This is a genomic window from Staphylococcus sp. URHA0057 (assembly GCF_000620265.1).
Taxonomy (GTDB): Bacteria; Bacillota; Bacilli; order Staphylococcales; family Staphylococcaceae; genus Staphylococcus; species Staphylococcus pasteuri.
Window position 1 is genome coordinate 115,343 of the sequence record NZ_JHVS01000008.1, and the last position, 48,067, is coordinate 163,409.

The following is a 48,067-nucleotide window of genomic DNA, read 5'->3' on the forward strand; positions in this document are numbered from 1 at the left end:
GAGAAAAAGTAGGTTCTGGATACTAAAAGTTCCAGAAAATAATTAATAATAAATGACCACCCAAAAGGAGAAATCCTTTTGAGTGGTCATTTTAATATATTTATTTTGTTACGGGAATGATTAGTTGAGAATCGTATTGTCCGCCAGTGTGAATATGATGATGTCCTTTATTTACTGTTTCGTTATGTTCATAACGTGTACTCATACCAGGTGTACTATTACCTTTTACTACTTCGCTTCCTTTTACAACAACTTCTAGAGTTTCACCTTGTTTAAATAATGTGCCTGAAGGTAGTAATTCAATTTCTACAGGAACGACTTCACCATTATTAAGTTTTAATTCTTGTTCATGTGTATGCCAAGGTTGAGCAATGGTTGATTTTTCTTGATCTAATTCGCGATGTGAAGCACGTAACCAACCAGTTGCAACTTGACCATCTTCAATATGGTTAAAGTCAGGGAAGTGCACTTCATTACCACGACGATCTAATTTTTTAATACCTGCAAATAAATCCATATCGTCTGTATCATCTGTACTTACCCATAATTTTAAGTTCATATTACCTACTAATTCTGTATCTTTATCAAATGTATAACTGAAGCGTACTTCGTCTTGTTCATTTTCAGAATCATAACTAGTTGTATTTTCTTCAGAGACAGCATTTTGATTTAATGTTAATTCTTTACCATTTAAATATAGAGGAGTATATTCAGTATTTGGTAATGGGAATGATGTTGCTATTTTGAATTCACCTCTATAAAATTGGTCTCTTACTTCATAAGTGACAGTTGGTGTGTCTTTCCAATCATTATCTTCTTCTTTTAGGTAATAATCGAAGAACGCTTTTTGACGTTCAAGATTTTCTCTAGCATAATAACTTTCCCACTCTTTACGACCATGGATATATAGCCATTTGTCTTCTGAGCTTGCTTGTTTAAATCCTTCAAATGAACCACGATTGTGTAAACCTTGAGTTGACCAACTTGCACAAGCTAAGATAGGTGTTTTGATTTGATGAAGTGGTGCTTGGCGTTGTTTCCAGAAATCATCAAATAATGGATGGTCTTTTTGAGCTTGAATTAAATCTTCAATATTTGGATTATCTGTCCATCTCGCAAAGATTCCTTGAATCCAGAAACGATAGAATCCTGTATCTGGAATACCACCGTGGAAAGCAACTTCACGATACATATCGTTTAAACCTTCCCATGGAATCATAGCTTTTAAATGAGGAGGATTTAATGACGCAACCCACCATTGTGTAACTGCAAGATATGAAACACCATTAGTTCCGATATTACCATTACTCCATTCTTGTTGTGCAGCCCATTCAATCACTTCATAGTAATCTTCTGCTTCACGTTTTGACCATGGAGATAAGACACCATTTGATTTTGAACTACCTCGCAATGCAACTTTGATAACAACATAATCTTGAGGGACCCAGAAACCTGGATCTGGTGATTCTTCAGGCGTGAAGCTTGAAGTAGGTATAGCGCCTAATGTTGGCCAATTAGCACCCATATTAGTTATTTTTGGTTTGTTATCTTTACCATACGTATCTGCAGACATCACTACTGGGAATTGACCTTCTTTGTTAGGACGGAAAATATTCACATATAAATTTTCGCCATCTTTCATTTCAACAGTAACATCTTTTTCCATAATCATTTCTTGATTACCAAATTGTACACTATCTACAACAATATGATTTAAACCTTCTTTAACATCGCTAACATCTGTAACAGTTAATTTTGGATTTCCTAATAAATTGCTTGTCATATGAATCATCCTTTACATGATTTCTTTTTCTTTACACCTTCATGATAAGAGGTAATAATCAGAATTCCAATCATCAATGTCCTTAATTTGTGTAATAACCAACAAACAACGTATACTTGTTGTATAGAGATAAAGGATGTGACATTATGCCGCAAGATCGACGCATTAGAAAATCACAGCAAGCAATCAGACAAGCATTTATCGATTTATTGCATAAACAGGAATTAGAACAAATTACAGTTCAACAAATTTCAGATTTAGCAGACGTCAATCGTAGTACATTTTATACGCATTACATAGATAAATATGATTTATTAGAACAAATGGAAGATGAGCAGGTTAAAGAAATTAAAGTATTTATTGAAGAAAATGATGTATATAGTAATAAAGCAATATCAGCTGATAATATACGTACGATTATGGAGTTTTTAATTGGTAATATAGAAGAGAATATGTCGTTTTATCAACTTATGTTTAATATTGGTAAGGATTCCAATTTGCATGAGAAGCTATATGAACTTATCACAGGACATTTAAATCATTTTAAAAACGACAATAATAAAATTGGTAACATACCATTTTCTTATTTTATGAGTTATGTATCTGGAGCGGGGCTTTCATTTATACGTCATTGGGTAGAGGATCCTAACCGTATATCGAAAGAAGAATTGATTCAATATTTTTATGATATTGTCAATAACGGCCCAGCTACAATAATACAACGAGAGAAATAATAAATGAGGCAGAGACATAAAGTTCTTGAACAAGAGAAAAAAGGTAACTTCTATTGAAATAATATAGAAATTACCTTTTTATCTATGAGATTTTGTTTTAAACACTGATTATGAAATTGTACAAATAAAGATTTTGATAAAGCATCTACTTTGGAGTTTACTCTAAATCGATTAATCTTTATACATAAGGATTCCATTAATTTAGTTTAGTGATGCTTATTAAATTATACGAAAGTGCCTTATTTTTTAAATATTTTAAAGTAAAATTACATATAAATACGTAGTATTTATGGCGAGACTCCCGAGGGAACAGTGCTAGTTGAAGACCTTAGAAATACTCACAGATTTATCTGTGCTGTATTTCTGGCTGAAACTGTACCCTGGGAAAGAGAGCCATACAATACGAAGTATTGGGTATAAAGAAAGCACTAAGATGATTAAAATAAATCACCTTAGTGCTATTATTTTGGGATTTATGTTCCAGCCTGTTTATTATTACCTATTTACTGATTCGTTGCATTATAATCTTGACCATGTAACATCCATCTTACGCCATATTTATCGTTGAAGACGCCCATTTTACCGCCCCAAAATTGTTCTGATAATGGTAGTTCAATATTGATAGACTCATGGTCTTTAATTTTATCGTAGAAAGCTTCTACTTTTTCAGTTTCTTCTTTATCATTAACATCAAAATCAATTAATAATGAAATGCCGTTATTGATTGGTTGAATACGTTCGAATGAATCTGCACCTAAAATTTTCACACCAACAATTTCAAATTCTGCATGCATAGTTGCTTCTTTAGCTTGTTCTTTTGTCATTCCAAAATGTTCCGCTTGATCTTCTCCGACTTCTAAACGTTTAATATTCATCGCACCAAATACTTCTTCGTAATATTTTAAAGCTTCTTTAGTGTTTGGAAATGCTAAATAAGGTGATAATTGAGTCATAAAACTGCTCCTTAGTCTTTTATATTATATTGCTAACAACATCATACAATGTTCTATGTTAAATGAATACAATTAAGTATTAATGTCATTTATATTTGACATTAATACATGTGTCATATATATTAGACATATACTAAAATTACTAGTTGAAAGGGGTATTCATATGAGTCAGTTGAATGAAAAGTTATTAAATTGGATTACTAATACATCAACTGAAAAAGATGAAAGGGAGAGAACGCTTTTAAATCAAAAATTGGCTACTACATTTATAATTACTTATATTGGTATGCCTATTTTGTTACTGTCTAACCTAATCATTGATGCGTATCACCAAACAATTTCATTAAATACAATATCACTATTCATTTTCTTTTTTATAATTAATGGCGTATTGTTATATAAAACAAAATCTGATGAACTAAATAAAGATAAAGTTTATTCACCAGAAGAATATAAAAAATTAGTGAATAAATATCGAATTAAAAGTGTGATTTTGATGCTTTACTTCGGAAGTGCTATGTTTCTCTTAGGTTTAATCATAAAATATTTACAGCATACAAGTATTCAATGGGGTATGGAAATTATTACTGCTATTATTGCGGGTATTGTATTTGGTGGATTTATGTATGTTTATCAAGTAAATAAAATCATGAAAGAATATTAAACTTAATATTGAATTAAATAAAATAAAAGTAATTTCTCTGAGAACACTCTTTCATTATCGATTTATTGTATAATATTCATAAATTATATAATAAATAATGAAAGGAGTGTTTTCTTTTGATTGAAGCGGGCGACATTTTGAGAAAAATGAAAAATCAAAAGGTAAACTATGACAAAGTGTTAAGGAAAATGATTCAACAATGGGAAAGGGAAAACGAGCGCCCTAAAATTTTATTACATAGCTGTTGTGCGCCATGTAGCACATATACTTTAGAATTTTTAACACAATATGCTGATATCGCTATTTATTTTGCTAATCCCAATATTCACCCTAAAAATGAATACTTAAGACGTGCCAAAGTACAAGAAATGTTTGTTCAAGATTTCAATAAAAAGACAGGTTCAAATGTGAAGTATATTGAAGCTGAATATAAACCACATGAATTTATGAAAATGGCTAAGGCTAAAGGGTTAACTGAGGAGCCTGAAGGTGGTCTAAGATGTACTGCTTGTTTTGAAATGAGACTTGAATTAGTAGCAGAAGCAGCTATTAAATATGGTTATGATTATTTTGGTAGTGCGATTACATTATCTCCTAAAAAGAATGCACAATTAATTAATCAATTAGGGATGGATGTGCAAAATGTATATAACGTTAAATACCTACCTAGTGATTTCAAGAAAAACAAAGGTTATGAACGTTCTATAGAAATGTGTAATGACTATAATATATTTAGACAATGTTATTGTGGATGTGTCTTTGCAGCAATGAAACAAGGTATTGACTTTAAACAAATCAATAAAGATGCAAGTGCATTTTTACAACAATTTTAAAAATACCCAGAGTTAAAAGGCGAGAGCCTTAACTCTGGGTATTCTAATAAAGTTAAATCATTTTATGAATGAAACGTATAATTGCCATAATGGCGATAACTAACATAGCAAGGAAAGAGAATAGTTTAAAGCGTTTATTTTCTTTCTTTACTTCTTTGTCATCATTTTCCATCATTTCTTGTAATTCGCGTTCAATTTCTAAATCAAGATCTGTTTTGCGATAACCATGTAGCCCTTTACGTTCATCTTCTTCGTTACTTTCAGCCTTGCTATTGTTATCGATATTATCTTGTTGCGTTGAATGATTCATATCTTTTTCTTTTGTTTCTTCTCGCACTTTAAGAATGCCTCCCATATTCATGACACATAACATTGAGTAAGTTTTAATTTATAACTATCTATGATTACTTTAATTTATATCCTATATAAAAGACCTATACAAAGTAAAGATATTATACTATTAACTGAATTATTAGTACGCTACTTTGCATCTAATCCAATAATATCACTAATATTTTGATAATCATTTTGTTTTAAATACTGAGCGATTTCTTTATTTATTTTCTTAGTTAGACCTGGACCTTCTATTACAAGAGATGAATAAATTTGTAGTAATGAAGCTCCATTACGTATCATTTTAATTGCGTCTTCAGAACTAAAGATGCCACCAGTACCAATAATTAGTAATTCTCCATTAGTTTCTTGGTATGCTAATTTAACTAATTTTAAATTACGTTCAAATAATGGACGACCACTTAACCCACCATCTTCAACACGATTGGCTGATGTTAAACCATCACGTTGACGTGTCGTATTCGCAAGAATAACACCGTCAAAATGTTCTTTAATAGTTGGTAAGAGTGATTTTAATCCATTTTCATCCATGTCAGAAGTAAGTTTTAAGAATATAGGTACATTAATTTCATTTTGTGCTTTGAATGTTTCTAAAGCACTACATAACATTGAAAATTCATCTTTGTCATGAAAATTTTGTAAGTTCTCAGTATTTGGAGAACTAATATTCACAGTGAAGAAATCCACGTCATTTTTAAATGTATCTATAACTTTAATGTAATCTTGGTAACGGTTATCATAAGAAGTCATTTTATTTACACCAACGTTAAGACCGATTGGCGTATGATAAGCATGACGTCGTAAGTTACTAAGTGCTTTATTCATTCCAATATTATTAAAGCCCATACGGTTAATTAAAGCATCGTCTTCTAATAATCTATACATACGAGGTTGAGGATTACCAGGTTGTGGTTTTGGCGTGATACCACCTAATTCTAATGCACCAAATCCAAGGTTTTCTAAAGCTTTAGGTACTTCACAAGATTTATCATAACCAGCGGCAAGTCCAATAGGATTTTCAAATGTGATACCATGGATATTTTGTGAAAGAATTGGGTTTTGATAATCGAATAATTTTTTCATAATAGGTAATACATATGACTGTTTTTGTGTGATTTTTAGTGCATCAATTGTTAATCCATGTGCTTTTTCAGGTTCGATTTTGAATAATAATGGTTTGATTAGTTTATACATATTAACGCTCCTAGTTCATTATATTTGAGGCTTACTATCCTCAATTTAATATATTTGAAACTTTTCCTTTTAATAGACTAGCACTTTCATATTAAATTTCCTAGTTAAATTATAAAAATTTAAAAAATAGTCGAACTTCTAAATAATGATTCATTCACATAGGTGACATACTTAAAGATTAAAAGTGATATATTTAGGAAATATAATAAGTATTACAGATAAATGGAAGGTGAGATAATGACAATAGATTGGAAAGAACAATTACCTCTAGATTATATTAAAGATATAACACCTGTAAGTGGTGGGGATGTTAACGAAGCATTTAAAGTTACTACACAGCAAGACGACACTTTTTTCTTATTAGTCCAACGAAATAGAAATGAATCTTTTTATGCTGCGGAGATTGCAGGTCTTAATGAATTTGAAAATGCTGGCATTACTGCACCAAAAGTTATCGCAAGTGGGGAAATTAATGACGATGCTTATTTATTATTAAGCTATTTAGAAGAAGGTACTAGTGGAAGCCAAAGAGAATTAGGTCAATTAGTTGCTAAAATGCATAGCCAACAACAAGAAGACGGTCAATTTGGTTTTCGATTACCTCATGAAGGTAGCGATATTTCATTTGAAAATACATGGACAAATTCATGGAAAGAATTATTTATAGAACAACGTATGGATCACATTAGAGATGAATTATTGCGCAAAGGATTATGGAATAAAGAAGATAATAAAGTATATGAACAGGTCAGAGAAGTAATGGTCAACGCCTTAGACAATCACCAAAGCAAGCCATCATTATTGCACGGTGATTTATGGGGTGGCAATTATATGTTCTTAACGGATGGTCAACCAGCTTTATTTGACCCAGCACCATTTTATGGCGATCGTGAATTTGATTTAGGTATTACGACAGTATTTGGTGGGTTTACACAAGAATTTTATGATGAATATGAAAAGCATTATCCATTAGCTAAAGGCGCATATGAGCGTTTAGAGTTTTATAGATTATATTTACTTATGATTCATTTATTAAAATTTGGCGGTATGTATGAAGGTAGTGTTAATCGCTCCATGGAAACAATATTAGGATAAAGAAAAAACACGCGTTGAGAAGGTAAATCTCAACGCGTGTTTCTCTATATATTCGACGCTACGTATAAATACATAACATTTTATAACTAGATATTGTCTTTAGTTTAAGAATAATTTTAGTTATTCCACATTTTTAATAATACTTCTGCAAAGCCTTCAGGTTTTTGAACGTAACCTAAGTGACCGCCTGGAATATCAACAATTGGTAAACCAATTTGTTCATTGATATAGAAGTTCACATCTTGTGGGAATGAACCTTTAGAGTCAGTACCATTTAATAAAGTAATTTTATCTTCATGTTTTTTGAAATCGTCTAAAGTAATATCAGAATGTGTATATTGACGGATTTCATATTCTACCCAGAACATTGAACGTTGATATTGCTCTTTTTTAGCTTCTTCTGATTCAGGTTGAGCAGTCATCATTTTAGCATCAATAGGTGCAATTTTTAATGATTCAGCAAAGTCTTTCATACCAACTTCTAAACCTTCAGTTAATACTTTGTTTACGATATCATCATTTTTGTCTTTCCAATATTTACTATCAGGTAAGAATGTGTTGATAGGTGGTTCATGGAAAGCAATTTGTTTAACGATTTCTGGATAATCTTTTAATACGTGCATAGCAACGATTGAACCAGAGCTTGAACCTAATACATATACTGGCTCATCACTTAATGATTGTGCAAGTTCTGCAATATCTTTAGCATCACGTTTTACACGATAATCATCATCTGGGTTAGCAGCTGATTCAGGTAGTGGCTCTGTTAATTCACTTTCACCATAGTCACGACGATCGACTGCTACAACTGTAAAATGATCTTTAAGTTGTTGAGCAAGTGGCATAAAGATATCACCAGTACCATTAGCTCCTGGAATGAAAATTAATACAGGTCCTTGTCCGATTTGATGATAGCGTAATTTAGCACCTTTTAGTTCTATAGTATTCATATAAAATACCTCCATTTATTATTAACAATGATTATTGGAATATTATTCTAATCCTAATAATTTAGCACCATTTGTATAACTTACTTTCTCTTTTTCTTCGTCAGTTAAACCTAATTCATCTAAAAATACGCCTAAACGTTCAGGTTCGATATATGGGTAGTCAGCAGCATAAAGGATACGGTCGATGCCCATTTCTTTTTTAACTAAATCAAATTGAGGTTTAGTTAACATACCACTTGGTGTTACATAGAAATTATTTTTGAAATAATGACTAACTGGTTGTTGTAAATGATCTGCAAATAATGTGTCATCCATACGTTCTAAGAAGAATGGAACGAATTCTCCCCAGTGTCCAATAATCATATTTAAGTTAGGATAACGATCGAAAACACCAGATAGTACAAGATGAATAGCATGGATACCTACATCAACATGCCAACCATAACCGAAACAAGCAAATGTTGCAGCAGTTACTTCTGGATAATTACCTTTATAATATGCTTGATATACATCGCTATTAACAGGAGCTGGATGTAAGTAAATTGGTACATTTAAAGCTTCAGCTGTTGCAAAAATGCCATCATATTTGTCTTGATCTAAGAAGCCGTCTTTAGGGCGTCCCATAATAAGCGCACCTTTGAAACCTAATTCATTGATACAACGTTTAAATTCTTCAACAGCTGCTTCAGGTTCGTTAATAGGTAATGTAGCAAAACCGACAAAACGGTCTGGATATTCTTTAACATATTCAGCTAAAGTGTCATTAGCTTTTTTACAAAGGTCAATTGCTTGTTGTCCTTCTAAGTTAGAAGGTGCGCCGTTACCATATGATAAAACTTGCATTTGAACATTTTGTTCATCCATAAATTTGATACGTTTATCATGGTATTTAATTTCATCAGCATCAGTGAAACCAGACTTTTGTTCTAAACCTTCAAGCATTGTTTTCATTGGTACGCCATTAGGATCAGCAGATGCTGCTTTCATTGTTTCTTTTTGAATCTCATCGATGACATAGTGTTCTTCAAAAGTAATACTTTTCATTATAAAATCCTCCAATAGAATGTATGTTATTTACATCATTTGTTATAAAGTTTTTAGTTCTAACTTTCAAAAGTTTACCAAGGCATTTTGCCATCAGCATTAATAAATGTGCCAGTTGGTCCATCCGCATCAATTGTTGCTAACTCTACAATTGGTTTAATACCTTCTGTTGCTGGTTTAGCATTGTTACTAAAATCGCCAACTAAGTCAGTATTAGTAGAACCAGGATCTGCAGCATTGATTTGCATATTTGGTAAACCTTTAGCATATTGAACAGTTAACATAGTTACTGCAGATTTAGATGAACAATATGCTAATGAATTAACATGATATTCTTGAGTATTTGGGTCAGTGACCATACCAAATGAACCCAGACCACTTGTGACATTAACGACAACTGGTTGTTCAGATTGTTCTAATAATGGAACAAATGTGTTCATCATTCTTACAATGCCAAAAACATTCGTTTGATAAACTTTGTTCATATCTTCAACTGTAATATCAGCAGGTTTAGCAAATTGACCAGAGATACCTGCATTATTTACTAATACATCTAAACGGCCTTCCTGTTCTTTGATATAATCAAATGCTTTTTTAACTGATGTATCATCAGTGACATCTAATTGAACAAGTTGAGCACCAATTTGTTGTGCTGCTTCTTGTCCACGGGATTCATCACGCGAACCGATATATACTTTATGACCTTGGTCGATAAGTGATTTAGCTGTTTCAAAGCCTAGTCCTTTATTTCCACCTGTAATTAATGTAATTTTAGTCATTTGTTGACACCTCGTCTGTAATATATAGTTTGATTAAATAGTCTCTAATTGATTCGTTTGAAAGACCGCGCTTTTCTTTTTGTAATTCAAAAGAATTGGTAGATAAAGATTTAAGTAACATATCTACTTTAAATGTTGTCCATGGTGTACTTGTATTATTGCCAAGAACTTCATAATAAAACTTAAATAATTGTAAATAAATGTCGCTATTGTAAAAGTCATTTTTATCTGTTGTGTCTTCAATACAATGTAATAACTCACTATTATTAGATTTAAATGTTAAAAAGATGTCTAGTGAATCACTAAAAATCAGTTGTTTATCACTGTTCTTGTTTTTAACTTCATACATTTCGTTGATAATGTCAGTAAAGTCATGTGCAATGATAGTTGCACATAATGCACTTTTATCTTTGAAATGACGATACAATGTTCCCATTCCAATATTTAAGTCTTTTGCGATACGATTCATACTTACTTCTTGAACGCCATGTTGGTTAAAGAGTTCAATTGCTTTTTTCTCAATACGCTGTCGATTTTCTAGGGCGTCTTTACGCAAATACATCACCTTCTTAAAATAAGTTTGTTGACAAACGGACAACTATCCGTTTATTATAAAGCCTATCATATAAAAAGACAAATAAAAGAGATGTAGATGTTTTAATAAAAGGGAAGAGTGATGTAGATGTCATTAAATAAAGAACAAAGACAAATTACAGCTAAAGAATTACAAGAGCATTTTGATGAAACGACTTTGAGTTTGAAAAATATAGCAGATGAAATGAATATTTCAATTAATGAGGTATCTCATGTATTACAGATGAAAGCACCAAACAAATTGTTTGGAAATCATTTACATCAATTTATTCATTTAGTATGGGATATAAGAGATTTAATGAATGAAAATATATGGCATATGGGTAAATCACCTAAAGAATACACTTATTTAAAAGGTGAGAAGGAAGATTATTGGTTTTTACAACAGTAATAAAGGAGAGAAAATAAATGAAAAGTATTCTAGTTATTGGAGCTACAGGTAAACAAGGTAATGCAGTTGTAAGACAATTATTAACTGATGGTTGGCATGTACGTGCTTTAACTCGTAATAAACATAATGATAAATTAACTTCTATTGAAAGTGATCAACTTGAAATTTTTGAAGGTGATTTGAGTAATCAACAAAGCTTAGAAGAAGCAATGGAAGGACAATATGGATTATATAGTGTTCAACCAATCATAAAAGATGATATTGAGGAAGAATTAAGACAAGGAAAAATGATTATTAAATTAGCTGAAAAACAACATATTGAGTATGTTGTGTATAGTACAGCAGGCGGTGTAAATAGAGATAGAACAGGACCCCATTTTGAAGCGTTAGCTGAAATGGAAAATGAACTGAAAGCATCATCATTAAACTTCTCAATTATTAAACCATCATTCTTTATGGATAACTTCCTTAGAATTGCTAAGAAAGAAGACCAACAAATAACAATACCTGAGTTTATCAATCCTGAAGTTAAATTCGCAATGATTTCTTCAATTGATATTGCGAAAGTTGCTGCTAATTTATTTAAAAAAACAGAACAATATAATCATCAAGCCATCGAAATTGCGTCAGATGAATTAACTTTAAATGAAGTGGTTAAAACATTTGCAACTGTCACTGGTCTACCTACAGAAATTAAAGGTGAATTTGTGAGTGGTACAGCTGAAAGAAGTTGGTTAGAAGATAAAGGATATGTGGTTGATTTTGAATTAATGAATCAAATTAACCCTGATAAACTATCTCTAGCACAGTGGATTGAACATGTACAATTTTAAGTAGAAATATTGTTGCGATTTAAATTAACCAATTAAAGGAGCCGAATTTATGATTAAATCAATGTGGTTTAATTTGCATGTGAAAGATTTGAATAGAAGTGAAGCATTTTACCGAGCTTTAGGTTTTGAAATTAATCATAACCCAGAGATGTTAGATAAAATGGTAGGGATTAAAATAGGCAATACGATTGTTATTTTAATTGAAAATAATCACTTTGAAGCGGTTACTAAAGATACGGTAACTTCTAATGCGAATGAAACAATTATTTCGTTAGGTGTTAATACGAATGAAGAAGTAGACCAACTTATCGAAAGCGTCGAATCAGCAGGAGGTACTATTTTAGAAAAAACTTGTGTTAAGCAAGGTTATTATGGTGCAATGTTTGCTGATCCAGATGGCCATAAATTCAATTTTTTAGTTTGTTAAATAACAAAGGCACTTAGTTTCCATTTGGAGACTGAGTGCCTTTTTAAATTTAGTTATTCATTTTCTTGAATGTTGCCATATTCTTTTCGCAAATCATAAACTTTGTCTGGTGTTACATCTTGACCAAGTGGATCAACGACTTTCATAGTTGAAAATGTATTTAACACTTGTCCTCTGATCATTTTTAAATAATCTTGTCTAAGCGCTTGTTGTTCTTGTTTTTCTTCTACACTCAATGTTTGTACTTTTTCTTTATTTGCTAATTCATTTATTCTGTTTAAAATTTCCATTATTAATTCCTCCTAAATTTGGTGAGTTGGAAAGTAGGGTACTATATACGTTCCAACTTCATTGATGATATCTTTTAGTTGTCTGTCTTTATTGATAAATCGTAATATTATATGGTTTGTACCTATTGTTTCGTATGCTTTTAAAATTTCAATTAACATTTTTCTACCTGTTCGATAGCCGCCTTTAATAGGTTTGACTGTCTCATTAGGATTACTAGATAAATCGACGAACAATATATTTATGAAAGGTTTAAAAATTTCATTATCTTTATGCCATTGTTCTACCAGTTGCTTTTGATCTTGAAAATGTTGAGCATAAAATATCCAACCGTCCATATTTTGTTTGAGCCATTCTATAGATTGTTTAGAGTATCCAGTACCTAACATCGGAATGGCTTTATTTTTAGGTAAAACCTGTAGTCCTGATTCTTCACTTAATTCAAATATAGCATTTGAAATGTCAGGCGCATTTGACTGCCATAATTGTCGTAGCGACTTAATAGTTGTACGATATCGTTCTGATAATTCATCTTCATTCACTTTAAAAGCTGGAAATTCAAACGATCGATCACCTGTAGCCATACCTAATAATAGTCTTTCGTGGGATAAAATATCGAGAGATGTAGCTGCCTTAGCTAAATGGAGGGGATGACGTAATGTAGCAACAATACTTGCTGTGCCAAGAGATATTTTGGAAGTATGGGCAGCTAAGTAAGTTAAAAATACAAATGGGTCGTAATTCTCGGTTACGTTACCTAAATATTTGCTATATAACGGATTGTCCCTTACAAATAGGCTTGAGTAATCCAACTCTTCAGCTAATTGAGCTAATTCAACTTGTTCATCGATATTAATTTTTTTCTGGTTTGGCTGATCGAACGGAATAGATAAACCTAAAGTTAAATGCTTATCTTTGAATGTCCGCTTAAATCCCTCGTGATCCTCTATTGTTGTCATATCATTCCCTCCAATCTTTTTTTATTTAACAACACATATTATCTATGCAACATCTGTTGTTTAAATATAATATATACCTTAATTTGAAAAAGTGCAAACAACATGTTTATAAGTTTGTTGTTTAACTAACACATTTTAAAATATGTTGCCTTATAGTAAAAAATCTATTCATAAATTAACGTTTTAGAACGATTTTTATGAATAGATATATAGGTGAACTTTGAATAAGAAAATTATAAATGCGCAACATGGTGAATAAGGAATGGAAGATTTTTCTCTATAAATACTTTAGCAGTTTGTTGACTTGTATTAAGCCAGTGTTTACATAAGCCACATAGACCAGCCGATAAGAAACTAGCACTGTTGACGAGGATGTCTCGTTCATGATTAGGGTAACTATTTTCTAACATAATCGTGAATATATCTTCTAATTCTTCATTAATACGTTGATGTGCTTGGTTACAAAATACGTCTTGATTTAACTTGCAAAAATTTTGAACATCTACCATATAATCACAGATAGTCATAAATAATTGTGAAAGCACTTGTTCATTTATAAAATCTGAAACCTTCAATGTATCGTTTAAATCTTTAAGAATGGTTACTGATAGTGAATAATCCAAAATATCATATTTATCAGTGAAATGGGCATAGAAAGTAGCTCTATTCACTGTTGCTTCGTCAGTAATATTTTTCACGGTTAATTGTGAGAATTGTTTTTCTCGGGATACGGTTTGAAATGCTTCAACTAATAGTTTTTTAGTACGTAAAACTCGTGGATCTATTTTAGTCGTATTCATCTTTTTACCTACCTAACATGTGTTGTATATCTTTATTAAATTATCTTGCTAAACTATCGTGATGTCAAAGTATTAAGCTAAATCATTTTTAATATTTGATTGTAATTTGAAAATGAGGGTATGTGTAACTTTATAGTAGAAATGAAAGATTATATTAAACAAAAAATTATAGTTAAGCAATGACCGGAATGGGGAGACAATAATGGCGGATAAATTGCAACGTGAGTTAAGTAATAGACATATTCAATTGATTGCTATTGGTGGTGCAATTGGAACAGGTTTATTTTTAGGAGCAGGTGAATCTATTCATTTGGCTGGTCCTTCAATTTTACTTACATATATTATAGTAGGTTTTGTATTATTTATGTTTATGCGTGCAATGGGAGAAATGTTATTATCTAATCTTGGTTTTAAATCATTTGCGGATATCGCCCATAAACATATAGGTCCATTGGCAGGATTTATTGTAGGTTGGACATATTGGTTAACATGGATTATTTCTGGTATGGCCGAAATTACAGCTGTAGCTAAATACGTAGATTACTGGTACCCGGCTATGCCGAACTGGTTAACGGCGTTATTTACATTACTAGTTCTCATGTCTTTAAATTTATTCAGCGCTAAATTATTTGGAGAATTGGAATTTTGGTTTGCTATTATTAAAGTTTTAACAATTTTAGCATTAATAATAGTAGGAATTGTTATGGTCATTTTTGCAATGAAGACGCCATACGGAACAGCTAGTGTATCTAATATTTGGAGTCATGGTGGTATATTCCCTCATGGTGCATCTGGCTTTTTCATGTCATTTCAAATGGCAATCTTTTCATTTATAGGTATTGAATTAATAGGAATCACAGCAGGTGAAACTAAGAATCCTCATAAAACAATTCCTCAAGCAATCAATAATGTACCTTATCGAATTTTGATTTTTTATATTGGTTCTTTAGCAGTTATTATGGCTGCGGTACCTTGGAATCAACTTAGTCCGTCAGATAGTCCGTATGTTAAATTATTTGGGTTAGTTGGTATTCCTTTTGCGGCAGGACTTATCAACTTTGTAGTATTAACTGCAGCAGCTTCAGCTTGTAATAGTGGCGTGTTTGCCAATAGTAGAACAATGTTTGGATTATCTCAACGTAAACAAGCACCTCCTATATTAGGAAAAACAAATAGAAATGGTGTGCCTTATTATGCGATTTTAGTAACATGCGGATTGTTAAGTATTTCTGTTGTACTTAATGCCATCTTTAAAGATGCAACGAAAGTATTTGTATATATTACAACAGTTTCTACAGTATTAAATATCGTAATTTGGTCTATTATTATGATTGCTTATATCGGTTATTTAAAACAAAATCCAGAGTTACATAAACAAAGTCAATACAAATTACCAGGCGGTAAGTGGATGGCTTATGGTATTGTTACATTCTTTGCATTTATATTTATTATTTTATTAATTAACAATAGTACAAGAATAGCAGTTATTATTGCGCCATTTTGGATGGGAATATTAGGTTTAATGTATTTGAGATATAAGAAAGAATCTAGAAAAGCAGAAATTGTAGATGAATAATTAAAACAAAAGCATTTAATGAGTTAATGAAAGGTAAACTCATTAAATGCTTTTTATTGATTTAGTTATTTTTTAGAAGTTTCATTAATACATTAGCGTGATTATATTGAGTATCCTTTGCGGCATATAATAAAATAACATCTTCCTTACTTGATGACACAAAGTCTTTAAGATATTCAAAAGCTTCTTGTTGTTCGCTATTTTCACGTAATTCTTTAGCATACTTTTCTGAAAACGCAGCGTATAATTTAGGTTCATGATTAAACCATTTTCTTAATTCAGTAGTAGGGGCCACTTTTTTTAACCATTCGTCTAATTGTGCATCTTCTTTAGAAATACCTCTTGGCCAAACACGATCAACTAACACACGCTTACCTTTAGCAATTTGCTTATCATAGATGCGTTGACATTTAACAGTCATCGTATACATCTCCTCTTTTATTTGTAACTTTAGCATAACAATCATAATGGCATAAAGATGTTAAAAAATGATGAAAATTTAAAATAATTATCTGAAAATTCTAAATAATATGGTATAATACTAGCTATAGTCTTAATTGGCCCAACTTTACACAACAAATGATTGCATCAACGAATACCAACACACCTTAGATTTCATCATGTGTATAGTTAGTTCAATTAAGGCTATTTGTCTTTTTTTATTGTAATAGATTATTGGAGGCGCTAGAAATGACAACATTGAGTAAAATAAGACCAAAAGATTTTATATTCAGAGTGTTATCTGGGGTAGCAGTAGGTATTGTAGCAGGTTTAGTACCTAATGCGATATTGGGAGAAATATTTAAATATTTCTCCCAATATCATCCTATTTTTAAAACATTACTAGGTGTTGTTCAAGCAATTCAATTTACTGTACCAGCACTAGTAGGAGCGTTAATCGCTTTAAAATTTAATTTGACACCATTAGCTATGGCAGTAGTAGCAAGTGCTTCTTATGTTGGAAGTGGTGCTGCCCAATTTAAGAATGGTACATGGGTGATTGCTGGAATAGGAGATTTAATTAATACAATGATTACTGCATCTATTGCGGTATTGTTGATTTTGTTAATAGAACACCGTGTAGGTAGTATGGCTTTAATTGTATATCCAACATTTATAGGGGGCATTGCAGCAACAATCGGTGTATTAATCCTACCTTATGTACATATGATTACAACTGGTATAGGAAATATGGTAAACAGTTTTACAGAATTACAGCCTGTATTAATGAGTATGTTAATTTCAATGGTATTTAGTTTCATTATCATATCGCCGCTATCAACAGTAGCGATTGCCATAGCGATTGGTATTTCGGGTATAGCGGCTGGTTCCGCATCTATTGGTATAGCAGCTACAGAAGCGGTATTACTAATTGGAACTAGCCAAGTCAATCGAGCGGGTGTGCCAATGTCTATTTTCTTTGGCGGTGTGAAAATGATGATGCCTAACATGGTGCGTTATCCGATTATTATGCTACCAATATTAATTACAGCCGCAGTTTCAGGGATTACTTCAGGAATTGTAGGTATAGCAGGTACAAAAGAATCAGCAGGATTTGGTTTTATAGGTATGGTAGGTCCAATTAATGCATTTAAATTTATGGGACTTGATTCTGCTTGGTTGAGTTTATTGCTTATAATGATTGCATACTTTATCGTTCCTTTCCTTGTAGCATGGATTTTAGATATTCTATTTAGAAAGGTATTTAAAATTTATAGTAATGACATATTTAAATTTTTAGCATAATAAGTAAAAAACAGGTTTCTTTCATTTAATAGTAAAGGACCTGTTTTTATTATGCTATACTTTATAAAATTTCATTTTTAATCAAAGGGTGGGTATTATGAATAAAAAAATAGAAGAATTAAAGTTAAAAGCAGCAAGTCTGACTCGCCAAACTCATGAATTAGGCATTCCAATTATGATTTTATTTGAAGGTATGCCGGCGTCAGGGAAGACACGCTTATCCAATGAACTATTACTGACTTTTGATGCAAAATACACACAATTCATCTCTACTAAGTCACCACAATATGAAGATTTAAGATATCAATTTTTACAAAAATATTGGAACACATTACCTCAAAAAGGACACATTAACATATATTTTAGAAGTTGGTATTCTCATTTCTTAGATTATAAAGAAAACGGTATTAAACAAGCATATTATAAAAAAAGTGAGAAACTAGTTAATCAAATCAAAAGTTTTGAAACAATGCTACAAAATGACAATTATGAATTAATTAAGTTTTATATTGAAGTGAGCGAAGAAAAACGACAAGAACATATTCAACAAACTAAAGACAATCCATTAATGAAATGGAAAGTTCAAGAATATGAACAGGTCATCCCTAATGAAACGTATTTAGCAGAAATGAGAAAGTTCACACATAAAGATAACCAATGGGAAGTCATTGATTATACACAACGTGAAGTCGCATTTGAAAAAATGTACAAACATATAATAGAAAGATTAGAAAACGCGATTAAGAAATCAAATAGACAGCAAGCTAATAAAGACGGTGCATTTAGCAAAGATTTTTCGACTAATATGTTTGATGTTAAATTCGAGAAAATTTCTAAAAAAGAATATAAAGAGATGATTGAACCTTTACAAAAACGTATGAGAGAAATTCAATTTGCATTATATGAAAGAAAGATTCCACTTATTTTAACTTTCGAAGGAATGGATGCAGCTGGTAAAGGTGGTAATATTAAGCGAATTCGAGAAAAGTTAGATCCTACAGGTTATGAAGTAAATGGTATCAGTGCACCAACCGATGTTGAATTAGCTCATCATTACTTATGGCGCTTTGCTAAAGAAATGCCTAAAACAGGTCACCTTGAAATATTCGATCGCAGTTGGTACGGCAGAGTGTTGGTAGAAAGAGTAGAGGGGTTTGCCGATAAAGAAGAATGGAAACGAGCTTATCATGAAATTAATGAATTTGAAAAAATGTGGACAGATGAAGGTGCGATTCTTTTAAAATTTTTCTTGTGTTTAGATAAAGATGAACAACTTAAGCGATTTAAGGATAGAGAGCAAGATCCAAATAAACAATGGAAAATAACGGATGAAGATTGGCGTAATCGTGATAAATGGGATTTATATTTAGAAGCAAGTCATGACATGATTAAATATACTGATACTAATTACGCACCTTGGTTCATTGTGCCTGCTGATCATAAGAAGACTGCAAGAGTTGAAGTGTTGAAATATATTATTAGACAATGTGAAAAAGTATTATGGGGCGTTAAAGACTATTAAACTAATTCGGATTACAAAATAAATATAGTTTGTGTTTAGATGAAATGATTCAAATTAATGAAAAAGTTTGGATATTTCATCTATTTTTATGTTAAAACTAACCATTTTAAATTTTTAGAACTATTACAGTTATGTAACTAAAATGCAATCTGTAATATTACGACAAATGTAAAAGTTGAGCAAAACTCTTAAAAATCTAATGTAATATAAGGGTTTGTGATGAAATTTTAAACTAAAAAGTTTAAGTCTTTATATTACAAGGACGACATTTATATTTCAAAGTTACAAAACGAGGTTTAGTTTGTAATTTTTTGTAAGGAACGTGTAATATACAAAGCCGATTTTTATGGTATAGTGAATACCGTCGAAAGTTAAACAAAAACATTTTCAATATTGCACAACGAATTTAATACAAGAAAACATATAAAAACAAAAAACTTTTTGGAGGATTTTTCAATTATGAAGAAGACATTTATCGCATCAACATTAGCATTAACTTTAGGAGCAGCAGGTTACGCAGTATCAGGTCACGAAGCACACGCTTCAGAAACTACTAACGTAGATCAAGCACATTTAATCGACTTAGCTCATAACCACCCAGAACAATTAAACGCTCAACCAGTTCAAGCTGGCGCTTACGACATTCACTTTGTAAGTGGTGGATTCGAATATAACTTCACTTCAGACGGTACAAACTTCTCTTGGAACTACCAAGAAGTTGGTTCAAACGCTTCAACAACTCAAGCATCAGCTCAAACATCAAATACTGCAGCTCAATCAGCTGACTACACAACTTCTTATAACCAAGAAGCTAGTACTCAATCAGTAAGCTCTAACCAACAATCAAGCAACACTAACGTAGAAGCTGTTTCAGCTCCAACTACTTCTTCAAACAGTAGTTCAAGCCATAACTACAGTACTAAAACAACTTCATACTCAGCACCATCAACTTCAAGTGCTTCAACTTCAAGTGCTTCAACTGGTGGATCAACTAAAGCTCAATTCTTAGCTAATGGTGGTACTGAAGCTGCATGGAACGCTATCGTTATGCCTGAATCAGGTGGTAACCCTAACGCAGTTAACCCAGCTGGATACAGAGGTTTAGGTCAAACTAAAGAATCTTGGGGTTCAGGATCAGTAGCTAGCCAAACTAAAGGTATGCTTAACTATGCTAATAGCCGTTACGGTTCATTAAGCAGTGCAATTGCTTTCCGTCAAAGCCACGGATGGTGGTAGGATTCAGTTTATAACTGGAAAGAACTTCGAGTTATAAATGATTGAGAGGATGACTATGTCATCCTCTTTTTTTATGTCTTTTTTTATTTAGCTTATTAATTTTTTACAAAGTTTAATTAAAAATTTTAATTCATTTGGTGTTTAGAGTTTAAATAATGATAATGAGGGAACATGTTCTAAAACGTATGTTAATAGGTGATAAAATAGTGAAGGTGTTGTTATGTGTTTGAAAATTATTAAAAAGACCTTGAAATTAACTGTTTTACATAGTTTGTATTGGTTTTCGATTCAAATGACATTAGCACACTTTGGAACTAAAATACCTAATTCATTTTTTGAAAAAAATGGGCATATATTTCGTATATACTCTTGGGAAAATAATGGTAAATTTTGGAATAGAATTTTAAAAGTAAACCAATGGAAGTACTTGATACCTGAAGGAAGTAAATTAAATTCTCATATATATAATAAGAATTCAATAGAAGATTTAAATATTGAAACATTAAAACAACTTGATATTGAAATGAAAAGAGCAGAATTGATTCATTGGTTGTCTATAATACCAGTTATTATATTTGTGAAATCTTCTAGATACATACAAATAATCAATTTAATCTATGTATTATTTAGTCATATTCCTGTGATCTTAGTACAAAGATATAATCGTCCAAGATTAGAAAAGTTAATTCGTTTAATTTATAAAAGAGGTTAAATACATGACTGAAAATACTAAAGTGGTTGTTATTGGTGGTGGATTAGGTGGTATATCTGCTGCAATTAGAATGGCACAAAGTGGTTATGAAGTATCATTATTCGAACAAAATGAACATATAGGAGGTAAAGTCAATCGCCTTGAAACGAAAGGGTTTGGTTTTGATTTAGGACCTTCTATATTAACTATGCCTCAAATTTTTGAACGTTTATTCGAATATAGTAATAAACATATGGAAGATTATGTAACAATTGAAAGATTACCATTACAATGGCGAAGCTTCTTTACAGATGGTACATATATAGATTTATATGAAGGAATAGAACAAACATTTTCAAATAATGACCAACTATCTTTGACTGATAAAGAAGAGTTACAAAATTATTTAGAGTATACACGACGTATACAGCGAATTACAGAAAAAGGCTATTTTAATAAAGGGTTAGACAAATTAAAAGATATTATAAAATATCATGGGCCTTTACGTTCTTTAAAAGAGTTTGATTATTTTTCTACTATGCAACAAGCAATAAATCAACGTGTTAGTAATCCTAAATTAAGAGATATGTTAGGTTACTTTATCAAATATGTAGGTTCATCTTCTTATCATGCACCAGCAGTATTATCAATGCTATTTAATATGCAACAAGAACAAGGTCTATGGTATGTTCAGGGCGGTATACATCGACTCGCTCAAGCATTGGAACAACTTGCTATAGAAGAAGGGGTTCAAATTCACACTAGTGTATCTGTTAAAAATATAAAAACCTATCATGACGACGTAGTAGGAGTTAGATTAGCAGATGGTAGATTTTTTGAAGCTGACTATATTATCTCTAATATGGAAGTTATTCCTACATATAGAGAATTATTACATTTTAATCAAAAACGTATTGATAAATTAGAAGGCGTATACGAACCGGCTAGTTCTGGATTTGTAATGCATTTGGGTGTCAGTAAATCTTATCCTCAGCTACGACATCATAATTTTTTCTTTTCCAGTAATTCAAAAAGAAATTATGAAGAAGTATTTGATCAAAAAATATTACCTCAAGACCCAACGATTTATTTAGTAAATACGAATAAAACTGACTCAACTCAAGCACCTAATGGTTATGAAAATATAAAAGTTTTACCACATATCCCATATATTCAAGATAAACCTTTTAAAAAAGAAGAGTATCAAATATTTAGAAACATCGTATTAGATAAATTAGAACGTATGGGACTAACTGATTTAAGACAGCATATTATATATGAAGATTATTGGTTACCTGAATATATTGAGCAACATTACCGTTCTAATAGAGGAGCAATATATGGTGTTGTAGCAGATAAAAAGAAAAATAAAGGTTTCAAATTCCCTAAATGTAGCCAATATTTTAATAATTTGTACTTTGTTGGTGGTTCCGTCAACCCAGGAGGCGGTATGCCTATGGTTACTTTAAGCGGACAACAAGTAGCAGATATGATTAATCTGCGCGAAGGAACTAAAGGAGAAAAATAGTGAGAATTATTCAATATATTATTACTGTTTTTACAACGGTATCAATAGTGTGTGGTCATTTTATATATAATCATAGATATAGATTGAACCATCAGAAAACAAATAATAGCCATGATTTGAAAGAAATAAATGGGAGTAATCCAATCATAACTATTATTATTCCTGCTAGAAACGAAGCTCATAGATTACCACAATTACTGGAATCCTTATTAACGCAAACTGGAAATTTTAAAGTGATTGTCATGGATGATGGTTCTACAGATGACACAGTCAACGTTGCAAAAGCATATCAAGTTGAGGTTCATCAAGTTCAATATTCCATTGAAGATAAATGGCGTGGTAAATCACGTGTATGTTATGAAGGAATGAAGTATTGTAATAGTAAATTAGTAATGTTTGTGGATGCAGATGTAGTATTTGAAAATAACGAAGTCATTGAGAAACTTATTCATACTTATCATCATCAAGACGATAAAGGATTACTAAGTGTTCAACCTTATCATAAAACACGTAACATCTATGAAAATTTATCAGCAATTTTTAATTTAATGACTGTAGTAGGTATGAATCACTTCTCATCTTTAAAGAAACAGAAGGACAATAATATAGCATTTGGGCCAATATTGTTAACTAACATAGATGACTATTTAGCTACTAATGGGCATCTGAATGCAGAACACAGTATTATTGAAGGCTTTGCACTTGGCCAAGCTTATCAACAACTCAATTTACCTGTCACACTTTATGAAGGAAAAGGCAACATTCATTTTAGAATGTACGAAGAGGGGTTGAATGCATTAGTTAAAGGTTGGACCAAGCATTTATCTGTAGGTGCTAATCAGACAGAGTCACGCATAATGTTTGCTATAATAATTTGGCTATTTGGTTCTATAATGACTAGTTTAGGAATAATATTTAGTTGTATTTATAAACCTATTTCAAAATTTAAAATGTTAACGCTATACTTTATCTATACAATTCAGTTTATTCAATTGCATCGACGTGTTGGTAATTTTTCTAGGATATTGTTATGTTTACATCCATTACTATTTTTATTTTTCTGTAGTATTTTTGGGAAATCATTGTGGCATACATATATTTTGAAAAAGGTTGAATGGAAAGGTAGACACTTTGACATTCATTAAAGTGAATAGTATTAAAGCAACAGGAGGTCAAATAATGACAACGATTAATGAAAGTTATAAATATTGCCATCAAATTATGAAAAAGTATTCTAAAAGTTTTTCTTATGCGTTTGATTTATTACCTGAACGTGAGAGGCGTGCGATATGGGCAGTATATGCAGTATGCCGAATTATAGATGATAGTATTGATGAAGAACAAGACCCTGAAAAGTTACAAGCTATTAAAGAAGATATTCAATTAATTGAGGCACAAGAAGTTCAGTCAATTGATCAATTCAAAAGTGATGAGCTTATTATGTTAGCTTTTTTAGATGCGTCAAAGCAATACAAAATGGAATATCAATCATTATATAATCTTATTCATGCTGTATCAGAAGATGAAGATTTTGAAATGTTTAAAGAAGATAAAGATTTGATGGGATATTGTTATGGTGTAGCTGGCACAGTAGGTGAAATATTGACACCTATTTTGACTGAACATCCTGTTGAAGAAACTTATGAAGTATCGAGACAATTAGGAGAAGCCTTACAATTAACTAATATTTTACGTGACGTTGGTGAAGATTTTGAAAAAGGTAGAATTTACTTTAGTCAATCAATGATTCATCAATTTGATGTAGATATAAAACATGTCTTCCATAATCAACCTACACAAAATTATATTCAATTATGGGAACATTACGCTCAAATTGCAGAAAAAGATTATCAATATACTTTAGATCATTTGGAAGTATATAAACCTGAAGCAAGACCAATTATAGAATTAGCAGCACTCATTTATAAAGGGATTATTGATGAGGCACGACAGCACGATTATTCATTACATCGTCGAGTTTATGTTTCTAGAATTAAAAAATTAAAAATATATAGACAGATTAAAAATAAATATCAAGAATAGGATGAATGCGAATTGAATATTGCTGTAATAGGTGCAGGTGTAACTGGATTAGCCTCGGCAGCTCGACTAGCCGCAAAAGGACATCAAGTCACACTATTTGAAAAGAATAATAAAATTGGTGGACGAATGAATCAATTTACGAAAGATGGTTTTACCTTTGATATGGGTCCCACTATTGTAATGGTGCCTGAAGTATACAAAGCAGTGTTTGAGGATTGCGGACAGCGTTTTGAAGATTACGTTGAAATGGAACAATTACGATACATTTATGACGTCTACTTTGATAAAGATGACAAAGTACGTGTACCTACTGATTTAGCTGAATTACATGATACGTTAGAACAGATTGAACCAGGAACAACACACGGATTTATGAAATTCTTAACTGATATTTATAAACGATATGAGGTTGCGAGAAAATACTTTTTAGAACGTACATACAGAAAACCATCTGACTTTTATAATATGACATCATTGATTCAAGGATATAAATTAAAAACATTAAATCATGCTGACAATTTAATTGGACAATATGTAGATAATGAAAAAATTCAAAAATTACTTGCGTTTCAAATGCTGTATATTGGAATAGATCCTAAACGAGGTCCATCGTTATACTCTATTATACCGATGATTGAAATGATGTTTGGCGTTCATTTCATAAAAGGTGGAATGTACGGTATGGTTAAAGGATTACAAAAGTTAAACGAAGACTTAGGTGTCGATATTCAATGTAATGCAGATATTGAAGAAATTATTATAGATCCTAAATATAAGACAGCAGATGGTGTCAAAGTAAACGGTTTGGTCCAGCGTTTTGACAAAGTATTATGTACAGCTGACTTTCCTTATGCAGCACAAGAATTAATGCCTAAACATGCACCTGTTAAAAAATATCCACCTCAAAAGATAGACAAATTAGATTACTCTTGCTCTGCTTTTCTAATGTATATTGGAATAGATAAAGATATTACAGAAGATGTGTTATTGCATAATGTCATATTTTCAAATCATTTCAGACAAAATATTGAAGAGATTTTTGGCGGTGATATATCAAAAGATCCTTCATTATATTTATATGTACCAAAAATAGGAGATCAATCATTAGCACCAGAAGGTCAAACAGGGCTATACGTTCTTATGCCAACGCCAGAACTTAAAACAGGACAATTAGAGTGGGATAACGAAAATTTTATAAATGAAGTTAAAGATATTATTTATCGTAAACTGGAAACGATTCCTACATTAGAAAGTATTAAGGAACACGTCATATCAGAAACGATTTTTACTCCAGAAGATTTTGAAAGTAAATTTAATGCTAAATTCGGTACTGCATTCGGTTTAATGCCGACATTATCACAGAGTAATTACTTTAGACCACCTAATGTTTCTAAAGACTATCAAGATTTATACTTTGCAGGTGCAAGTACCCATCCGGGAGCAGGCGTACCTATCGTATTAACTAGTGCTAAAATTACAGTTGATGAAATACTTAAAGATATAGATAATCAGATTTAAATTAAAAGTTAGCGGAGTGTAATAACTCTGTTAGCTTTTTTTGATTAAATCATCTAAAAATTTAGAATATTGACAATATTTTAACGGTTGATAAAATGAATGTACTAATAGATGATTATAAAAATAGTTGAATAATGTATAAAGGGGGCGTTTTAAGTTGAAAATGTCGAATCGATTAGCGGCTATCCCTGAGAGTTATTTTGGAAAAACGATGGGACGTAAAATTGAACATGGACCATTACCATTAATCAACATGGCTGTTGGTATTCCAGATGGAGAAACACCACAAGGTATTATTAACCACTTTGCTGAAGCATTAAAAATACCTGAAAATCAAAAATATGGTGCCTTTCACGGTAAAGATACTTTTAAACAAGCTATTGTAGATTTTTATCTAAGACACTACGGGGTCGAATTAGATAAAGATGAAGAAGTATGTATACTATATGGTACAAAAAATGGGTTAGTTGCATTACCAACATGTCTAGCAAATCCAGGTGACAACGTCTTATTACCAGATCCAGGATATACGGATTATTTGGCAGGTGTGATGCTAGCTGACGCTAACCCAGTTCCATTAAATTTAGAACCGCCGTATTATTTACCAAATTGGGATGCAGTGGATGCGGAAATATTAGAAAAAGCAAAGTTAGTTTATTTAACCTATCCTAATAATCCTACAGGTTCAACTGCTACGAAATCAGTGTTTGATGAAGCAATACAAAAATTTAAACATACTGATACCAAAATCATTCATGATTTTGCATACAGCGCATTTGGTTTTGATGCTAAAAATCCAAGTATTTTATCTTCAGAAAATGGAAAGGATGTAGCAGTAGAAATCTTTTCATTATCTAAAGGATACAATATGTCAGGATTTAGAGTTGGTTTCGCAGTAGGTAATCGTGACATGATTCAAGCTTTGAAAAAATATCAAACACATACAAATGCTGGTATGTTTGGAGCGTTACAAGACGCAGCTACTTATGCATTAAATCATTATGATGACTTTTTAGAAGAACAAAATGCCACATTTAAACGAAGACGAGATATCTTTGAGAGTAAATTAGAGGAAGCGGGAATACCATTTGTTCATTCAACAGGAGGCATTTATTGCTGGTTGAAGACCCCACCTCAATACGATAGTAAAGCGTTTGAACAGATGTTATTAAAAGAACAATCAATTTTAGTCGCACCTGGTATACCATTTGGTGACAATGGAAAGTATTATGTCAGACTTTCATTAGCATTATCTGAAGAACAACTTGAAACAGCAGCAAAACGATTATCAACATTAACCAATTTATATGAAAAATAATGTGTAGGGGATGTTAGTATGACTAAAATAAAAATAATGAGTGTACGTGATGAGGATATTGTCTATATTGAAGATTGGGCTAAGAAGAATAACGTTGAATATGAACTATCACGTCATCCTTTAACAGACGATAATATAGATGAAGTAGAAGGATTTGATGGACTATCACTTTCACAACAAATACCTATCTCTGAAGAAGTATTTGTGAAGTTAAAATCATTTGGTATTAAGCAAATCGCTCAAAGAAGTGCGGGATTCGATACGTATGATTTAGAATTGGCATCAAAATATGACATCATTGTTTCCAATGTACCGTCATATTCACCTAGTTCAATTGCTGAATTTGCAGTGACGCAAGCAATTAATGTAGTAAGAAACTTTAACGCAATCCAAAATAAAATGAACGTTCATGATTTTAGATGGGAACCTTCGATATTATCAAAATCAATAAGTGAATTAAAAGTAGCAGTAATTGGAACAGGTAGAATTGGAAGTATTGTTGCCAAGATTTTTGCACAAGGATATGATTGTGAAGTTGTAGCGTATGATCCGTTTCCAAATGAAGGTAGTGAAGAATATGTAACTTATCAACCTACATTACAAGAAGCAATTGAAGGTGCAGATATAGTGACATTGCACGTACCTGCTACAAAATATAATCATCATTTGTTTGATAAACATACATTTTCTCATTTTAAAAAAGGAGCTGTATTTGTAAACTGTGCTAGAGGCTCATTAGTAGATACCAATGCATTATTATCTAGTATAGATAGTGGACAAATCAAAGGAGCTGCTTTAGATACGTATGAATTTGAACGTGGATTATTCCCTAGTGATCAACGTGAACAACAGTTTAATGATCAATTATTGCAACAATTAATTGATAGAGAAGATATCATTATTACGCCGCATATTGCATTTTATACAGATGCTGCAGTAAAAAATTTAATCGTTGATGCATTAGATGCAACATTAGAAGTACTACAAACTGGAACAACACACTTACGAGTAAATTAAAAATGGGGGGATTGAGACATAAACCCCAAAATAAAAGCACTAAGGTGATTAAAAATAAATCATCTTAGTGCTTTATCTATACTCAATGCTTTATTTGAATTATTTAACGTCGTAGCCTTGATCTTCAATAGCATCTTTCATGTCTGATAATTGTACTTTATCTTCATCATAATCGACACGTACTTGACCTTTGTCTAAATTAACTTCTGCTGCAGAAACACCATTGATTCTTGCTAAAGCAGATTCAACTGCATTTTTGCAATGATCGCAACTCATACCTTCTACATTTATAACTTTTTGTCCCATTTTTTTTCACCTCTATAATTTAATGACTTAATTTCATTTTATAACTAAGTTGCATGACTTGAAAGTAAATGCATACCAATTAGTGTTGAAATTATTTTATAATACGTTTTAATCTTAGTGCATTTGTGACTACACTGACAGAACTAAGTGCCATAGCAGCCCCTGCAATCCAAGGGGCGAGTAGGCCTAATGCTGCAATAGGGATGCCGGCTATATTATAACCAAATGCCCAAATTAAATTTTGTCGTATGTTACGCATTGTTAATTGGCTAATGTTTAATGTTTTAGGCAGTAAGGATAAATCACCACCTAAAATTGTAATGTCGGCAGCTTCAATAGCAACTTCAGTTCCAGTACCCATCGCTATACCAATATTTGCTGTTACAAGCGCAGGCGCATCGTTAACGCCATCTCCAACCATGGCAACTTGTTTACCTTCCTTTTGTAATTGTGTTATATGTGCAGATTTTTCGTCAGGAAGTACATTTGCTATAACACGATCAATACCCACTTGTTTTGCAATAGCTTGAGCAGTATTATCATTGTCACCTGTTAGCATAACAACATTAATATTCATATCGTGTAATCGACGAATTGATTCAATTGCATTGTCTTTAATAGTATCTGCTACTGCTATCAGACCTTGATAAACGCCGTTAATAGCGATAAGCATGGCAGTTTTACCATTGCTCTCCCAATCTGTCATTTTAGATTCAATATGATTTGAGAGTTCAACATTATTTGATGTCATTAACTGGCGATTACCTACTAGAACTTGTTTTTGACTAACAGATGCTTCTATTCCATGACCAGGCAGTGCATTAAATGTATCTGTATTTATTAAGTTGATATTATTTGTTTGAGCATAATCAACAATTGCTTTTGCAAGAGGGTGTTCAGAAGCATATTCTGCACTTGCAAGTAATTGTAACGTTTCGTTATCACCCTCAAAATCAGTTACAACAGGCTTACCATTTGTAATAGTACCTGTTTTATCTAATACGATAGTATCAATATTTTGTGCTTGTTCAACGTATTGACCACCTTTAAATAAGATGCCTTTTTCAGCAGCACGACCAGTACCTACCATAATAGATGTTGGAGTTGCCAATCCTAATGAACATGGACAAGCGATCACTAGCACTGAAATAGCGGCTACAAGTGCTGGTTCAAATTGTCCGAAATGTACTAACGTAATCCAAATAATAAATGTGAGTAAAGCAATACCTATAACAGTAGGTACAAAATATCCAGAAATTTGATCTGCTAAACGTTGGATAGGTGCTTTAGATCCTTGAGCTTGTTCAACGACTTTAATGATATTAGCTAGTGCGGTATCATTACCTACTTGAGTAGCTTGAATAACAATGGCGCCATTTTGATTAATTGTCGCACCAATAACTTTATCGTTGATTTGTTTATCTACAGGTATAGATTCACCTGTAAGCATAGATTCATCTATTGACGTTGTACCTTTTAGAATAATGCCATCAACTGGAATCTTTTCACCTGGTTTAATTAAAATATTATCATTTACTTGAACATCTTTTACAGGTATCATCATTTCTTTATTGTCTTTAATAACACGTGCTTCTTTAGCTTGAAGGCTTAATAGTTCACCTAATGCATTAGTAGTTTGTGTTTTAGCTTTCGTTTCTAAATATTTACCAAATAAAATTAAAGTAATTAACACTGCACTCGTTTCAAAATAAAGATGAGGCATTTGAGTTGTGTGATTGAGCCATTTAAACATTTCATAGATACTATAGAAATAGGCAGCACTCGTGCCTAATGCCACTAATACATCCATATTTGCGGAACCATTTTTAAGATTTTTATAGGCGCCTTTATAGAATTGCCAACCTATAATGAATTGTACCGGTGTGGCTAATATGAATTGGAACCATGGATTCATAAATATTGAAGGTAATGGCATATGAAACAAATGAACTAACATCGTTGCTAGTAATGGTATTGATAATATAGCAGCTATGACTAATTTAGTAAGTTGCTTTTTGAGTCGTTTATCTTTATTAGAATATTGATTTTGTCCTTCTTTTACTTTTGCATCATAGCCTAAATTTTGTATTTTAGAAATGAAATCATCGCTATTAACTACTCCACGATAATATTCAACAGTAGCTTGTTCGGTAGTTAAATTGACGTTGGCATTGATAACACCATCAATTTTATTAAGTACTTTTTCAATACGATTAGAACATGCTGCACATGTCATGCCAGAAATCGTTAATTCTACACTTTCTTTAACGACATCATAGCCTAAATGTTGAATTTCGTTAACGTAGTCCTCAGTATGATATTGTCCTTGATGATCATCAATTGTTGCTTGCTCAGTTGTAATGTTAACTTGAGCAGTAACATTATCAAGTTTATTGAGTTTCTTTTCTATTCTATTTGAACACGCAGCACATGTCATTCCTGTGATATCTATAGTTGTTTTTTTGTTATTATCCATGTGAAAGCCTCCGTTTCTTCTCATCATTAATGTACCCCCTATAGGTATATAAGTCAAACACATTGTTTGCCAAAAGAAGAAAGTAAGACTAGATAATAAAAAAATCCCACACAAATATTTTAAGAAACATTTGTGTGGGATTTTATCATCTATATTAACAGCTAATATGCTGGAATTGTAGCTCTTATAAATAGAATGGATTTTTGGTTAACGAGTTAGAAAAAGTCTGAAGGGGAAAATTGTTTAAGATCAATATCTTTAACTTGATTGATGTCATAATTAGAAATATTTTCTAAGATTTGACCATCTTTTGCTTGTTGATAATAACGATCGGCTTCATTAATAACGTCATGAGTTTGGAAAGTTTTGACCACGCCTAAAAGTATAAGAACTGCGATTGCTGATTTTAAAATACGTTTCATGATATTGGCTCCTTTAATGTGTTGGTAGAGTCTATTATAAAAAATATGTTGATAAAAAACATGAGGCTATAGTATTGATGTGAACTCGTACTTCAGTATGATTCTTAAAGAATAGCCCTATAAAGGTGTATAGGTAGTTTTATATGTAAGTTTATAGGGAAGGTGAATAAAGATTAGGAAAGGGGCAAAACTATAAACTTATTAGAATTTCATCAACAAATTAAAGGATATACGCAACCACAACAACCAGGTATTGAAGCTGACATGAATCCTAAACCAATTGCTGAATTAGACGAATATAAAGCAGCTGGAAAATTAAAAGGAAAAGTAGCACTTATTACTGGCGGAGATTCTGGTATTGGACGCTCTGTAGCAATTCTATTTGCTAAAGAAGGTGCTAATGTAGCTATCGGATATTATAATGAACATCAAGATGCAGAAGATACCGTTAATCGATTAAAAGAACTAGGTGTCGAGGCTAAAGCATATGCGCATGATTTAAAAGACGAAAAGCAATCACAACAACTTATCAAAGATGTTGTAGAGGATTTCGGAGGACTTAATATATTAGTTAATAATGGTGGCGTACAATTTCCAAGAGACCATTTTGAAGAAATTACGCCAGAACAAGTTAAAGAAACATTCCAAACTAATATTTTCGGCATGATGTTTTTATCACAAGCTGCCGTACCATATTTAAATGATGGAGATACGATTATTAATACAACAAGTGTGACAGCTTATAGAGGTTCAGGACACTTGATTGATTATTCAGCAACAAAAGGCGCCATTGTATCATTTACGCGTTCATTAGCTACAACACTTATGGAGAAAAATATTCGTGTAAATGCAGTTGCACCTGGACCGATTTATACACCTTTAATTCCTTCTACATTTGATGAAGATAAAGTTGAAAATCAAGGCGGTGGCACTCCTATGGGACGTAGAGGTCAACCAGCAGAGCTAGCACCTTCCTATGTATTTTTAGCTACATCTGCTGATAGTTCTTATATTACTGGACAAGTAATTCATGTTAACGGTGGAGACTACATGACAACATAGGAGTTAATATAGAAAAGAGTAATTGTTAGGGTGAAAAGATTAATGACTGAAAAGGAAAAAATGTTAGCTCATCAGTGGTATGATGCTAATTTTGATAATGAATTAATTGAAGATAGAAAGAAAGCTAAAGACTTATGTTTTGAATATAATCATACGAGACCTAGTAATGAAACAAAAAGACATGAGATATTATCGACTTTATTTAATGCAAAACTTGAAAATATAAGTATAGCGATTCCTTTTGATACAGATTATGGTTGGAATATTACCTTTGGAAAAAATGTATTTTTAAATACCAATTGCTATCTAATGGATGGCGGAGGTATCACTTTTGGAGATAATGTATTTGTTGGTCCCAATTGTGGCTTCTATACAGCAACACATCCATTAAAGTTTAAAGACAGAAATAAAGGTTTAGAATTAGCTGAAGAAATTATAGTAGGAAGTAATACATGGTTTGGGGGTAATGTAGCAGTTTTACCCGGGGTTACTATAGGTGAAGGCAGTGTTATAGGTGCGGGTAGTGTAGTGTCTAAAGATATACCGCCAAATAGTTTAGCAGTAGGTAACCCTTGTAAAGTGATACGTCAAATAGACAATGAATAAATAAATGAGATATAGTCCATAAGATCAATTTAGGTTATTCCTGAATATGATTTCTTATGGGCTTGTTTTTTTATAAAAAGTAAAATATAAGTCTTTATAAGTTGAGACTAATTTTCGTTTCTCTAATATTTTAGTTAATTTTTGAAATATTAAGATTTTTAAATGAAAGCGATTGCAAAATTACAATGATACATAGTAGAATGTAAGAAAGGTTGAGATAAAGTTGCATTAGCGTAACAGTAACATGATTAAAATAGCGCACTTATCTAGACCTATATGTAATTAAACAAAGGGTTCAACAACTCATTTTAATATTTCATAGGGGGTACGCAATAATGGTAGTAGATTTTAAAAATGAACCAGGAATTGATTTTTCTGTTCAAGCGAATGTAGATAAATTTAAAGAGACTTTAAAAGCAGTAGAAGGTCAATTAGGTCAAAGTATTCCATTAGTCATTAATGGAGAAAAGATAGATAAAAAAGATCAATTTGAATCTATAAATCCAGCTAATACTTCTCAAACTATTGCTAAAGTTTCAAAAGCAACAAAAGAAGATGTTGAAAAAGCATTTCAATCTGCTAACGAAGCATACCAGACATGGAAAAAATGGTCTCATAAAGATCGTGCTGAATTAATGTTACGTGTTGCTGCAATTATTCGTCGTCGCAAAGAAGAAATTTCTGCTGTTATGGTTTATGAAGCGGGTAAACCATGGGATGAAGCAGTAGGCGATGCGGCTGAGGGTATTGATTTTATTGAATACTATGCACGTTCAATGATGGATTTAGCTGATGGTAAACCTGTTTTAGATAGAGAAGGAGAACATAACAAATATTTCTATAAATCTATAGGAACAGGTGTTACAATTCCACCTTGGAACTTCCCATTTGCGATTATGGCTGGAACAACATTAGCACCAGTTGTAGCAGGTAATACAGTTTTATTAAAACCAGCAGAAGATACGCCGTTAACTGCTTATAAATTAATAGAAATTTTAGAAGAAGCAGGTTTACCAAAAGGTGTAGTTAACTTTGTACCAGGAGATCCTAAAGAAATTGGTGACTACTTAGTAGACCACAAAGATACTCACTTTGTAACATTTACTGGTTCAAGAGCAACAGGTACACGTATTTATGAAAGAAGTGCAGTCGTTCAAGAAGGACAAACATTCTTAAAACGCGTTATCGCTGAGATGGGCGGTAAAGACGCTATCGTTGTCGATGAAAATGTTGATACAGATTTAGCAGCAGAATCAATTGTAACATCAGCATTTGGATTTGCAGGTCAAAAATGTTCTGCATGTTCAAGAGCAATTGTGCATCAAAATGTTTATGATGAGGTATTAGAAAAAGCTGTTAAATTAACTAAAGAATTATCTTTAGGAGACACAACAGGCAATACATTTGTAGGACCAGTAATTAATCAAAAACAATTTGATAAAATCAAAAATTATATCGAAATTGGTAAAGAAGAAGGTAAATTAGAACAAGGTGGAGGCACTGATGATTCTACTGGATATTTCATTGAGCCAACTATTTTCTCTGGCTTGAAATCTTCAGACCGAATTATGCAAGAAGAAATCTTCGGCCCAGTTGTTGGATTTGTTAAAGTAAAAGATTTTGATGAAGCGATTGATGTTGCTAATGATACTGATTATGGTTTAACTGGTGCAGTATTTACTAATAATCGTGAACACTGGATTAAAGCTGTAAATGAATACGATGTAGGTAACTTATACTTAAATCGTGGATGTACAGCAGCAGTTGTTGGATATCATCCATTTGGTGGATTCAAAATGTCAGGTACTGACGCTAAAACAGGTAGCCCAGACTACTTATTAAACTTCTTAGAACAAAAAGTTGTATCTGAAATGTTCTAATACAAAATAAAGTAATAGTCAAAGACGTTGTGTAAGTCTATCTCAGATTTATGCAACGTTTTTTTATGAATTCAAGTGCAAAATTAATTTTATAAATATTAAGAAAAGATTGATGAAATATTAATTTTACAGAAAAATGATTAAAACATTTAAATAGTGATATATACTCAATAAGAACTTTTAAATATAAGGCTATTGGGAGGATTTAATCATGAAGGGTAGTAAGAAACTAAATCAATTATTAGAAGATAATGAAAAGAAATTAAAAAAGCTTTTTAAATACGATAAGAAAGAATCTTTGTCATTTACAAAAGAAGATAGAGAAAAAGTTGAAGATCAATATGGAGTTTATGTCATTTTCGATGGTAAGAAACCTATATTTGTTGGTCAAACAGGTGGTTATGCGACAGGTTATAAACCAATTCAAAAAGATTTAAATACAAAATTAGCTCAATATAATTCTAAATCTGATAGTGGTACAACTAAATTCAGAAAAGAACTTGCTAAAAATAAAAATGCAGATACTTCTGAACTAAAAGAAATGACTGCTGAAAATTTTGGTTTAACATTCCAATATATTAAAGTTAAAGGGGAACCCGCTTTTATTAATATTTTAGAAATTCTTGCTTTAGAATATGCTAAAGAAAAGGAAATTAAACTTTATAACTTTGCTTAATTAAACAATGACAGCGTCTTATGAATTTAGGCGCTGTCATTTTACTTTTAAATTACTTTAAGTATGTGAATTATTTTTTTCTTCAATATATCGTTTATGATAATATCTAGATAATTTTATATCATGTATAAATGAAATAACAGGTCTTGCTGTCATTTGAATACTACCAATTACAAATAATATCGTACCCAAAGTCATAGTTGCATCACTAAAAAAGAAAAAGCTTCCTACCAAAAATACTAATCCCAAAATAATATCATTAATTTGATATATTGCTTTATAAAAATTGGTGATTTGATTAGCATGATCTTGTGTAGCTAGATCATATTTTTGATTATTAGTGTTTAAATGTAAGTCGACGCTGTTTTTATTGTTGTGGTGGGTAAACATAGGTAAACCTCCTTTAAATTCATAACATCAAATACCCTTATAATAATTAATAAAACGCATGAGTTACTATAAAGAAAGGAATGAGTCTAATGGAATATAAAACTTATTATGATTCACCAGTCGGGTTATTAGAACTTGTTAGCGATGGCGAATATCTTACACATGTACTCTATCAAAACCAACAATTAGAAGATGGTCGAGTTGAAAAAGATGATATAAAAGTATTTCAATTAACTAAAGAATGGCTTGATGCTTATTTTAAAGGGGATGTTCCAAACTTAAATATTCCTACTAAACCTCAGGGTACTGAGTTTCAACAATTTGTATGGCAAGAACTCGAAAAAATTGAATACGGGGAATTAACAACTTACGGAGATATAGCTCAAAAAGTAGCAACACGAATGAATAAAGACAAAATGTCAGCTCAGGCAGTTGGTGGCGCAGTTGGGAGTAATCCAATATCTATTATTATTCCATGTCATAGAGTTGTCGCTAAAAATGGAAGTCTTACAGGATATGGTGGAACAATCAAAAACAAAGTAAAATTATTAGAAACTGAAAAAGTAGACATGAGTCCTTTATTTGTACCAAAACATAGTACTAAACCATAAAAATACGTAATTTTTGAGCATTGAATATAAAGATAGCACTAAGATGATTTTCTTCCTAATCATCTTAGTGCTATTATTTTGGAATTTGTATTCCAGTATGGTTTATAGTTTATTATTTTGGAACGTGGTATTCACGAATATTGTCATTAATAGCTTCTAAATAGAAGATAGATTGATCATTGTCTACTGCATCTTGTTGTGCGTCAAATTCTAAATTATCAAAGCGATTGAAGAAGTTTTCATATTCTTCTACTGAAACTTCTTGTCGTTTTTCTAGAGCAGATTGATGACCTTTAGTATCTAATTGATTTTGGAAACCATCAACGACAGTAGCACTAAAGAACTCACCAACAGAACCTGAACCATAACTAAATAATCCGATTGTTTGTCCGCTAGAAAGGTCATGATTTTCTAATAATGATATAAGACTTAAATATAAAGAACCTGTGTAAATATTACCTACATAACGGTTATAATAAACGGCATCTTCATAACCTGTTCTTAAACGTTCTTGTGTTGTTTCATCTGCTTCATCGATAATTGATTCTAAAGCTTTTTTACCCATTTTGGTAAATGGAACATGGAAACATAGTGATTCGAAATCAGCTAACGATTTATTTTCACGTTTTGAATATTCATCCCAGCTATGTTGGAATGAACGGATATATGCATCTTTTGATAATGCACCATCAACAAGTGGATATGCATGGCCAGACGGTCTCCAAAAATCATAGACATCTTCAGTATATGCTACAGCATCATCATTTAATTGTAAGAGGCTAGGATTATGAGAAATCATCATTGCTACGGCACCGGCACCTTGAGTAGGCTCACCACCAGATTGTAAACCGTAACGTGCAGTATCACTTGCGATAACTAATACTTTTTCTTCTGGACGATTTGCTAGATAATCTTTAGCTAATTGAATTGCAGGTGTAGCAGCATAACACGCTTCTTTCATTTCAAAACAACGTGCAAAAGGTTGAATGCCTAGTAAATTGTGGACTTGAACAGCTGCAGCCTTTGCAGAGTCAATTGCAGATTCAGTCGCTACAATAACCATACCGATTTTCTTTTTATCTTCGTCTGTTATAATATCTTTAGCGGCATTAGCGGCCATAGATACGATATCTTGGTTTACAGGACTTACGGCCATTTTAGTTTGGCCAATTCCAATTAAAAATTTATTTGGGTCAACTTGGCGTGCTTCAGCAAGCTTAGCCATGTCTACATAAAATTTTGGTACATAAAAGTTTATTTTATCTATACCTATGTTCATAAGGGTTACATCCTTTCAGTTTTAAAAGTAGCATTAGTATCATACCAAAATAATTTAATGATATACAATGAATATAACAGATTTTGATATGAATGTATAACAGTTATGTAAGCGTTTTAATAATTGCGTTAAATCGCCTGTTATTAATATATAAATTTAAAAAATAGCAAATGATATTGTTATAAATACAGAGATTTTTAGAATATAAAACAAGTAACTTTTACAAAGAAAACTTTAATTGTTTTATAATGGTAATAAGTTTTGTTTTATTTGAATATATAGAATTAAAAGAGATAATTCATAGTGAAAAAAGGAGAAAAAATATGCAAAATTTGGACAAAGGATTTCGTCATTTATCGAGAGAAGATAAATTAAAACAATTAGAAGAATATGGTTGGTTATCTAGCGAAAATCATGACATTTTGTTAAATCATCCACTAATAGATGAAGATATTGCTAATAGTTTAATTGAAAATGTGATTGGCCAAGGTACATTGCCCGTTGGATTATTACCTGAAATTATCGTTGATGAACAACCTTACGTTGTGCCAATGATGGTGGAAGAACCATCAGTAGTTGCTGCTGCAAGTTATGGTGCAAAGTTAGTAAATCAAACTGGTGGATTTAAAACAGTGTCAAGCCAACGTTTAATGATCGGACAAATTGTATTTGATGGTGTTGAAGATACTGAAGCTTTGGCACAGGTGATTCAAAATAACGAAGAACAAATACACCAAATTGCAGATGAAGCCTATCCATCTATTAAAGCAAGAGGTGGAGGTTATCAAAAGATTGACATAGATACGTTTCCAGAACAGCAACTGTTATCATTGAAAGTATTTGTAGATACAAAAGATGCAATGGGTGCTAACATGTTAAATACAATATTAGAGGCCATTACAGCACATTTAAAAAATGAATTTCCAGATAAAGACGTACTAATGAGCATATTATCTAATCATGCCACTGCATCTGTTGTCAAAGTACAAGGAGAAATAGACGTTAACGATTTAACTAAAGGTGGTAGAGAAGGTGCAGAAGTAGCACAAAGAATGGAACGTGCGTCTGTATTAGCACAAGTAGATATACACAGAGCTGCTACACACAATAAAGGTGTTATGAATGGTATTCATGCAGTTGTTTTAGCAACTGGTAACGATACGCGTGGTGCAGAAGCGAGTGCGCATGCATACGCTAGCCGTGATGGTCAATATCGTGGTATAGCAACGTGGGAGTATGATTCAGATCGCCAACGATTAATAGGAACGATAGAAGTGCCAATGACCTTAGCTATTGTTGGTGGTGGTACAAAAGTATTACCAATTGCTAAAGCTTCACTTGATTTACTAAATGTCAAAACTGCACAAGAGCTAGGTCATGTTGTTGTAGCGGTTGGATTAGCACAAAACTTTTCTGCGTGTCGCGCATTAGTGTCTGAAGGAATTCAACAAGGTCATATGAGCTTACAATATAAATCATTAGCAATTATCGTAGGTGCTAAAGGCGATGAAATTGCACAAGTTGCTGATGCACTTAAACAAGAAGAACAAGCCAATTCAGCAAAAGCAAAAGAGATTTTAGAACAATTACGTCAAAATTCTTAAACTAAAAAAACGACATGCTATGCATTTAAAGTTGCATATGCCATGTCGTTTTTTTATTTAATAGATGTAATTAAAATGACGTGCAGATGATTTTCCTATAATCCTAGTTCCATATTTATATGGGCGATTATAGTTATATTCTGATATTTTTATATTTCCATTGCTATAAATTTTCTCAACAACAGCAACATGACCGTAGTAACCTGCAGTAGATTGCATTACCGCATAACGTCTAGGAGTATGACCAGTAGCATAGCCTGAACGTCTTGCATTTGAATACCAGTTCTTCGCATTGCCCCAACGATTAGATATAGGTTTACCTAATTGTGCGCGTCTTTGATAAGCCCACCAAGTGCATTGACCTTTATTATAATAATTTTTATATGAAGCTGCTTCTGACACATGTGTCTGTTCAGCTGTTTGATAAGTTATAGTCCCTGTTAACAAGATTCCAGTAGCGATTATGACACGAGATAATAATTTTTTAAGTTTCATTTTTTCTCCCAAAAATCGTTTTTTATTTAGTAACCGTATTCATAATAGATGTAAAAAAGGTAGAATACAATATTAGAAATGAATTATACAAGGAACTGTAATGTTACTGAAATATAAATAGGGTATTTGTAATAATATTTTATACTTTAATGTAAGTTTCATGTTTTACTCTTATGAATAGAAAGTATATAAGTACAAATAAAAAAGCCATCAACAAAGCACGAAACTTTGTCGACAGCATTAAAAGTATATAAATAAATTTAACATTTCTAAATAAAAGCATATATTGGCAGTAGATGACTGAATTGAAATGTACTTATTTAAAGTTTTTTCAATTCTAGTCATCTTTGCTGGGGTGGAACTACGAAAAAATTTCTGTCCCGCTCCCCTCGAGATGATAGACTTCCATGTATTCTTATGTTAGATAAATGCTAAATAACAATTAACATAGATCATACATTAGTGAATTGGTTGAAGACTGACAATGCTCTTTTAACAATAGTCATTGATAAGTCTTCAGGACACGGATTAGTTCGAAAATATGACAATATTTCACTTTGGCTCTTCACTTGTCTAGGAAAATTGTTATCTTGATTAATCCAATCAACCAATTCGCCTAATGGTGTGTCATCACCAAGAAAATTTTGCATAAATTCGTAAAAGCTCAATTCCTCACCTCGAATAATCATTTTGAGCCAAAGCATATTATAACACAATTATCTATTAATATTAATGTGAAAAAACCAATATAAAAACCAATATAAAAACCAATATAAAAACCAATATAAAAACCAATATAAAAACCAATATAAAGCCAATATAAGAGCTGAAATACTTAAACCACGTTAAAACAAAAGCGTTAATGTATAATAATAGGAACAAATTTTTTGAGTAGGTGACATTAGTGGATATTAAACATATGAAATATTTTGTAGAGGTTGTGAAACAAGGTGGTATGACAAATGCTTCTAAGTTTTTATATATTGCTCAACCTACGATTAGTAAAGCTATTAAAGATATTGAAGACGAAATGGCAGTACCATTGTTCGATAGAGGAAAGAGGCAACTTGTTTTAACGGATGCTGGCAAAATCTTTTTCAATAAATGCAAAGAGATTATCGCCTTATATGAAAATTTACCATCAGAAATCAGTAGTTTATATGGTTTAGAAACCGGTCATATTAACATTGGTCTATCAGCAGTGATGAATATGGAGACTATAATAGGTATGATAGGAGACTTTCATCATCAATTCCCTAATGTGACATTTAACTTTGTTGAACACGGTGGAAAATCAATTGAACAACAAATTTTAAATGATGAATTAGATTTAGGAATAACGACACTTCCTGTCGATCATCAATATTTTGAAGCTTTGTCATTTAATAAGGAATCGTTATGTGTCGTATTAAATCAAAATCATCCATTAGCCAAGTATCAAACTATTAAAATTAAAGATTTAGCTAACGAAGACTTTATCTTATTTAATGATGACTTTTACTTAAATGATAAAATTATAGAAATAACTAAAAATGCCGGTTTTATACCCAATATGGTTTCTCAAATATCTCAATGGAATGTGATTGAAAATCTTATCAGTAATAGATTAGGGATAAGTATTTTGCCACTTTCTATTACTCAATTGATGAACAAAAATGTATGTGCCATTAATATTGAAGATGCAAATGTAGAGTGGGAACTAGGACTAGTATGGAAAAAGGATAAACGTCTTAGTTATGCGACTAATAAATGGATAGAATATTTAAGAGATAGATTAACCTAACATAAATTTCCTTAAAATATTCATATGACTTAAATTTTCACATTTATAATAATAGAATTAATCTTAACGAAAGAAACCGCTTTCATAAATTTAAGGAATGTTTAGTATTCGAAAAATGTATTTTAATAATAGAAAAAGAAAGACTATAATTATAAATATCACTAAAAAATTGTTGTAACAATTTAGACAAATTTTTTAGAAGGGAAAGATAGCATGCATAAGGTGAGAGATTTCATACATCTTATTGTACAACTCGTACTTATTTTAATTATTTCATTCATCGGTACCGAAGTGCAGCGCTTATTACACATCCCTTTAGCAGGTAGTATTGTAGGTCTCATCATTTTTTACCTATTATTACAGTTCAAAATAATTCCTGTATCGTGGGTGAATGAAGGTGCAGACTTCCTATTAAAAACGATGGTGTTTTTCTTTATTCCATCTGTTGTCGGCGTTATGGATGTAGTATCAGACATTACGCTTAACTATCTATTGTTCTTTTTAATTATTATTTTAGGAACATGTTTAGTAGCATTATCCTCAGGCTATATCGCTGAAAAATTGGTGAACAGAAAAGATATAGGAAAAGGGATGGATGAGTTATGAATAACATATTACAAGCAGCAGTTATGATAATTATAACGATTGTGGTATATGTTATTTCTAAAAAACTGCAAGACAAATATAAAAATCCATTTCTTAATCCAGCATTAATTGCATCAATTATCATTATAGCGATACTTCTTATGTTTGATATTAGTTATAAAGGATACATGAAAGGTGGAGAATGGATAAATCATATATTAAACGCAACGGTCGTTTGTTTGGCTTATCCACTCTATCAAAACAGACATAAGATAAAGAAATACCTTTTTGTGATTTTCACGAGCGTGTTAACTGGTGTAATACTTAATTTTATGTTAGTATACGTAACGTTGAAAATCTTCGGCTATTCAAAAGAAACGATTGTTACTATGCTGCCAAGGTCTATCACAGCAGCTGTTGGGATAGAAGTTTCTAACGAACTTGGTGGCACAGATACAATGACTGTACTTTTTATAATAGCTACAGGGTTAATAGGCAGTATTCTAGGTTCAATGCTATTGCGTATGGGAGGCTTTAAATCTTCAATCGCGAGAGGCTTAACATATGGTAACGCTTCTCACGCTTTCGGTACAGCAAAAGCACTAGAATTAGATATAGAATCAGGCGCATTTAGTTCGATTGGTATGATATTAACTGCAGTAATCAGTTCGATTTTAATACCAATACTTATTTTATTGTTCTATTAAAGGGAAGAAACTCATATAAATAGAAAGGGAGGCTATTTGGAAAAATGGCAAAAATCAAAGCAAATGAAGCATTAGTTAAAGCATTAGAAGCATGGGACATCGATCACTTATATGGTATACCAGGAGACTCAATCGACGCAGTAGTTGACTCATTACGTACAGTAAGAGACTCATTTAAATTCTACCACGTACGTCACGAAGAAGTAGCAAGTTTAGCTGCTGGTAGTTATACAAGAATTACAGGTAAAATCGGAGTAGCATTAAGTATTGGTGGACCTGGTTTAATCCACTTATTAAATGGTATGTATGACGCTAAAATGGATAGCGTTCCTCAATTAGTTATTTCTGGTCAAACAAATAGTGATAAATTAGGTACTGGTGCTTTCCAAGAAACTAATTTATCTAAATTATGTGAAGATGTAGCTGTTTATAACCACCAAATTCAAAAAGGCGACAACGTATTTGAAATCGTTAATGAAGCGATTCGTACAGCTTATGAGCAAAAAGGTGTAGCAGTAATCATCTGTCCAAATGACTTATTAACTCAACAAATTAAAGACACTACTAACAAACCAGTAAATACAACTAAACCTAAAGCAATTGCACCTAAATTCAAAAACATCAAAAAAGCTGCTAAATTAATCAATAAAAGTAAAAAACCAGTTGTTCTTTTCGGTGTTGGTGCACAACATGCTAAAGATGAATTACGTGAATTTATAGAAATGGCTAAAATCCCAGCTATTCATTCATTACCAGCAAAAGCAATCCTTGCTGATGATCATCCATACAACTTAGGTAACTTAGGACAAATCGGTACTAAAGTATCATATCAAACAATCCAAGATGCAGATCTTTTAATTATGATTGGTACTAACTTCCCATTCGTTAAATATTTACCTAAGAAAAATATTAAAGCAATCCAAATTGATACTAATGAAGCACATATTAGTCACCGTTTCGATATCAACGTTGGTATCTTAGGAGACGCTAAAATTGCATTAGAACAATTAAGCGAAAACATTAAACACGTTGCTAAACGTCCATTCTTAGACAAAACTTTAGAACGTAAAGCAGTATGGGATAAATGGATGGAACAAGATTTAAATAATAATAATTCACCATTACGTCCAGAACGTTTAATGAAAGCTATCAATGACAACTTAAAAGACGATGCTATTGTTTCAGCAGACGTTGGTACTTCAACAGTATGGTCAACTCGTTATTTAAACTTAGGTGTAAATAACAAATTTATGATCTCAAGTTGGTTAGGTACTATGGGTTGTGCACTTCCAGGTGCTATGGCAGCTAAAGTTGCTTACCCAGACCGTCAATCAGTAGCAATTGCAGGGGATGGCGCATTCCAAATGGTAATGCAAGACTTTGCAACTGCAGTTCAATACGACTTACCATTAACAATTTTCGTATTAAACAACAAACAATTAGCGTTCATTAAATATGAACAACAAGCTGCTGGTGAATTAGAATATGCCATTGATTTCTCTGATATGGATCATGCTAAATTCGCTGAAGCTGCTGGCGGTAAAGGTTATACAGTTAAAGACGCTAGTCGTTTAGATGATATTGTTGAAGAAGCAATGTCACAAAACGTTCCAACTATCGTTGATGTACATGTTGACCCTAATGCTGCACCATTACCAGGTAAAATTGTTAACTCAGAAGCACTTGGTTATGGTAAATGGGCATACAGATCAATTACTGAAGATAAACATTTAGACTTTGATCAAATCCCACCAATCTCAGTAGCAACAAAACGTTTCTTATAATATAGATTCTATAAATCTCAACCAACTCGTTTTGGTTGAGATTTTTTTAAAATAAACTATTGTAAACGCTTCAGCTAATGTGTATACTATATTTAAATTAAAAATAACATTTGCGTGTTACTGGTGATGCAGGCATGAGCAAACATTTGGCCATTTATTATGGTCTTGTTTGCTCATGTCTTTTTTTATGTACATGTAAATGACTACAATATGAGAGGAATGTTTTTATATGTTTAAAAAGCTCTTTGGGCAATTGCAACGTATAGGTAAAGCGTTAATGTTACCTGTGGCAATTTTACCAGCAGCTGGGATTTTACTTGCATTTGGGAATGCAATGCACAATGAACAGTTAGTCAAAATTGCGCCTTGGTTAACAAATAATGTCTTTGTTATGATTTCTTCTATTATGGAAGCAGCAGGACAAGTCATTTTTGACAACTTACCACTATTATTCGCAGTCGGTACAGCACTTGGATTAGCAGGAGGAGATGGTGTAGCAGCATTAGCAGCACTCGTTGGTTATTTAATTATGAATGCCACTATGGGTAAATATTTAAATATTACAATTGATGATATCTTCTCTTATGCAAAAGGTGCTAAAGAATTAAGTCAAGCTGCTAAACAACCTGAATTTGCGTTAGTGTTAGGTATCCCTACACTACAAACTGGTGTATTTGGCGGTATTATCATGGGAGCCGTAGCCGCATGGTGTTATAACAAATACTATAATATTACGTTACCAGCATTTTTAGGATTCTTTGCAGGTAAACGTTTCGTCCCTATAGCAACATCTGTGGCCGCAATTATTGTTGGTATTGTATTAAGTTGGGTATGGCCACCTATTCAAACAGGTTTAAATGATTTATCAAACTTCTTATTAACGAAAAACTTAGTATTAACAACATTTATTTTTGGTGTTATTGAACGTTCACTAATTCCATTTGGTTTGCATCATATTTTCTATGCACCATTCTGGTTCGAGTTCGGACATTATACAAACCACGCTGGTGAATTGGTTCGTGGTGACCAACGTATTTGGATGGCTCAATTAAAAGACGGTGTACCATTTACTGCTGGTACATTTACTACTGGTAAATATCCATTTATGATGTTTGGTTTACCAGCTGCAGCATTTGCTATTTATAAAAATGCTCGTCCAGAACGTAAAAAAATTGTTGGTGGTTTGATGCTATCAGCAGGATTAACATCATTCTTAACAGGTATTACAGAACCACTTGAGTTCTCATTCTTATTTGTAGCGCCATTGTTATATGCAATCCACGTTGTATTAGCAGGTTCTTCATTCTTAATTATGCATTTATTAGGTGTAAAAATTGGTATGACATTCTCTGGTGGATTCATAGACTATGTATTATTCGGATTATTAAACTGGCATAGAACAAATGCGTTATTAGTTATTCCAGTAGGTATCGTATATGCACTGGTTTATTATTTCTTATTCGATTTTGCTATCAGAAAGTTCAATTTAAAAACGCCTGGTAGAGAAGATAAAGAACAAGAAGTCAGAAATTCAAGTGTGGCTAAATTACCATTTGATGTATTAGATGCAATGGGTGGTAAAGAGAATATTAAACATTTAGATGCTTGTATCACTCGTTTACGTGTTGAAGTTAATGATAAAGCAAAAGTAGACGTACCAGGACTAAAAGCATTAGGTGCTTCTGGTGTACTTGAAGTTGGTAATAACATGCAAGCTATTTTTGGTCCAAAATCAGATCAAATTAAACATGATATGGCAAAAATCATGAGTGGTGAAATTACTAAACCAAGTGAAACAACTGTCACTGAAGAAGATTCAGAAGAACCAGTACACGTAGAAAATATTGCTGAAACTGAAATCTATGCGCCAGGTGTTGGACAAATTATTCCATTATCTGAAGTACCTGATAAAGTATTCTCTGAAAAAATGATGGGAGACGGTATTGGATTTATCCCTGAAAAAGGTGAAATCGTTGCGCCATTTGACGGTACAGTGAAGACAATATTCCCAACAAAACATGCAATTGGATTAGAATCTGATACAGGAATTGAATTATTAATTCATATTGGTATAGATACAGTTAAGTTAAATGGAGAAGGTTTTGAAAGTTTAGTCAATGCGGATGAACCAGTGACTCAAGGTCAACCTTTAATGAAAGTAAACTTAGCATATCTTAAAGAAAATGCACCAAGCATTGTGACACCATTAGTTATCACAAACTTGGATAACAAAACGTTAACAGTGGACGATATTAAAGATGTTGAGCCAAGTAAACGTATTATGAAAGTTAAATAATTAATAGAGATAAAGTATCAGGGATATAAAGTTCTTGGACAAGTGAAAATAGACAATTTCTATTGGAATAATATAGAAATTGTCTATTTTATTATTTTTTTAAGTAATTTAGTATGAAATTGCATATAAATACATAGTATTTATGGCAAGACTCCTGAGGGAACAGTACTAGTTGAAGACCTTAGAAATTCTCACAGATTTATCTGTGTAGTATTTCTGGCTGAAACTGTACCCT

The 48,067-nt window shown here is 32.0% G+C and carries 49 protein-coding genes (1 of these 49 only partly in view); 30 read left to right on the plus strand and 19 right to left on the minus strand.

What is annotated here, in order from left to right; genetic code table 11:
• Positions 1–26: the 3' end of a zinc ribbon domain-containing protein gene (locus N524_RS0106100; RefSeq protein WP_029055958.1), read on the plus strand. The gene continues 1,339 nt to the left of window position 1, outside the view; the window shows 26 of its 1,365 coding nt (coding positions 1,340–1,365); its start codon lies beyond the left edge, outside the window; the stop codon is at positions 24–26.
• A 74-nt stretch (positions 27–100) separates the two neighbouring features.
• Here the strand turns inward: N524_RS0106100 and N524_RS0106105 are convergent, their stop codons facing one another.
• On the minus strand, positions 101–1,783 hold the full coding sequence (locus tag N524_RS0106105) for a CocE/NonD family hydrolase (protein WP_029055959.1): 1,683 nt from the start codon (positions 1,781–1,783) through the stop codon (positions 101–103).
• 146 nt (positions 1,784–1,929) lie between these two features.
• Between N524_RS0106105 and N524_RS0106110 the strand changes: the two genes are divergently transcribed.
• Positions 1,930–2,517 carry a TetR/AcrR family transcriptional regulator gene (locus N524_RS0106110; protein ID WP_029055960.1) on the plus strand — a complete coding sequence of 196 codons (588 nt, stop codon included), beginning with the start codon at positions 1,930–1,932 and terminating at the stop codon, positions 2,515–2,517.
• Between the two features lie 503 nt (positions 2,518–3,020).
• Here the strand turns inward: N524_RS0106110 and N524_RS0106115 are convergent.
• Positions 3,021–3,470, minus strand: a complete 450-nt coding sequence (locus N524_RS0106115; protein WP_029055961.1) for a VOC family protein — start codon at positions 3,468–3,470, stop codon at positions 3,021–3,023.
• A gap of 163 nt (positions 3,471–3,633) precedes the next feature.
• Here N524_RS0106115 and N524_RS0106120 point away from each other — a divergent pair, with 163 nt between their 5' ends.
• Both N524_RS0106120 and N524_RS0106125 read left to right on the plus strand, forming a co-directional pair.
• Positions 3,634–4,134: a DUF3278 domain-containing protein gene (locus N524_RS0106120; protein WP_029055962.1), complete on the plus strand. Its 501-nt coding sequence runs from the start codon at positions 3,634–3,636 to the stop codon at positions 4,132–4,134.
• 146 nt (positions 4,135–4,280) lie between these two features.
• Complete coding sequence (locus N524_RS0106125) at positions 4,281–4,967, plus strand: epoxyqueuosine reductase QueH (RefSeq protein ID WP_375371831.1); 687 nt, start codon at positions 4,281–4,283, stop codon at positions 4,965–4,967.
• A gap of 52 nt (positions 4,968–5,019) precedes the next feature.
• On the opposite strand, the gene N524_RS0106130 is transcribed toward N524_RS0106125, so the two are convergent.
• Both N524_RS0106130 and N524_RS0106135 read right to left on the minus strand, forming a co-directional pair.
• On the minus strand, positions 5,020–5,328 hold the full coding sequence (locus N524_RS0106130) for a hypothetical protein (RefSeq protein WP_375371830.1): 309 nt from the start codon (positions 5,326–5,328) through the stop codon (positions 5,020–5,022).
• Between the two features lie 119 nt (positions 5,329–5,447).
• Complete coding sequence (locus N524_RS0106135) at positions 5,448–6,515, minus strand: quinone-dependent dihydroorotate dehydrogenase (RefSeq protein ID WP_017636609.1); 1,068 nt, start codon at positions 6,513–6,515, stop codon at positions 5,448–5,450.
• A gap of 237 nt (positions 6,516–6,752) precedes the next feature.
• Here N524_RS0106135 and N524_RS0106140 point away from each other — a divergent pair, with 237 nt between their 5' ends.
• Positions 6,753–7,610: a fructosamine kinase family protein gene (locus N524_RS0106140; protein ID WP_029055965.1), complete on the plus strand. Its 858-nt coding sequence runs from the start codon at positions 6,753–6,755 to the stop codon at positions 7,608–7,610.
• Between the two features lie 116 nt (positions 7,611–7,726).
• On the opposite strand, the gene N524_RS0106145 is transcribed toward N524_RS0106140, so the two are convergent.
• The 4 genes from N524_RS0106145 to N524_RS0106160 form a co-directional block, all read right to left on the minus strand.
• Entirely contained in the window at positions 7,727–8,560 is an 834-nt protein-coding gene (locus N524_RS0106145; RefSeq protein WP_029055966.1) for an alpha/beta hydrolase, read from the minus strand.
• A gap of 42 nt (positions 8,561–8,602) precedes the next feature.
• Complete coding sequence (locus N524_RS0106150) at positions 8,603–9,604, minus strand: amidohydrolase family protein (RefSeq protein WP_029055967.1); 1,002 nt, start codon at positions 9,602–9,604, stop codon at positions 8,603–8,605.
• Between the two features lie 74 nt (positions 9,605–9,678).
• On the minus strand, positions 9,679–10,383 hold the full coding sequence (locus N524_RS0106155; protein WP_029055968.1) for an SDR family NAD(P)-dependent oxidoreductase: 705 nt from the start codon (positions 10,381–10,383) through the stop codon (positions 9,679–9,681).
• Positions 10,376–10,939 (minus strand): TetR/AcrR family transcriptional regulator, encoded by a 564-nt coding sequence (locus N524_RS0106160; protein ID WP_029055969.1) that lies wholly within the window; start codon positions 10,937–10,939, stop codon positions 10,376–10,378. The genes N524_RS0106155 and N524_RS0106160 overlap by 8 nt, the downstream gene beginning before the upstream one ends.
• Before the next feature lie 126 nt (positions 10,940–11,065).
• Between N524_RS0106160 and N524_RS0106165 the strand changes: the two genes are divergently transcribed.
• The 3 genes from N524_RS0106165 to N524_RS0106175 are packed head-to-tail and all read left to right on the plus strand — an operon-like array spanning position 11,066 to position 12,628.
• Entirely contained in the window at positions 11,066–11,368 is a 303-nt protein-coding gene (locus N524_RS0106165) for a DUF2316 family protein (protein ID WP_029055970.1), read from the plus strand.
• 17 nt (positions 11,369–11,385) lie between these two features.
• Positions 11,386–12,201, plus strand: a complete 816-nt coding sequence (locus tag N524_RS0106170; protein WP_029055971.1) for an NmrA/HSCARG family protein — start codon at positions 11,386–11,388, stop codon at positions 12,199–12,201.
• Between the two features lie 49 nt (positions 12,202–12,250).
• Positions 12,251–12,628 (plus strand): VOC family protein, encoded by a 378-nt coding sequence (locus N524_RS0106175; RefSeq protein ID WP_029055972.1) that lies wholly within the window; start codon positions 12,251–12,253, stop codon positions 12,626–12,628.
• 53 nt (positions 12,629–12,681) lie between these two features.
• Here N524_RS0106175 and N524_RS0106180 read toward each other — a convergent pair whose 3' ends face one another.
• The 3 genes from N524_RS0106180 to N524_RS0106190 form a co-directional block, all read right to left on the minus strand.
• Positions 12,682–12,918, minus strand: a complete 237-nt coding sequence (locus N524_RS0106180) for a DUF896 domain-containing protein (protein WP_017636600.1) — start codon at positions 12,916–12,918, stop codon at positions 12,682–12,684.
• 12 nt (positions 12,919–12,930) lie between these two features.
• A complete protein-coding gene (locus N524_RS0106185) occupies positions 12,931–13,875 on the minus strand; it encodes an LLM class oxidoreductase (RefSeq protein WP_029055973.1) in 945 nt (314 codons plus the stop codon).
• A gap of 233 nt (positions 13,876–14,108) precedes the next feature.
• Entirely contained in the window at positions 14,109–14,675 is a 567-nt protein-coding gene (locus N524_RS0106190; RefSeq protein WP_029055974.1) for a TetR/AcrR family transcriptional regulator, read from the minus strand.
• A gap of 202 nt (positions 14,676–14,877) precedes the next feature.
• On the opposite strand from N524_RS0106190, the gene N524_RS0106195 reads away from it, so the two are divergent.
• Positions 14,878–16,251, plus strand: a complete 1,374-nt coding sequence (locus N524_RS0106195) for an amino acid permease (RefSeq protein ID WP_017636597.1) — start codon at positions 14,878–14,880, stop codon at positions 16,249–16,251.
• Positions 16,252–16,312: 61 nt separating this feature from the next.
• Here N524_RS0106195 and N524_RS0106200 read toward each other — a convergent pair whose 3' ends face one another.
• Positions 16,313–16,672, minus strand: a complete 360-nt coding sequence (locus tag N524_RS0106200) for a DUF488 domain-containing protein (protein WP_029055975.1) — start codon at positions 16,670–16,672, stop codon at positions 16,313–16,315.
• A 269-nt stretch (positions 16,673–16,941) separates the two neighbouring features.
• Here N524_RS0106200 and N524_RS0106205 point away from each other — a divergent pair, with 269 nt between their 5' ends.
• The 10 genes from N524_RS0106205 (at position 16,942) to N524_RS0106250 (ending at position 28,870) form a co-directional block, all read left to right on the plus strand.
• A complete protein-coding gene (locus N524_RS0106205; RefSeq protein WP_029055976.1) occupies positions 16,942–17,997 on the plus strand; it encodes a PTS transporter subunit IIC in 1,056 nt (351 codons plus the stop codon).
• A gap of 97 nt (positions 17,998–18,094) precedes the next feature.
• Complete coding sequence (locus N524_RS0106210) at positions 18,095–19,519, plus strand: phosphate--AMP phosphotransferase (protein ID WP_029055977.1); 1,425 nt, start codon at positions 18,095–18,097, stop codon at positions 19,517–19,519.
• A gap of 459 nt (positions 19,520–19,978) precedes the next feature.
• The gene (locus tag N524_RS0106215) at positions 19,979–20,755 is read left to right on the plus strand and encodes a transglycosylase (protein WP_017636593.1); all 777 of its coding nucleotides are present in this window, start codon (positions 19,979–19,981) and stop codon (positions 20,753–20,755) included.
• Positions 20,756–20,981: 226 nt separating this feature from the next.
• The gene (locus N524_RS0106220; RefSeq protein WP_017636592.1) at positions 20,982–21,467 is read left to right on the plus strand and encodes a hypothetical protein; all 486 of its coding nucleotides are present in this window, start codon (positions 20,982–20,984) and stop codon (positions 21,465–21,467) included.
• Positions 21,468–21,471: 4 nt separating this feature from the next.
• Positions 21,472–22,974 (plus strand): phytoene desaturase family protein, encoded by a 1,503-nt coding sequence (locus N524_RS0106225; protein ID WP_029055978.1) that lies wholly within the window; start codon positions 21,472–21,474, stop codon positions 22,972–22,974.
• On the plus strand, positions 22,974–24,119 hold the full coding sequence (locus N524_RS0106230) for a glycosyltransferase family 2 protein (RefSeq protein WP_029055979.1): 1,146 nt from the start codon (positions 22,974–22,976) through the stop codon (positions 24,117–24,119). The genes N524_RS0106225 and N524_RS0106230 overlap by 1 nt, the downstream gene beginning before the upstream one ends.
• Positions 24,120–24,153: 34 nt before the next feature.
• A complete protein-coding gene (locus N524_RS0106235) occupies positions 24,154–25,017 on the plus strand; it encodes a phytoene/squalene synthase family protein (protein ID WP_029055980.1) in 864 nt (287 codons plus the stop codon).
• Between the two features lie 12 nt (positions 25,018–25,029).
• A complete protein-coding gene (locus tag N524_RS0106240; RefSeq protein ID WP_029055981.1) occupies positions 25,030–26,535 on the plus strand; it encodes a phytoene desaturase family protein in 1,506 nt (501 codons plus the stop codon).
• Positions 26,536–26,698: 163 nt separating this feature from the next.
• Complete coding sequence (locus N524_RS0106245) at positions 26,699–27,853, plus strand: aminotransferase class I/II-fold pyridoxal phosphate-dependent enzyme (protein WP_183998729.1); 1,155 nt, start codon at positions 26,699–26,701, stop codon at positions 27,851–27,853.
• 18 nt (positions 27,854–27,871) lie between these two features.
• Positions 27,872–28,870 carry a D-lactate dehydrogenase gene (locus tag N524_RS0106250; protein ID WP_029055983.1) on the plus strand — a complete coding sequence of 333 codons (999 nt, stop codon included), beginning with the start codon at positions 27,872–27,874 and terminating at the stop codon, positions 28,868–28,870.
• Between the two features lie 99 nt (positions 28,871–28,969).
• Here N524_RS0106250 and copZ read toward each other — a convergent pair whose 3' ends face one another.
• The 3 genes from copZ to N524_RS0106265 all read right to left on the minus strand — a co-directional run bounded on the left by copZ (position 28,970) and on the right by N524_RS0106265 (position 32,074).
• Complete coding sequence (gene copZ, locus N524_RS0106255; protein ID WP_029055984.1) at positions 28,970–29,176, minus strand: copper chaperone CopZ; 207 nt, start codon at positions 29,174–29,176, stop codon at positions 28,970–28,972.
• Positions 29,177–29,267: 91 nt separating this feature from the next.
• Positions 29,268–31,652: a heavy metal translocating P-type ATPase gene (locus tag N524_RS0106260; RefSeq protein WP_029055985.1), complete on the minus strand. Its 2,385-nt coding sequence runs from the start codon at positions 31,650–31,652 to the stop codon at positions 29,268–29,270.
• Between the two features lie 215 nt (positions 31,653–31,867).
• On the minus strand, positions 31,868–32,074 hold the full coding sequence (locus N524_RS0106265) for a hypothetical protein (protein ID WP_029055986.1): 207 nt from the start codon (positions 32,072–32,074) through the stop codon (positions 31,868–31,870).
• Positions 32,075–32,266: 192 nt separating this feature from the next.
• Between N524_RS0106265 and N524_RS0106270 the strand changes: the two genes are divergently transcribed.
• The 4 genes from N524_RS0106270 (at position 32,267) to N524_RS0106285 (ending at position 36,298) form a co-directional block, all read left to right on the plus strand.
• Positions 32,267–33,136 carry an SDR family oxidoreductase gene (locus N524_RS0106270; protein WP_017636582.1) on the plus strand — a complete coding sequence of 290 codons (870 nt, stop codon included), beginning with the start codon at positions 32,267–32,269 and terminating at the stop codon, positions 33,134–33,136.
• A gap of 42 nt (positions 33,137–33,178) precedes the next feature.
• Entirely contained in the window at positions 33,179–33,742 is a 564-nt protein-coding gene (locus N524_RS0106275) for a sugar O-acetyltransferase (RefSeq protein ID WP_017636581.1), read from the plus strand.
• 335 nt (positions 33,743–34,077) lie between these two features.
• Positions 34,078–35,622, plus strand: coding sequence for an L-glutamate gamma-semialdehyde dehydrogenase (gene pruA, locus N524_RS0106280; protein WP_029055987.1), 1,545 nt, complete (start codon positions 34,078–34,080; stop codon positions 35,620–35,622).
• A gap of 211 nt (positions 35,623–35,833) precedes the next feature.
• Positions 35,834–36,298, plus strand: coding sequence for a hypothetical protein (locus tag N524_RS0106285; protein WP_029055988.1), 465 nt, complete (start codon positions 35,834–35,836; stop codon positions 36,296–36,298).
• Positions 36,299–36,355: 57 nt separating this feature from the next.
• On the opposite strand, the gene N524_RS0106290 is transcribed toward N524_RS0106285, so the two are convergent.
• The gene (locus N524_RS0106290) at positions 36,356–36,688 is read right to left on the minus strand and encodes a YrhK family protein (protein WP_029055989.1); all 333 of its coding nucleotides are present in this window, start codon (positions 36,686–36,688) and stop codon (positions 36,356–36,358) included.
• Positions 36,689–36,777: 89 nt separating this feature from the next.
• Here N524_RS0106290 and N524_RS0106295 point away from each other — a divergent pair, with 89 nt between their 5' ends.
• The gene (locus N524_RS0106295) at positions 36,778–37,299 is read left to right on the plus strand and encodes a methylated-DNA--[protein]-cysteine S-methyltransferase (RefSeq protein WP_017636577.1); all 522 of its coding nucleotides are present in this window, start codon (positions 36,778–36,780) and stop codon (positions 37,297–37,299) included.
• Positions 37,300–37,411: 112 nt separating this feature from the next.
• Here N524_RS0106295 and N524_RS0106300 read toward each other — a convergent pair whose 3' ends face one another.
• The gene (locus tag N524_RS0106300) at positions 37,412–38,578 is read right to left on the minus strand and encodes a hydroxymethylglutaryl-CoA synthase (RefSeq protein WP_029055990.1); all 1,167 of its coding nucleotides are present in this window, start codon (positions 38,576–38,578) and stop codon (positions 37,412–37,414) included.
• Positions 38,579–38,826: 248 nt separating this feature from the next.
• Here N524_RS0106300 and N524_RS0106305 point away from each other — a divergent pair, with 248 nt between their 5' ends.
• Entirely contained in the window at positions 38,827–40,182 is a 1,356-nt protein-coding gene (locus tag N524_RS0106305) for a hydroxymethylglutaryl-CoA reductase, degradative (protein WP_259677269.1), read from the plus strand.
• A gap of 57 nt (positions 40,183–40,239) precedes the next feature.
• Here the strand turns inward: N524_RS0106305 and N524_RS0106310 are convergent, their stop codons facing one another.
• Positions 40,240–40,677 carry a CHAP domain-containing protein gene (locus tag N524_RS0106310; RefSeq protein ID WP_029055992.1) on the minus strand — a complete coding sequence of 146 codons (438 nt, stop codon included), beginning with the start codon at positions 40,675–40,677 and terminating at the stop codon, positions 40,240–40,242.
• A 452-nt stretch (positions 40,678–41,129) separates the two neighbouring features.
• A complete protein-coding gene (locus N524_RS0106315) occupies positions 41,130–41,345 on the minus strand; it encodes a sterile alpha motif-like domain-containing protein (protein WP_002450133.1) in 216 nt (71 codons plus the stop codon).
• Between the two features lie 236 nt (positions 41,346–41,581).
• Here N524_RS0106315 and cidR point away from each other — a divergent pair, with 236 nt between their 5' ends.
• The 5 genes from cidR (at position 41,582) to ptsG (ending at position 47,832) form a co-directional block, all read left to right on the plus strand.
• Positions 41,582–42,460: a cidABC operon transcriptional activator CidR gene (cidR, locus tag N524_RS0106320; protein WP_029055993.1), complete on the plus strand. Its 879-nt coding sequence runs from the start codon at positions 41,582–41,584 to the stop codon at positions 42,458–42,460.
• Between the two features lie 213 nt (positions 42,461–42,673).
• Positions 42,674–43,066, plus strand: coding sequence for a CidA/LrgA family protein (locus tag N524_RS0106325; RefSeq protein WP_017636571.1), 393 nt, complete (start codon positions 42,674–42,676; stop codon positions 43,064–43,066).
• Positions 43,063–43,752: an LrgB family protein gene (locus N524_RS0106330; RefSeq protein ID WP_017636570.1), complete on the plus strand. Its 690-nt coding sequence runs from the start codon at positions 43,063–43,065 to the stop codon at positions 43,750–43,752. Before N524_RS0106325 ends, N524_RS0106330 begins: the two co-directional genes overlap by 4 nt.
• Before the next feature lie 44 nt (positions 43,753–43,796).
• Positions 43,797–45,536: a pyruvate oxidase gene (locus N524_RS0106335; RefSeq protein ID WP_029055994.1), complete on the plus strand. Its 1,740-nt coding sequence runs from the start codon at positions 43,797–43,799 to the stop codon at positions 45,534–45,536.
• A 229-nt stretch (positions 45,537–45,765) separates the two neighbouring features.
• Complete coding sequence (ptsG, locus tag N524_RS0106340; protein WP_029055995.1) at positions 45,766–47,832, plus strand: glucose-specific PTS transporter subunit IIBC; 2,067 nt, start codon at positions 45,766–45,768, stop codon at positions 47,830–47,832.
• The last annotated feature ends 235 nt before the right edge of the window (positions 47,833–48,067 follow it).

Excerpts from the sequence above, each read along its gene's own strand:
- N524_RS0106105 (WP_029055959.1), bottom strand. The coding sequence starts at position 1,783 with ATGACAAGCAATTTATTAGGAAATCCAAAATTAACTGTTACAGATGTT.
- N524_RS0106110 (WP_029055960.1), top strand. The coding sequence starts at position 1,930 with ATGCCGCAAGATCGACGCATTAGAAAATCACAGCAAGCAATCAGACAA.
- N524_RS0106115 (WP_029055961.1), bottom strand. The coding sequence starts at position 3,470 with ATGACTCAATTATCACCTTATTTAGCATTTCCAAACACTAAAGAAGCT.
- N524_RS0106120 (WP_029055962.1), top strand. The coding sequence starts at position 3,634 with ATGAGTCAGTTGAATGAAAAGTTATTAAATTGGATTACTAATACATCA.
- N524_RS0106125 (WP_375371831.1), top strand. The coding sequence starts at position 4,281 with ATGAAAAATCAAAAGGTAAACTATGACAAAGTGTTAAGGAAAATGATT.
- N524_RS0106130 (WP_375371830.1), bottom strand. The coding sequence starts at position 5,328 with ATGAATATGGGAGGCATTCTTAAAGTGCGAGAAGAAACAAAAGAAAAA.
- N524_RS0106135 (WP_017636609.1), bottom strand. The coding sequence starts at position 6,515 with ATGTATAAACTAATCAAACCATTATTATTCAAAATCGAACCTGAAAAA.
- N524_RS0106140 (WP_029055965.1), top strand. The coding sequence starts at position 6,753 with ATGACAATAGATTGGAAAGAACAATTACCTCTAGATTATATTAAAGAT.
- N524_RS0106145 (WP_029055966.1), bottom strand. The coding sequence starts at position 8,560 with ATGAATACTATAGAACTAAAAGGTGCTAAATTACGCTATCATCAAATC.
- N524_RS0106150 (WP_029055967.1), bottom strand. The coding sequence starts at position 9,604 with ATGAAAAGTATTACTTTTGAAGAACACTATGTCATCGATGAGATTCAA.
- N524_RS0106155 (WP_029055968.1), bottom strand. The coding sequence starts at position 10,383 with ATGACTAAAATTACATTAATTACAGGTGGAAATAAAGGACTAGGCTTT.
- N524_RS0106165 (WP_029055970.1), top strand. The coding sequence starts at position 11,066 with ATGTCATTAAATAAAGAACAAAGACAAATTACAGCTAAAGAATTACAA.
- N524_RS0106170 (WP_029055971.1), top strand. The coding sequence starts at position 11,386 with ATGAAAAGTATTCTAGTTATTGGAGCTACAGGTAAACAAGGTAATGCA.
- N524_RS0106175 (WP_029055972.1), top strand. The coding sequence starts at position 12,251 with ATGATTAAATCAATGTGGTTTAATTTGCATGTGAAAGATTTGAATAGA.
- N524_RS0106180 (WP_017636600.1), bottom strand. The coding sequence starts at position 12,918 with ATGGAAATTTTAAACAGAATAAATGAATTAGCAAATAAAGAAAAAGTA.
- N524_RS0106185 (WP_029055973.1), bottom strand. The coding sequence starts at position 13,875 with ATGACAACAATAGAGGATCACGAGGGATTTAAGCGGACATTCAAAGAT.
- N524_RS0106190 (WP_029055974.1), bottom strand. The coding sequence starts at position 14,675 with ATGAATACGACTAAAATAGATCCACGAGTTTTACGTACTAAAAAACTA.
- N524_RS0106195 (WP_017636597.1), top strand. The coding sequence starts at position 14,878 with ATGGCGGATAAATTGCAACGTGAGTTAAGTAATAGACATATTCAATTG.
- N524_RS0106200 (WP_029055975.1), bottom strand. The coding sequence starts at position 16,672 with ATGACTGTTAAATGTCAACGCATCTATGATAAGCAAATTGCTAAAGGT.
- N524_RS0106205 (WP_029055976.1), top strand. The coding sequence starts at position 16,942 with ATGACAACATTGAGTAAAATAAGACCAAAAGATTTTATATTCAGAGTG.
- N524_RS0106210 (WP_029055977.1), top strand. The coding sequence starts at position 18,095 with ATGAATAAAAAAATAGAAGAATTAAAGTTAAAAGCAGCAAGTCTGACT.
- N524_RS0106215 (WP_017636593.1), top strand. The coding sequence starts at position 19,979 with ATGAAGAAGACATTTATCGCATCAACATTAGCATTAACTTTAGGAGCA.
- N524_RS0106225 (WP_029055978.1), top strand. The coding sequence starts at position 21,472 with ATGACTGAAAATACTAAAGTGGTTGTTATTGGTGGTGGATTAGGTGGT.
- N524_RS0106235 (WP_029055980.1), top strand. The coding sequence starts at position 24,154 with ATGACAACGATTAATGAAAGTTATAAATATTGCCATCAAATTATGAAA.
- N524_RS0106245 (WP_183998729.1), top strand. The coding sequence starts at position 26,699 with ATGTCGAATCGATTAGCGGCTATCCCTGAGAGTTATTTTGGAAAAACG.
- N524_RS0106250 (WP_029055983.1), top strand. The coding sequence starts at position 27,872 with ATGACTAAAATAAAAATAATGAGTGTACGTGATGAGGATATTGTCTAT.
- copZ (WP_029055984.1), bottom strand. The coding sequence starts at position 29,176 with ATGGGACAAAAAGTTATAAATGTAGAAGGTATGAGTTGCGATCATTGC.
- N524_RS0106260 (WP_029055985.1), bottom strand. The coding sequence starts at position 31,652 with ATGGATAATAACAAAAAAACAACTATAGATATCACAGGAATGACATGT.
- N524_RS0106265 (WP_029055986.1), bottom strand. The coding sequence starts at position 32,074 with ATGAAACGTATTTTAAAATCAGCAATCGCAGTTCTTATACTTTTAGGC.
- N524_RS0106275 (WP_017636581.1), top strand. The coding sequence starts at position 33,179 with ATGACTGAAAAGGAAAAAATGTTAGCTCATCAGTGGTATGATGCTAAT.
- pruA (WP_029055987.1), top strand. The coding sequence starts at position 34,078 with ATGGTAGTAGATTTTAAAAATGAACCAGGAATTGATTTTTCTGTTCAA.
- N524_RS0106285 (WP_029055988.1), top strand. The coding sequence starts at position 35,834 with ATGAAGGGTAGTAAGAAACTAAATCAATTATTAGAAGATAATGAAAAG.
- N524_RS0106290 (WP_029055989.1), bottom strand. The coding sequence starts at position 36,688 with ATGTTTACCCACCACAACAATAAAAACAGCGTCGACTTACATTTAAAC.
- N524_RS0106295 (WP_017636577.1), top strand. The coding sequence starts at position 36,778 with ATGGAATATAAAACTTATTATGATTCACCAGTCGGGTTATTAGAACTT.
- N524_RS0106300 (WP_029055990.1), bottom strand. The coding sequence starts at position 38,578 with ATGAACATAGGTATAGATAAAATAAACTTTTATGTACCAAAATTTTAT.
- N524_RS0106305 (WP_259677269.1), top strand. The coding sequence starts at position 38,827 with ATGGTAATAAGTTTTGTTTTATTTGAATATATAGAATTAAAAGAGATA.
- N524_RS0106310 (WP_029055992.1), bottom strand. The coding sequence starts at position 40,677 with ATGAAACTTAAAAAATTATTATCTCGTGTCATAATCGCTACTGGAATC.
- N524_RS0106325 (WP_017636571.1), top strand. The coding sequence starts at position 42,674 with ATGCATAAGGTGAGAGATTTCATACATCTTATTGTACAACTCGTACTT.
- N524_RS0106330 (WP_017636570.1), top strand. The coding sequence starts at position 43,063 with ATGAATAACATATTACAAGCAGCAGTTATGATAATTATAACGATTGTG.
- N524_RS0106335 (WP_029055994.1), top strand. The coding sequence starts at position 43,797 with ATGGCAAAAATCAAAGCAAATGAAGCATTAGTTAAAGCATTAGAAGCA.
- ptsG (WP_029055995.1), top strand. The coding sequence starts at position 45,766 with ATGTTTAAAAAGCTCTTTGGGCAATTGCAACGTATAGGTAAAGCGTTA.